The organism is Streptomyces sp. SKN60, from assembly GCF_026236535.1.
In the GTDB taxonomy this organism is placed as follows: Bacteria; Actinomycetota; Actinomycetes; order Streptomycetales; family Streptomycetaceae; genus Streptomyces.
This window is the reverse complement of the sequence record NZ_JAHTMW010000021.1, coordinates 54,475-111,291: the sequence shown is the minus strand read 5'-3', so window position 1 is coordinate 111,291 and position 56,817 is coordinate 54,475. Positions and strand designations below refer to the sequence as shown.

Annotated in this window: 51 protein-coding genes and 3 pseudogenes (2 of these 54 cut by a window edge); 22 read left to right on the top strand and 32 right to left on the bottom strand. The window is 72.7% G+C overall.

The window, feature by feature from the left end:
- On the top strand, positions 1-219 hold the end of the coding sequence (locus tag KV205_RS29415) for a helix-turn-helix domain-containing protein (protein WP_265867757.1). The gene continues 1,530 nt to the left of window position 1, outside the view; only the last 219 of its 1,749 coding nucleotides appear in the window; its start codon lies off the left edge, out of view; the stop codon is at positions 217-219.
- A gap of 73 nt (positions 220-292) precedes the next feature.
- The gene (locus tag KV205_RS29410) at positions 293-1,624 is read left to right on the top strand and encodes an aldehyde dehydrogenase family protein (RefSeq protein WP_265867755.1); all 1,332 of its coding nucleotides are present in this window, start codon (positions 293-295) and stop codon (positions 1,622-1,624) included.
- Here KV205_RS29410 and KV205_RS36590 read toward each other — a convergent pair.
- Positions 1,608-1,823: a hypothetical protein gene (locus KV205_RS36590; protein WP_265867754.1), complete on the bottom strand. Its 216-nt coding sequence runs from the start codon at positions 1,821-1,823 to the stop codon at positions 1,608-1,610. The two genes, KV205_RS29410 and KV205_RS36590, sit on opposite strands and share 17 nt — an antisense overlap.
- Here KV205_RS36590 and KV205_RS36585 point away from each other — a divergent pair.
- The 13 genes and pseudogenes from KV205_RS36585 to KV205_RS29345 form a co-directional block, all read left to right on the top strand.
- A pseudogene (locus KV205_RS36585) lies at positions 1,734-2,035 on the top strand (alcohol dehydrogenase catalytic domain-containing protein); the annotation flags it as partial. The gene KV205_RS36590 and the pseudogene KV205_RS36585 sit on opposite strands and share 90 nt — an antisense overlap.
- Positions 2,030-2,653, top strand: a complete 624-nt coding sequence (locus KV205_RS29400; RefSeq protein ID WP_306806355.1) for a zinc-binding dehydrogenase — start codon at positions 2,030-2,032, stop codon at positions 2,651-2,653. The pseudogene KV205_RS36585 and the gene KV205_RS29400, both read left to right, overlap by 6 nt.
- Before the next feature lie 178 nt (positions 2,654-2,831).
- The gene (gene mftA / locus KV205_RS29395) at positions 2,832-2,963 is read left to right on the top strand and encodes a mycofactocin precursor MftA (RefSeq protein ID WP_265867751.1); all 132 of its coding nucleotides are present in this window, start codon (positions 2,832-2,834) and stop codon (positions 2,961-2,963) included.
- A 13-nt stretch (positions 2,964-2,976) separates the two neighbouring features.
- Positions 2,977-3,240, top strand: a complete 264-nt coding sequence (mftB, locus tag KV205_RS29390; protein ID WP_265867750.1) for a mycofactocin biosynthesis chaperone MftB — start codon at positions 2,977-2,979, stop codon at positions 3,238-3,240.
- Positions 3,241-3,269: 29 nt separating this feature from the next.
- Positions 3,270-3,992 (top strand): mycofactocin radical SAM maturase, encoded by a 723-nt coding sequence (gene mftC / locus KV205_RS29385; protein ID WP_265867749.1) that lies wholly within the window; start codon positions 3,270-3,272, stop codon positions 3,990-3,992.
- Positions 3,993-4,012: 20 nt separating this feature from the next.
- A pseudogene (locus KV205_RS36455) lies at positions 4,013-4,174 on the top strand (SPASM domain-containing protein); the annotation flags it as partial.
- An 89-nt stretch (positions 4,175-4,263) separates the two neighbouring features.
- On the top strand, positions 4,264-5,379 hold the full coding sequence (locus tag KV205_RS29375; RefSeq protein WP_265867748.1) for an alpha-hydroxy-acid oxidizing protein: 1,116 nt from the start codon (positions 4,264-4,266) through the stop codon (positions 5,377-5,379).
- Entirely contained in the window at positions 5,262-5,564 is a 303-nt protein-coding gene (locus KV205_RS29370; protein WP_308404111.1) for an alpha-hydroxy-acid oxidizing protein, read from the top strand. Before KV205_RS29375 ends, KV205_RS29370 begins: the two co-directional genes overlap by 118 nt.
- 146 nt (positions 5,565-5,710) lie before the next feature.
- Positions 5,711-6,406 carry a mycofactocin-coupled SDR family oxidoreductase gene (locus tag KV205_RS29365; RefSeq protein WP_265867747.1) on the top strand — a complete coding sequence of 232 codons (696 nt, stop codon included), beginning with the start codon at positions 5,711-5,713 and terminating at the stop codon, positions 6,404-6,406.
- A 326-nt stretch (positions 6,407-6,732) separates the two neighbouring features.
- Complete coding sequence (mftF, locus tag KV205_RS29360) at positions 6,733-7,767, top strand: mycofactocin biosynthesis glycosyltransferase MftF (RefSeq protein WP_265867746.1); 1,035 nt, start codon at positions 6,733-6,735, stop codon at positions 7,765-7,767.
- A 37-nt stretch (positions 7,768-7,804) separates the two neighbouring features.
- Positions 7,805-8,353, top strand: coding sequence for a creatininase family protein (locus KV205_RS29355; RefSeq protein ID WP_265867745.1), 549 nt, complete (start codon positions 7,805-7,807; stop codon positions 8,351-8,353).
- 377 nt (positions 8,354-8,730) lie between these two features.
- Positions 8,731-9,558: a hypothetical protein gene (locus KV205_RS29350; RefSeq protein ID WP_265867744.1), complete on the top strand. Its 828-nt coding sequence runs from the start codon at positions 8,731-8,733 to the stop codon at positions 9,556-9,558.
- Entirely contained in the window at positions 9,555-10,718 is a 1,164-nt protein-coding gene (locus tag KV205_RS29345) for an FIST signal transduction protein (RefSeq protein ID WP_265867743.1), read from the top strand. The genes KV205_RS29350 and KV205_RS29345 overlap by 4 nt, the downstream gene beginning before the upstream one ends.
- A 262-nt stretch (positions 10,719-10,980) precedes the next feature.
- Here the strand turns inward: KV205_RS29345 and KV205_RS29340 are convergent.
- Positions 10,981-11,145: pseudogene (locus tag KV205_RS29340) on the bottom strand (pirin); the annotation flags it as partial.
- Between the two features lie 383 nt (positions 11,146-11,528).
- Between KV205_RS29340 and KV205_RS29335 the strand changes: the two are divergent.
- Together KV205_RS29335 and KV205_RS29330 are read left to right on the top strand one after the other, a co-directional pair.
- Positions 11,529-12,593, top strand: coding sequence for a helix-turn-helix domain-containing protein (locus KV205_RS29335; protein ID WP_265867742.1), 1,065 nt, complete (start codon positions 11,529-11,531; stop codon positions 12,591-12,593).
- Positions 12,594-12,791: 198 nt separating this feature from the next.
- A complete protein-coding gene (locus KV205_RS29330; protein ID WP_265867740.1) occupies positions 12,792-13,724 on the top strand; it encodes an alpha/beta hydrolase in 933 nt (310 codons plus the stop codon).
- Positions 13,725-13,735: 11 nt separating this feature from the next.
- Here the strand turns inward: KV205_RS29330 and KV205_RS29325 are convergent, their stop codons facing one another.
- The 20 genes from KV205_RS29325 to KV205_RS29230 form a co-directional block, all read right to left on the bottom strand.
- Entirely contained in the window at positions 13,736-16,057 is a 2,322-nt protein-coding gene (locus KV205_RS29325; protein ID WP_265867739.1) for a helix-turn-helix domain-containing protein, read from the bottom strand.
- 216 nt (positions 16,058-16,273) lie between these two features.
- On the bottom strand, positions 16,274-19,108 hold the full coding sequence (locus KV205_RS29320) for a LuxR family transcriptional regulator (protein WP_265867737.1): 2,835 nt from the start codon (positions 19,106-19,108) through the stop codon (positions 16,274-16,276).
- A 59-nt stretch (positions 19,109-19,167) separates the two neighbouring features.
- Entirely contained in the window at positions 19,168-19,782 is a 615-nt protein-coding gene (locus KV205_RS29315; RefSeq protein WP_265867736.1) for an FMN reductase, read from the bottom strand.
- A complete protein-coding gene (locus KV205_RS29310; RefSeq protein ID WP_265867735.1) occupies positions 19,779-20,864 on the bottom strand; it encodes an LLM class flavin-dependent oxidoreductase in 1,086 nt (361 codons plus the stop codon). The genes KV205_RS29315 and KV205_RS29310 overlap by 4 nt, the downstream gene beginning before the upstream one ends.
- A gap of 120 nt (positions 20,865-20,984) precedes the next feature.
- On the bottom strand, positions 20,985-21,821 hold the full coding sequence (locus KV205_RS29305) for an alpha/beta fold hydrolase (RefSeq protein ID WP_265867734.1): 837 nt from the start codon (positions 21,819-21,821) through the stop codon (positions 20,985-20,987).
- Between the two features lie 134 nt (positions 21,822-21,955).
- On the bottom strand, positions 21,956-24,712 hold the full coding sequence (locus KV205_RS29300) for a LuxR family transcriptional regulator (protein ID WP_265867733.1): 2,757 nt from the start codon (positions 24,710-24,712) through the stop codon (positions 21,956-21,958).
- Positions 24,709-25,596: a carbohydrate ABC transporter permease gene (locus KV205_RS29295; RefSeq protein ID WP_265867732.1), complete on the bottom strand. Its 888-nt coding sequence runs from the start codon at positions 25,594-25,596 to the stop codon at positions 24,709-24,711. The genes KV205_RS29300 and KV205_RS29295 overlap by 4 nt, the downstream gene beginning before the upstream one ends.
- Complete coding sequence (locus KV205_RS29290; protein ID WP_265867731.1) at positions 25,593-26,558, bottom strand: carbohydrate ABC transporter permease; 966 nt, start codon at positions 26,556-26,558, stop codon at positions 25,593-25,595. The genes KV205_RS29295 and KV205_RS29290 overlap by 4 nt, the downstream gene beginning before the upstream one ends.
- Positions 26,558-27,889, bottom strand: coding sequence for an extracellular solute-binding protein (locus tag KV205_RS29285; protein WP_265867730.1), 1,332 nt, complete (start codon positions 27,887-27,889; stop codon positions 26,558-26,560). The genes KV205_RS29290 and KV205_RS29285 overlap by 1 nt, the downstream gene beginning before the upstream one ends.
- A 104-nt stretch (positions 27,890-27,993) precedes the next feature.
- Entirely contained in the window at positions 27,994-28,719 is a 726-nt protein-coding gene (locus KV205_RS29280) for an alpha/beta fold hydrolase (protein WP_265867729.1), read from the bottom strand.
- Between the two features lie 46 nt (positions 28,720-28,765).
- A complete protein-coding gene (locus KV205_RS29275) occupies positions 28,766-29,080 on the bottom strand; it encodes a GNAT family N-acetyltransferase (protein ID WP_265867728.1) in 315 nt (104 codons plus the stop codon).
- Positions 29,081-29,125: 45 nt separating this feature from the next.
- Positions 29,126-29,836, bottom strand: a complete 711-nt coding sequence (locus tag KV205_RS29270) for a GPR1/FUN34/YaaH family transporter (RefSeq protein WP_265867727.1) — start codon at positions 29,834-29,836, stop codon at positions 29,126-29,128.
- Positions 29,837-29,852: 16 nt separating this feature from the next.
- Entirely contained in the window at positions 29,853-31,745 is a 1,893-nt protein-coding gene (locus KV205_RS29265; RefSeq protein ID WP_265867725.1) for an amidohydrolase, read from the bottom strand.
- A complete protein-coding gene (locus KV205_RS29260; RefSeq protein WP_265867724.1) occupies positions 31,742-32,695 on the bottom strand; it encodes an alpha/beta hydrolase in 954 nt (317 codons plus the stop codon). Before KV205_RS29260 ends, KV205_RS29265 begins: the two co-directional genes overlap by 4 nt.
- A gap of 44 nt (positions 32,696-32,739) precedes the next feature.
- Complete coding sequence (locus KV205_RS29255; RefSeq protein ID WP_265867723.1) at positions 32,740-33,567, bottom strand: alpha/beta fold hydrolase; 828 nt, start codon at positions 33,565-33,567, stop codon at positions 32,740-32,742.
- 103 nt (positions 33,568-33,670) lie between these two features.
- Complete coding sequence (locus tag KV205_RS29250) at positions 33,671-35,095, bottom strand: NAD(P)/FAD-dependent oxidoreductase (protein WP_265867722.1); 1,425 nt, start codon at positions 35,093-35,095, stop codon at positions 33,671-33,673.
- The gene (locus tag KV205_RS29245; protein ID WP_265867720.1) at positions 35,095-35,673 is read right to left on the bottom strand and encodes a Dps family protein; all 579 of its coding nucleotides are present in this window, start codon (positions 35,671-35,673) and stop codon (positions 35,095-35,097) included. The genes KV205_RS29250 and KV205_RS29245 overlap by 1 nt, the downstream gene beginning before the upstream one ends.
- Positions 35,674-35,763: 90 nt before the next feature.
- Complete coding sequence (locus KV205_RS29240) at positions 35,764-36,270, bottom strand: DoxX family membrane protein (protein ID WP_265867718.1); 507 nt, start codon at positions 36,268-36,270, stop codon at positions 35,764-35,766.
- A 5-nt stretch (positions 36,271-36,275) separates the two neighbouring features.
- On the bottom strand, positions 36,276-36,938 hold the full coding sequence (locus KV205_RS29235) for a hydrolase (RefSeq protein WP_265867717.1): 663 nt from the start codon (positions 36,936-36,938) through the stop codon (positions 36,276-36,278).
- A 436-nt stretch (positions 36,939-37,374) separates the two neighbouring features.
- The gene (locus KV205_RS29230; RefSeq protein ID WP_265867716.1) at positions 37,375-38,340 is read right to left on the bottom strand and encodes a pirin family protein; all 966 of its coding nucleotides are present in this window, start codon (positions 38,338-38,340) and stop codon (positions 37,375-37,377) included.
- Between the two features lie 146 nt (positions 38,341-38,486).
- Here KV205_RS29230 and KV205_RS29225 point away from each other — a divergent pair, with 146 nt between their 5' ends.
- Positions 38,487-38,834: a tetratricopeptide repeat protein gene (locus KV205_RS29225; protein ID WP_265867715.1), complete on the top strand. Its 348-nt coding sequence runs from the start codon at positions 38,487-38,489 to the stop codon at positions 38,832-38,834.
- Positions 38,835-38,865: 31 nt separating this feature from the next.
- Here KV205_RS29225 and KV205_RS29220 read toward each other — a convergent pair whose 3' ends face one another.
- Entirely contained in the window at positions 38,866-40,929 is a 2,064-nt protein-coding gene (locus KV205_RS29220; protein ID WP_265867713.1) for a right-handed parallel beta-helix repeat-containing protein, read from the bottom strand.
- A gap of 10 nt (positions 40,930-40,939) precedes the next feature.
- The gene (locus tag KV205_RS29215) at positions 40,940-43,642 is read right to left on the bottom strand and encodes a hypothetical protein (protein WP_265867712.1); all 2,703 of its coding nucleotides are present in this window, start codon (positions 43,640-43,642) and stop codon (positions 40,940-40,942) included.
- 215 nt (positions 43,643-43,857) lie between these two features.
- On the opposite strand from KV205_RS29215, the gene KV205_RS29210 reads away from it, so the two are divergent.
- On the top strand, positions 43,858-44,343 hold the full coding sequence (locus tag KV205_RS29210; RefSeq protein WP_265867711.1) for a hypothetical protein: 486 nt from the start codon (positions 43,858-43,860) through the stop codon (positions 44,341-44,343).
- Between the two features lie 89 nt (positions 44,344-44,432).
- The gene (locus tag KV205_RS29205; protein WP_265867710.1) at positions 44,433-45,113 is read left to right on the top strand and encodes a DUF305 domain-containing protein; all 681 of its coding nucleotides are present in this window, start codon (positions 44,433-44,435) and stop codon (positions 45,111-45,113) included.
- Between the two features lie 72 nt (positions 45,114-45,185).
- Here KV205_RS29205 and KV205_RS29200 read toward each other — a convergent pair whose 3' ends face one another.
- From KV205_RS29200 to KV205_RS29180, 5 genes are all read right to left on the bottom strand, one after another.
- Entirely contained in the window at positions 45,186-48,869 is a 3,684-nt protein-coding gene (locus tag KV205_RS29200; RefSeq protein ID WP_265867709.1) for a choice-of-anchor D domain-containing protein, read from the bottom strand.
- 239 nt (positions 48,870-49,108) lie between these two features.
- Positions 49,109-49,513: a VOC family protein gene (locus tag KV205_RS29195; protein ID WP_265867708.1), complete on the bottom strand. Its 405-nt coding sequence runs from the start codon at positions 49,511-49,513 to the stop codon at positions 49,109-49,111.
- Positions 49,514-49,558: 45 nt separating this feature from the next.
- Positions 49,559-50,080 (bottom strand): protein phosphatase, encoded by a 522-nt coding sequence (locus tag KV205_RS29190; RefSeq protein WP_265867707.1) that lies wholly within the window; start codon positions 50,078-50,080, stop codon positions 49,559-49,561.
- 26 nt (positions 50,081-50,106) lie between these two features.
- Positions 50,107-51,096, bottom strand: coding sequence for a hypothetical protein (locus KV205_RS29185; RefSeq protein ID WP_265867706.1), 990 nt, complete (start codon positions 51,094-51,096; stop codon positions 50,107-50,109).
- On the bottom strand, positions 51,093-52,559 hold the full coding sequence (locus tag KV205_RS29180) for an NAD(P)/FAD-dependent oxidoreductase (RefSeq protein WP_265867705.1): 1,467 nt from the start codon (positions 52,557-52,559) through the stop codon (positions 51,093-51,095). Before KV205_RS29180 ends, KV205_RS29185 begins: the two co-directional genes overlap by 4 nt.
- 122 nt (positions 52,560-52,681) lie before the next feature.
- Between KV205_RS29180 and trxA the strand changes: the two genes are divergently transcribed.
- A complete protein-coding gene (gene trxA / locus KV205_RS29175) occupies positions 52,682-53,056 on the top strand; it encodes a thioredoxin (protein ID WP_265867704.1) in 375 nt (124 codons plus the stop codon).
- Positions 53,057-53,173: 117 nt separating this feature from the next.
- On the opposite strand, the gene KV205_RS29170 is transcribed toward trxA, so the two are convergent.
- The 3 genes from KV205_RS29170 to KV205_RS29160 form a co-directional block, all read right to left on the bottom strand.
- The gene (locus KV205_RS29170; RefSeq protein ID WP_265867703.1) at positions 53,174-54,361 is read right to left on the bottom strand and encodes a thiolase family protein; all 1,188 of its coding nucleotides are present in this window, start codon (positions 54,359-54,361) and stop codon (positions 53,174-53,176) included.
- Between the two features lie 175 nt (positions 54,362-54,536).
- Positions 54,537-54,830, bottom strand: a complete 294-nt coding sequence (locus KV205_RS29165) for a hypothetical protein (protein WP_265867701.1) — start codon at positions 54,828-54,830, stop codon at positions 54,537-54,539.
- Positions 54,831-54,946: 116 nt separating this feature from the next.
- Positions 54,947-56,017 carry a LacI family DNA-binding transcriptional regulator gene (locus KV205_RS29160; protein ID WP_265867700.1) on the bottom strand — a complete coding sequence of 357 codons (1,071 nt, stop codon included), beginning with the start codon at positions 56,015-56,017 and terminating at the stop codon, positions 54,947-54,949.
- 139 nt (positions 56,018-56,156) lie between these two features.
- On the opposite strand from KV205_RS29160, the gene KV205_RS29155 reads away from it, so the two are divergent.
- Positions 56,157-56,817 carry the 5' portion of an MFS transporter gene (locus tag KV205_RS29155; protein ID WP_265867699.1) on the top strand. The gene runs 578 nt beyond the window's last position, so the window shows 661 of its 1,239 coding nt (coding positions 1-661); its start codon is at positions 56,157-56,159; its stop codon lies off the right edge, out of view.

Here is a 56,817-nt window from a genome sequence, read left to right as displayed (position 1 = left end):
CGCCTGAGCATGCTGGAGCGTGCCGAGTACGAGACGATCGTCGCCGCGCTCCGCGACTGCGCCGACAACAAGGTGCACACCGCGCGCAGGCTCGGGATGAGCCGCGCCACGCTGTACCGGCGAATGCGCGCTCTGGGCATCGACGGCAACGCGACGGCCGCGCCACCGGCACCGGCACCGGGGACGGTGTCTCAGATTGCGACAGTTACCGGAAGGTGAACGGGAGGATATTCCCTGTCACGCCCGTGTGACTCCGATCCCACGGAGCCCCTCTTCCCTTCTGGAGGCTGGTGTGACCGACCTTTCCCGTGCCCTGCTGTCGAAGCCGGTGCAGGACTTCGTATCGACCGAGCGGAAGCTGCTCATCGGTGGCAAATGGGTGCCCGCGCTCAGCGGCGAGACGTTCACGACGTACGACCCGGCGACGGGCAGCCGGATCACCGAGGTCGCCAAGGGCGGCCCGGCGGACGTCGACCGGGCGGTGGCCGCCGCCCGCAAGGCCTTCGAGGAAGGCCCCTGGCCGCGCATGACCCCGTCGGAGCGACAGCGGCTGATCTGGCGCATCGGTAATGCCCTCCTGGAGCGCGCCGAGGAGTTCGGACAGCTGGAGGCGCTGGACAACGGCAAGTCGGTGGCTGTCGCGCAGGGCGTGGACGTGGTCTGGGCGGCCGACCTGTTCCACTACTACGCGGGCTGGGCCACCAAGATCGAGGGCCGTACGGTCCCGGTGTCGGTGCCCTGGGTCCCGGGCGGCCAGTTCCACGCGTACACGCTGCGCGAACCGGTGGGTGTCTGCGGCCAGATCATCCCCTGGAACTTCCCGCTCCTGATGGCCGCCTTCAAGATCCCGGCGGCGCTCGCGGCCGGCAACACCGTCGTGCTCAAGCCGGCCGAGCAGACCCCGCTCACCGCGCTGCTGCTTGGTGAGGTCATCAGCGAGATCCTGCCGCCCGGCGTGGTCAACATCGTGACCGGTTACGGGGACGCGGGTGCGGCCATCGCCGCTCACGACGGGGTGGACAAGGTGGCGTTCACCGGTTCCACCGAGGTCGGCAAGAAGATCGTGGACGCCGCGAAGGGCAACCTGAAGAAGGTCTCCCTCGAACTGGGCGGCAAGAGCCCGCAGATCGTCTACGCCGACGCCGACCTGGATCTCGCCATCCCGGGCACCGCCAACGCCTGGCTGTTCAACCACGGCCAGTGCTGCGTGGCCGGCACCCGTCTGTACGTCGAGGACTCCATCTTCGCCGAGTTCACGCGTGGTATGGCCGACTTCGCGTCCCAGGTGAAGATCGGTCCGGGACTCGACCCGGCCACCCAGCTCGGCCCGCTGGTCTCCCAGGAGCAGCTGGACCGGGTCACCAACTACATCCGCCAGGGCATCGCCGACGGCGCCCGCGCCCTCACCGGCGGCAACCAGGTCGGCGACCACGGGTACTACGTCGAGCCGACCATCCTCGTCGACGTCCGGCCCGAGATGAGCGTGGTCCGCGAGGAGATCTTCGGCCCGGTCGTGGTCGCCGCCCCCTTCAGCGCCGAGCGCGGTGCGATCCCCGAGGCCAACGACTCCCCGTTCGGCCTGGCCGCCGGCGTGTGGACGAAGGCCGTCAACATCCAGCTGTAGGAGAGGAAGCGTCGTCATGAAGACCCGAGCCGCAGTACTCACCGAGATCGGAAAGCCCTTCGAGATCGTCGAGCTCGACCTCGACGAACCGACCACCGGCGAAGTACTCATCCGCTTCGTCGCCGCCGGACTGTGCCACTCCGACCTGCACCTGAGCGATGGCGATCTGCCTCCCCGCTTCCCCATCGTCGGCGGGCACGAGGGCGCCGGAATCATCGAGAGGGTCGGCCCCGGCGTCACCAGCCGGGCGACCACGTGGTGTGCAGCTTCATCCCCAACTGCGGCCACTGCCGCTACTGCTCCACCGGCCGCCAGAACCTGTGCGACATGGGTGCCACGATCCTGGAGGGGAGCACGCCCGACGGCACGTTCCGCCTCCACAAGGACGGCACCGACTACGGAGCCATGTGCATGCTGGGCTCGTTCTCCCAGTACGGCGTGATCTCCCAGCACTCGGTGGTCAAGGTCGACCCGGACCTGCCGCTGGAGACGGCGGTGCTCGTCGGCTGCGGTGTCCCTACGGGCTGGGGCACGGCCACCAACGCCGGCGGGGTCCGCCCCGGCGACACCGTGGTGATCTACGGAGTCGGCGGCCTCGGCATCGACACCGTGCAGGCCTCGGTCGTCTCGGGCGCCAAGCACGTCGTGGCCGTCGACCCCGTCGCCCTCAAGCGGGACACCGCGATCAGCATGGGCGCCACCCACGCCGTGGCCACCGCCGAGGAGGCCCAGCGGCTCGTCACGGACCTGACGCTCGGCCAGGGCGCCGACCAGGCCCTGATCCTGGTCGGGACCGTGACCGAGGAGGTCGTCTCCGCCGCGTTCGACATCGTCGGCAAGGGCGGCACGGTCGTGGTCACCGGTCTCGCCGACCCGGCCAAGCTGACGGTGCACGTGTCCGGTGCGGTCCTCGCCCTCTGGGAGAAGACCATAAGGACACCCTCTTCGGCAGCTGCAATCCGCAGTACGACATCAAGAGGCTGCTCGGGCTCTACCAGTCGGGTCACCTCAAGCTCGACGAGCTGGTGACCAGGCGCTACACGCTCGACGAGGTCAACCAGGGCTACCAGGACCTCGTCGACGGCAAGAACATCCGCGGCGTGCTGGTGCACGAACACTGACCCACCGCGGATCCGGGGCGCCGCCCCGTCCCTGGCGGCGCCCCTTCCACTCCCCCCTTCTCCCACCACACACGAGTGAGAACCCCATGAACGAGCACACCGAGACCGCCACCACCGCCCTCCGGCAGGGCGCGGTCACCCCGGCCGAGGACGCCTTGTACGAGGAGGACCTGCTGGTCGAAGAGGTCTCCATCGACGGCATGTGCGGCGTGTACTGACGGAAGGACGACCATGTTCGACCCGGACCTGCCCTATCGCCGCTCGCCCGACGTGGCCCTGCGCCCCGAGCCCTTCGGTGCGCTCGCCTACCACTTCGGCACCCGGCGGCTGTCCTTCCTCAAGTCGCCGGAGCTGGTCGAGCTGGTGACCGCGCTGGACGCCCACCCGGACGTCCGGACGGCCCTGGCCGCCTCCTCCGGCCCGCGAGCCCGGCACGGCGTCCACCTCGCCGCCCTGGCCGGACTCGCCGAGGCGGGAACCATCGAACCCCGCTGATCTCCCGACCCCCACGCCGGAGCCGCACGATGAGACTCGTAGAGCACTTCAAGAACGGCCTGACCTCACCGATCTGCCTGACCTGGGAGCTGACGTACGCCTGCAACCTGGCGTGCGTGCACTGCCTGTCGTCCTCGGGGCGGCGCGACCCCCGAGAGCTGGACACCGCCGAATGCCGGGCCGTCATCGACGAACTGCAGCGCATGCAGGGGTTCTACGTGAACATCGGCGGCGGCGAGCCCACGGTCCGCGCGGACTTCTTCGACCTGGTCGACTACGCCGTGGACCACCAGGTCGGAGTGAAGTTCTCCACCAACGGCGTACGCATCACGAGCGAGCGGGCCCGACGGCTCGCCTCGAACGACTACGTGGACGTGCAGATCTCCCTGGACGGCGCGACGGCCGAGGTCAACGACGCCGTCCGGGGCCCGGGTTCGTACGTGACCGCACTGCGCGCCATGAACCATCTCGCGGAAGCCGGCGCCGCTGGCTTCATGCTGAGTGTGGTGACGACCCGGCACACCATCGGCCATCTCGACGAGTTCGCGGAACTGGCCGAACGCTACGGTGCTCAGCTGCGCCTCACCAGACTGCGCCCCTCCCGCCGCGGCGCCGACAGCTGGGACGAACTGCACCCGCTCCCCGAGCAGCAACACCAGCTCTACGACTGGCTGGTGGCGCACAGCGAGAACGTGCTCACGGGCGACTCCTTCTTCCACCTCAACGCGGTGAAACCCCCCTGCCGGGCCTGAACCTCTGCGGCGCCGGCCGGGTGGTGTGTCTGATCGACCCCATCGGCGACGTGTACGCCTGTCCCTTCGCGATCCACGAGCAGTTCCTGGCCGGCAACGTGAGGGACGCGGGCTTCTCGACAGTGTGGCGCGAGTCGGAACTGTTCGCCTCGCTGCGCGCCCCACAGAGCGGCGGGGCCTGCTCCTCGTGCTCGGCGTACGACGCCTGTCAGGGCGGCTGCATGGCCGCCGAGTTCTTCACGGGGCTACCCCTGGACGGGCCTGATCCCGAATGCGTCAAGGGCCATGGTGCAGCCGCCCTGGCCACCACCGCCCGCGCATCGGCACCCCGTCCCTCCGGCGACCACTCCCGCACCGGGCCGGTACGGGCCCAGCCAGTGGCGCTCGGCATGCCGACGCCGCCGCCCCCCGGCCGACCACCCGGACCGCTGGTGCGACGGGCCGAGCGCCGACTGCCCAGATCGGTCTACAGCGCCCTGCTGGCCGGCTCCGAGAAGGGCGCCTCCTACCGCGACAACACCGAGGCCTTCGCCGAGCTCGGCTTCGCCCCGCGCATCGCGGGCTCGCCGCCGAGCGGGACCTGTCGACGCGGGTGATGGGTCAGGACCTCGCCCTGCCCGTGCTGATCTCCGCCACCGGCGTGCAGGCCGTGGAGCCCGACGGCGAGGTGGCCGTCGCCCGGGCGGCCGCCGCGCGCGGCACCGCGATCGGGCTCAGTTCCTTCGCGAGCAAGCCACTGACGGAGGTCGCCGCCGCGAACCCGCGGGTGTTCTTCCAGACGTACTGGATGGGCGACCGCGACGACATCCTGCGACGCCTGGAGCACGCGCGAGCCGGTGGCGCGAAGGGCCTGACCGTCACCCTCGACTGGTCCTTCTCGCACGGCCGCGACTGGGGCAGCCCGAAGATCCCCGAGCGTCTTGACCTCAAGGCGATGCTGCGGTTCGCCCCCGAGGCGCTGGCCCGCCCCCGCTGGCTGCTCGACTTCGCCAGGGGCCTGCGCCTGCCGGACCTGACCGCCCCCAACCTGGCGGACCCCAGGCAGCCGGCGCCGACCTTCTTCGGCGCGTACGGCCAGTGGATGGGCACCCCTCCCCCGTCCTGGGCGGACCTCGCCTGGCTGCGGGAGCAGCAGAACGGCCCGTTCATGCTCAAGGGCGTCGGCCGCGTCGACGACGCGCTCCGCGCCGTCGACACCGGTGCCACGGCGATCTCCGTGTCCAACCACGGCGGCAACAACCTGGACACCACTCCGGCACCGAAATCCGGGTGCTCCCCGCGATCGCCGACGCCGTGGGCGATCAGGTCGAGGTGCTGCTCGACAGCGGCGTCCGGCGCGGCAGCGACGTCGTCAAGGCGCTCGCCCTGGGAGCGAAGGCCGTCATGATCGGCCGGGCGTATCTGTGGGGACTCGCCGCCAACGGGCAGACGGGCGTCGAGAACGTCCTCGATATCCTGCGCGCGGGCATCGACTCGGCCCTGCTGGGCCTCGGCCGCTCCTCCGTCCACGAGCTGACGCCCGACGACCTGCTGATCCCGCCGGACTTCACCCGCGCTCCGGGCGCACGCTGAGATGGCGGAGCGACGGGGCGGGATCGCCGAACGGCCGGATGCGGAAGCGGGTGCCCGGTGAACGCCCGAGTGGCCCTGGTCACCGGCGCCGCGCGCGGCATCGGTGCGGCCCTGGTCGACCAACTCGCCGCGAAGGCTGGCGGGTGGTGGCGGTCGACGTCTGCGAGGACCTCCCCGGGCTCGCGTATCCGCTGGCCCGGCGCGAGGAGCTGGCGGCGCTCGCCGCGGCATGGCCGGACGCCGTGCTCGACGTCGTGGCCGATGTGCGCGACCCGGACGCACCGGCCGACGCGGTGGCGCTGGCCCGTACCGAGTTCGGCGGCCTCGACGCGGCGGTGGCGGCCGCCGCGGTCATGGCGGGCGGCACACCGCTGTGGCAGACCACCGACACCGAGTGGGACGCGCTGTTCGACGTCGGCGTACGAGGCGTGTTCAACCTGGCCCGGGCGGCGGTGCCCGAGCTGCTCGCCCGCCCCCAGCCCCGCTCCGGCCGCTTCGTCGCGATCGCCTCGGCCGCCGCGCACAAGGGGCTGTGGCATCTGTCCGGCCACAACGCGGCCAAGCACGCCGTGGTCGGCCTGGTCCGTGGCCTGGCCGGCGACCTGCGCGGCACCCGGGTCACCGCCACGGCGGTCTCTCCCGGCTCCACGCGTACGGCGATGCTCCAGGCCACCGCCGACCTGTACGGCCTGGTGGACCCCGGCGACTTCGCCCAGCACCAACTGACGGAACGCCTCCTTGAGCCGGAGGAGGTGGCCGCCGCCGTCTGCTGGCTGTGTGGTCCGCACTCCGCCGCGATCACCGGGACGGTGGTCCACGCGGACGGAGGGTTCACGGCATGACCGCGACAAGGGGCTCCACGTCATGAGGCTCACCCCGGACCCGAGCCTGCGCAGCCTCGCCGACGGACGCACCCTCCTCGGCGGGGTCCCGCTGCGCGCGCTGCGGCTCACCCCGGCCGGGGCCCGGCTGACGCGGGCGTGGCTGGCCGGCGGGCCCGTCGGCTCCGCACCCGGGCAGAGGGCACTGGCCCGCCGTCTCGTGACCGCCGGGCTCGCCCACCCGACGTACCGGAACTCCCGATGGGGTGCCGCCGACGTGACGGCCGTGATTCCGGTCCGCGACGCACCCCCTGGCTTCCGTGAACTGCGTGGGAAACTAAGGGGACTTGGGCGGGGCGGTGGTCGTCGACGACGGCTCGGCGACACCCGTCGAGGGTGCGGCGGCCCGGCACTTCTCCCCGCGCGGCCCCGCGGCGGCCCGTAACGCCGGCGTCCGGTCGGTCACCACGGACCTCGTCGCGTTCCTCGACGCCGACGTGGTTCCTCGCCCCGGCTGGCTGGAACCGCTCCTCACCCACTTCGAGGACCCGGAGGTGGCCGCCGTGGCTCCGCGCGTGCGCAGCCGGCCCGGCGGCTCGGCGTTGGAGCGCTACGAGCGGGTCCGCTCCCCGCTGGACATGGGACCGGTGCCCGCCGAGGTACGTCCCGGCGGGCGGGTCGGCCATCTGCCCACGGCGGCCCTCCTCGTACGTGCTTCCGTCCTGCGCGAGCTGGGCGGCTTCGACGAGCGTCTGCGGTTCGGCGAGGACGTGGACCTGGTCTGGCGACTCGTCGCGGGCGGGCACCGGGTCCGGTACGAACCCGCCGGAGAGGTGTGGCACCGGCCGCGCTCCGACTGGCCCGCTCTGCTGCGGCAGCGCTTCGGCTACGGCACCTCGGCCGCGCCCCTCGCTCTGCGGCACGGCACGGCGGTGGCGCCCGCGCGGCTCTCCCCGTGGTCGGCGGCGTCCTGGGCTGCGGCCCTCGCAGGCCGTCCCGGCATCGCACTCGCCGTGGCCGCCGCGACGGCCGCGCGGCTGCCCCACAAGCTGGCCCCGGCCGGTGTGCCAGGACCCGTCTCGCTGGGCCTGGCCCTGAGCGGCCACGTGGGCGCCGGCCGGATGCTCGGCGAGGCGACGCTGCGCACCTGGTGGCCGGCGGCGGTCCCGCTGCTCGCGGCGAGCCGGCCCGGTCGCACCGTCCTGGCCCTGGCCGCGTTCTCCCGGCTGCACGGCCGTCCCCGGGACGTCGGCCCTGTGCGCTGGAGCGCGGCGGTCCTGGCGGACGACCGGCCGTACGGCGCGGGCGTGTGGTGGGGCGCGCTGCGGAACCGTACGGCGCGCCCTCTGCTGCCTCGCATCACCGACCGGCCCGACCGATGACGAACGAGAACACCGAGACGAGAGGTGGAGTACGACGATGAGAACACCGGAGGTGTCGGTACGGCGGCTCGCGGACCTGACCTGGCCCGAGGTCGCGGACCTCGCGCCGCGCGCGGTGCTCGTCGTCCCGCTGGGCGCGACGGAACAGCACGGGCCTCACCTGCCCCTGTCGGTGGACACGGACGTCGCCTTCGCCCTGGCCGGGCGACTGACGGCGGCCCGCTCCCACACCGTGCTCGCGCCTGCGGTGCCGTACGGGTCGAGCGGCGAGCACGCCGGCTTCCCGGGCACGCTCTCCCTCGGGCAGCGGGCGTTCGAACTCCTGGTGATCGAACTGGTCCGCTCGTCCGACGCGTTCGCGGGCGTACTGCTGGTGTGCGGGCACGGCGGAAACGTCATCCCGCTGTGCCGGGCGGTCGGCCGCCTGCGCGCGGAGGGCCGCCGGGTCCACTCGTGGCTGCCGAGCGGCCCGGTCGACGGCAGTCATGCGGGGCGTACGGAGCCTCGGCGATGCTGGCGCTGCGTCCGGGCGCGGTGCTCACGTCGGCGGCCGAACCGGGGGAGACGGCTCCGCTGCCGGAGCTGATGTCGCGGCTGCATACGGCGGGGGGGCGGCTGTCAGCCCCAACGGCGTACTCGGCGAGCCCACCGGCGCGAGCGCGGAGAAGGGCGAGAGCGTCGTGACCCGCTGGGCCGCGGACTTGACCGCCTTCTTCGACCACCACTTCGGTGACCTGTGCGGCCACAGGAGCGCAGACCGGCATACGTCACGGGTGATGTCTCATATCGAGACAGTTACGGATGTGCCGACGGGCGCATAGTGCTCCTCCCGCCCCGTGCCGCACGAAGTCCTCCCTCACCGTGCGGCGCGGGGCCCATCCCCTCGCCGTCAGCACCCCGGAAGCCGATGTGACAGACGTCTATCCTCCTCCCCCACGGCCGTCCACCGAGATCCTGCGTACCGTGCAGTTCTCCTGCCAGCTGCTCTTCCGCCGGGAGCGCGAGTTCGTTGAGCACTTCTACGCCTGCATGCGTGACCTCGTTCCCGCGGTCCGGGAGCTGGCTCCCCAGCACGGACGTCCGCTGTGCGACGGGCTGGTGCGTTCGGTGCTGTGGGCGGCACTCACCCAGGACACCCCCGAGGTCGTCGAGTCGACCCTCCGCCGGGTGGGCGCCGCCCATCAGCGCAAGGGTTTTCCCGAGGCCTGGTACGGCCCCTCCAGGCGTGCGTTGCTGGACGCCGCTCACGAGCTGCACAGGGGCGAGTGGGGATCGCTGCTCAGCTCTCATTGGGTCGCGTACTACACCTGGCTGAGTGCGAGCCTGGCGTCCGGCTCGGCGTCGGCCCGCTCGGGATCCGGTCACTACGAGCCGGGGTTCGACACAGGTGCCACGTCCATGACAGGCGGGTCCGTCGATTCCCTTGCCGGCGTCCTCTCCGAGCTTCGCTCCCGCCACTTCCCCGACAACGAGCGCGCCCTCGCCGCGATCTGCACGCGCGTGGCCCTGCGCACGGGCACGGACCTCCGCAATCCACGCCCGGACCAGTACGCGGACCCGGCCGCCGTCCACAACGTGCGGCGCATCCTGCTCGTCCTGGGCTACTCCCTGCCGTCGTTCGCGCCCGATTCCGTTCTCCCCGGCCCGGACACCTCCGGTCGGGCCATGGACGCGTACGACACCACTCCCCCCTCCGATCCCACCGCCGCGCCGATCGCCTCGGCCGGGTCCGTCCCGACCGAAGGCCCGCTGCGACGCTGGAAGCGCTTCTTCTCCAAGGCGACCCGATGACCTTCCCTCCCCTCCCGTCCTGCGGCGTCGTCCGCGCCCACGCCACAGGCCCCGCCCGTCAGGCCGTCGCCCGGCTAATCGCCGACCTCGACCAGGGCCTGGCCGGACGCACTCCCACCGCACTGCTGTACTTCGCTTCCAGCGCGTACGACCCCGGTGACCTCGCCCCCGCCCTGAGCGGCCGCTTCCCCGGCACCACGGTCGTCGGCTGTTCCACCGCCGGCGAGTTCACCGATCTGCGCAACGGCACCGGCGGCATCTCCGCCGTGGCGCTGCCCCACGACGTGATCACCGGAGCCGCAGCAGTGCTCGGGACGATCGGCACGGACGCGGGCGAGGGCACCACCAAGGCCGTGATGGACCTGGAGGAGCGGATCCGCGTCCAGCTCCGTCACCTGGACCCCGCCCACCACTTCGGCTTCCTCCTCGTCGACGGGGTGCACGCGGCCGAGGAACAGGTCAACGACACGCTCGGCAACGCCGCACCCCTGCTGGACTTCGTCGGCGGCTCCGCCGGCGACGACTTCGCCCTCCAGGCGACCTGGGTGGCGATCGGCGCGGAGGTGTCGTACGACGGCGTGGTCCTGATGGTGTGCCGCAGCGCAGTGCCTTTCCGGATCGTCAAGACCTGCTCGTTCACTCCGGCCGGGACGGTATTGCGCGCGACGAGCGCCACCCCTGCCCTCCGTACGGTGCACCAGTTCGACGGACGGCCGGCGGCCCAGGCGTACGCCGACGCCGTGGGCGTACCCGTCGATGCGCTGGACGTCGATGTCTTCATGGAGCACCCGGTCGGCCTCATGCTGGACGGTCAACCGTGGATCCGCACCCCGCAGGCGGCCACCCCTGACAGCGGTTTGCGGTTCTGGGCGCAGATCCTGCCCGGCATGGAGGTGGACGTGATGCGCTCCGGCAACCTCCTCGCCGACACCCGCACCGCCCTCCGCCAGACACGCCTGGACCTCGGCGGCACCTCGGGCGCCGTCCTGTTCAACTGCGGCTTCCGACGCCTGGAGATGGACGCCAAGAACCTCTCGGCGGCCTTCCCGTCCGCGCTGGACGGCATCCCCACAGCAGGCTTCCACACGTACGGCGAAAGCTGGCTCGGACACGTCAACCAGACCCTGACGGGGGTGGTGTTCGGTCCCGTGTCTCCGTGAAACCCACACCAGCCGGGAGTGGGTCCCGCAGGCCGCGCTGCCCCCTACATCGCTTGCTGATGGCTCGTCACCAAAGTCAGCAACAGGTCAGCATGCAGCTGACCAGATCCGATCGCACACGAGCACACTCTGCGAGCGCACCTCACCGACTGCGGGACCGGGAGAGTCAGCGATGCACGCCCTCCCCCAGCCGCGCCGAAAGCCAGAGGCACGGTCGGGCAACTCCCACTCCGACATCGAACGGAAAGAGGAAAGCCCCAGGTCAGCGCACCCGCCCCCGCGCCTTCAGCTGGGTCGGGGGCACCTCCGGCGCGTCCAGCCGGTCGCCGTCGTAACCCTTCACCTCGCCGAAGCGGGAGCCGGTCATCCAGTCCTCGCGGGCCTGGCGGATCTCCTCGTCCGTGCGGCCCACGAAGTTCCACCACCACTTGATCTGTTGACGTTTCCGCAGGTCAGAGGCGTTCGAGTCCGTCAAAGTCAGCAAAAGTCAGCATCGGAGTGCCTCCGGAAAGCCCGATCCGCCCGTACATCGCCGGCTGGTCCCGGGCATCTGGCGGACGTCGTGTTCTGCCGATTCCTGCCTGTGGTTCTGCCTGGAGACGGAAACGGCCCGCTGCTTGGCTGTTCGGTGCAGGCGAGAACCCGGACCTCGCCGAGGCGGTCCGGTTGCGCGCCAGCGAGGTCGTTGCCCGTACGACGAGCCGTCTCCGGCCTTGCCGGGCACCGGCCCGTCTTCCGGGTGGGTGCAGCGTCCTGTTCCTGCCCGCGGCAGCCCCGGAGTCACTTCCCCTGAGCGGAGAGAAATTGAGCGTGGTGTTGACGACCGCCTCCGTGCCGGACCAGGACAAGGTCGCGTACTGGAACGATGCGGTGAGCAGGACGCTGGTGCCGATGGAGGTCGCCCCTCGGGGTGACGGGCCGTTCGACGGCCGGATCGCCACCGACCGTCTCGGGTATCTCCAGGTCTCCACCGTGGAGGCCGACGCTGAGCGGGTCAGCCGCACGCCGGCGCTCATCGCCAGGTCGTCCGAGGCGCTGGTGGCGGTCGCTGTCCAGATATCCGGCACGGCCACCTTCGTCCAGGACGGCAGGCGGGCCGAGGTGCGTGAGGGTGACCTGGTGGTGTACGACACGACCCGGCCGTACTCCTTCGACTATCCGCAGCGGTTCGCCACGCACGTCTTCCAACTTCCGTGCCGCACACTGGGCGTGCCGGACAGCGACATCCGACAGGTCACGGGCAATGCCATCGGCACCGGGGACGGCTTCGGCGCGATGCTGCTCCCGTTCCTCGACACCCTGGCCTCCTCCCCCGCCGACGGCTACCCGCCGGCCGTCGCGGACCGGCTGGCCGGCAATGTCGTCGAGCTGTTCGCCACCCTGGTCGCCGAGCGGGCCCACCCGGGCGGCACGGACACGGACGCGCCGAGCCATCTGGTGCTGCGCGTCCGCGACCACATCAACCGGAACCTGAGCGACCCGGACCTGTCGCCGGAGCGCATCGCCCGGGCACAACGGATCTCCGTCCGGTACCTGCATCGGCTGTTCGAGGGCGAGGGGACCACGGTCGGCCAGCTCATCCGGCAACGGCGCCTGGAGGAGTGCGGCCGCGAACTGGGCCGCCGCGGCGGGACGGCCCCCACCGTGTCCGCCGTGGCCCAGCGGTGGGGCTTCGTCAGCCCGGCCCACTTCAGTCGGTCCTTCCGCGCCGCCTACGGCGTCTCCCCCCGTGAATGGCGCAACCTGCGTACCGCCCAGGAGGATCTCGGGGGAGCCCCGGCTGTCCCTTCGGCGCCCGGGACCGCCCCCGTGGACGCCGCCGGTGTCCACGGTGCCGACCGGCACGGGGCGGGCCTCGCGCCGTCCAGCAGGTAAGGTCCTGCTCCCGCCGCCCCGTGCCTGCGGCGGCAGTGCCCGGCCCCGGCAGTCGCCGCACGGCGTTCCGCCGCCCGAGCAGGGACCTGTGTGCCGAATCGCCCTTCCGCTTCAGCCCCTCTCGGCAGGAGATCGTGTGTGACCGACTTCGTCCCCTCGTCCCCTCGACCGGTCCTGGACCACCCCACTCTGGTATTCGTGTCCCAGCACACCTGCCCGCCGTCAGCGCACGACCAGGACCAGGAACGGGCCCGTCTGGACCTCGCACGTCTCCAGGGCACGGACGCCCCCGACCCTCGCGACGAGGAAGCCGTCTCCACGGAGTGGTTCGCCCTGCCGGGCGGGCCGACCGGCCACGTACGGGTGCAGGTGGTCAGGCCGGCCGACAGCGTCGGCGAGATCCCCGTCGTGTTGTTCCTGCACGGTCTCGGCTGGGTTCTGGGCGACGCCGACACCCATGAACGTCTGGTGCGTGCGTTCGCCCTCGGCGCGGACGCGGCCGTGGTCTTCGTCGAGTACGAGCGCGCCCCCGAGGCGCGGTATCCGGTCGCCGTCGAGCAGTGCTACGCCGTCGCGAAGTGGGTCTGCGAGCGAGGCGGCGAAATCGGCCTGGACGGAAGCCGGATGGCCGCCGTGGGCGACTCGACGGGCGGCAACCTGGTGGCGGCACTGACCCTGCTCGCCAAGGAGCGCGGAGGGGTGCGGCTACTCCAGCAGGTGCTGCTCTGCCCGGTCACCGACGCGGGCCTCGACACTCCCTCGTACGAGGAGTTCGCCGACGGCTACTTCCTCGACCGCGAGACCATGCGCTGGTTCTGGGACCAGTACCTGCCCGACGTACGACTCCGCAGCCAGGCCACCGCGTCGCCGCTGCGGGCATCCCTGGAACAGCTCACCGGACTCCCGCCGGCGCTCGTGGTCACCAGCGAGGCCGACGTGGTGCGCGACGAGGGTGAGGCGTACGCGACAAAGCTGCGGGCGGCCGGTGTACCGGTGGTGTCCATGCGGTACCACGGGACGATCCACGACTTCATGGTGCTCGATCCGCTCCGCGACACGGACGCCGCCCGCGCCGCCCTCGTCCAGGCTCTCGACACCGTGCACGTCGCCCTGCACCGGCACTGCGGCTGAGCCCGCCGCGCTCATTCCGCGGGGAGCGTGTCCAGGAGCTTCTGCGCGGTCTTCAGGTCCTTGCCGTCGATCGCGTCGCCGAGGGCGACGGCCTGACGGAGACAGGAGCGGGCTTCCTCGGTTTCTCCCAGTTCGATCAGCGCCTCTCCCAGGTTCACGAACGTGCTGCCCTCGATGTGGGGAATGCCGATGCGGGTGGACAGGACCAGAGCATCGCGATAGTGGTCGGCCGCCTCGCGCCACCGCCGTGCTTCGGCGTAGCCGCGACCGAGTGCGCGAGTCGTGTTGGCGCGGTTCATGTCGGCGATGCGCCCGCGAACCGGGCAGTCGGGCATGTCCAGGAAGGCGATGACACGCTGGTGCAGGATCAGGGCTTCCTCGGCACGACCCAGCAGGCGCAGAGAGGTGCCGTGGGTGAACATGGCACCGAGCCAGCCCTCGCGGTCGTCGGTCTCTTCGTAGAGTCCGATCGCGGCGAGCGACGTGTCGGCCGCCTCCTGGACCTCGCCGAGCTCCGATTGGGCCCATGCCGCCAGCGTCAGTGCCGAGGCCTGTTGGGGAACGTTCTGGGCAAGTCGGGCGAAGTGCATCCCCTCGGTGGCCTGTTCGACGGCCTCCCTGTACCGGGATTCACAGGAGAGGGACCAGGAGCGCATGTTGAGGTGAAAGGCCCGCATGTCGGGGTCGTCAAGCGCGGTGGCGGACACGACGGCCAAGCGGAACACCTCCGGCCAATGGCCCCAGTGGACCCACAGGTTGACGAACCATTCCATGGCATGGGCGGTCTCCACGACCTGGGCGTGCTCACCCCGACGAGCGGCGCCGCGCAGCGCGGCCAGCCAGGAGGGGGCTTCGCTCTGCAGCCAGGCACGGGCCTCCTCGGCGCTCTCCAGCGGAACAAGCCCTTGCCAGGAGGGCGGCGGCGCCCCGTACTCGGGCTTGTACCAGCGGCCGGCGACGACCGCCGTCCCGAGGAGCCAGGTGCGCAAGCGGTCCTCGGCCGCCTCCCGCTCATCCGGTTCCTCCTCGCGGGAGAGCCGAGCGCGGGCGAACAGCCGCAGCAGGTCGTGCACCTGGTAGCGGCCGGTGAAGGTGGCCTGCAGCAGACCGGCCTCGACGAGCTCCTCCATCACGTCCTCGGCCTCGAAGACGTCGGTGGCGGTCAGTGCGGCGCCATAGGCGGCGGTCATGTCCGGGCCCGGGACCAGGCTCAGCAGCCGCAGCATCCGCGCGGCCTGGCCGGTCAGCTGGCGGTAGGACAGTTCGAAGGCCGCCTCCACCCGTACATCGCCGGCGGCGAGCGCGCCCAGTCGGCGTTCCTCGTCGGCCAGCCGCCGGACAAGGTGGTCGACGGTCCATCCGGAACGGACCGTCAGCCAGTTTCCCGCCACCCGCAGGGCCAGCGGCAGTCGCCCGCACAGCTCCGCCACCCGCGCCACGGCCCCGGCTTCCGCGTCCGCGCGCTCCCCGCCCAGGATCCGGCGCAGCAGGTCGACCGCCTCGTCCTGCGCCATCTCCGACAGCGGGAGGCGGTCGACGTCCTCAAGGCCGGCCAAGGGGCGCCGACTGGTGACCAGCACCAGACTCCGCCCGCCCGCGGGCAGCAACGCACGGACCTGCCCCTCCTCGCGGGCGTTGTCCAGGACAACCAGGCACCGGCGGTCGCCCAACAGCGCCCGTAGCAGCCCCGCGCGGCCCTGGTGATCCTCCTTTGCCAGCCGGCGGTCCGACACGCCGAGGGCCTTCAGCAGCTTCAGCAGCGCCTCGCCCGCGTCCACGGGGCCGTCCACCCCGTGCAGGTCCACCACGAAACAGCCGTCGGGGAACTTCTCTGCCAGATCCGCCGCCGCCTTCAGCGCCAGTGTCGTCTTACCGCACCCCGGAGGACCCGAGACGACCCACACCGACGCTCCTCCATCGGCCGGGGCGCGTTCGGCGGCCACCCGCAGGAGGGCCAGCTCCGGTTCGCGCCCCGTGAAGTCCCCCACCGATCGCGGCGGCACGACCGTTCCCGCCACCGCGACCGCGCGCGTCGGACGCGCCGCCCGCGCCGTGGTCAGCAGCGCCTCCCGCTCGTCGTCCGTGAGTCCAAGCCCCTCCGCAAGCGCCACCACCGTGCGCCGCTGCGGAACCAGACTGCGCCCCCGCTCCATGTCACCGATGGCCCGGACACTCACCCCCGACGCCTCGGCCAGCTCCTCCATCGTCAGACGGCCTCGCTGCCGCAGGCCACGCAGAACGGCGCCGAAGGGCTCCTTCCCGTACACAGACATGGCGTCCGCCGCCCGGGCGATGGAGGCGATCTCCTCCTCCCCCAGCGTCTCCTCGGGCACGACCAGCGGCTCGGCGAGCTCGTCGACGAGTGCCTGGAGCTCGGGGCGGCCGGGGCGGGCTCGCTGGAGCCTTACGGTCATGCGCTGTTCCTCTCTCGATCAACTGCCCACGCGGACTTCCGCAGTCCGCGATTCTTGATCAGTCTGAGGAAACGACGACGTCGGCACATCGCATGAATCGTCCATTGCCATGACGCCACGTGTGATACGAAGCAGCTACTCTCCGCTGTCGCGGAGCTTCACCAGCCGGGTCAGCTCCGCGCGCGAGGGGACGTCCAGCTTGGTGAAGGCCCGGCGCAGGTGCGAACTCACCGTGTGCGGCGAGAGGGAGAGCTGCTCGGCCGCCTGTCGGTTGGTCAGCCCTCGGGCCACGAGCCGTACCACCCGTGTCTCCGCCGGCGTCAACTCGGGCCACTCGCCGTCGAGTCGGGCCGGTGAGGGCCGACGGCGGACACCGACGGCCCGAAGGCGCCGGCGCAACCGTGCGACGTCCCGTTCGGCGCCCGCGCGTGTGTAGAGCGCGAGGGCCTTCTCGAAGTACGGCACCGCTTCGGGCTTGCGGGTGGCCGCCAGCTTGCGTCCGGCGTCCTCCAGTGCCGACGCCCAGGCCAGTACGCGAGGGCAGTCCTCGTACAGCCGGACGGCGCGTACGAGAGGGGCGAGGTCGTTGTCGAGGAGCCCCCGGGCGTGCGCGGCGGTCGCGGCGAGGAACGTGAGGTCGGGATTGAGCGCGGCTCGCCGCTCGGCCTGGGCGACCGCCTGCGCCGCCCGTTCGAGCGCGCCCGCCCTCAGCGCCAGCCGGACGAGCACCGGGGCGTCGGCCGGATCGATCAGGCCGGCGTAGGCGGGGCGGTCCGCGGCGGGCGATGTCATCACCGCGTCGAGTTCGGTCATGGCGCGGTCGGGCCGGCCTTCGAAGTCGGCCATCAGCGCCAGCATCCAGGTGCCGAAGTGCCGGACGACGGGTGCGCCGTCGCTCCGCATGCGCCTCGCCTCCGCCGCGTACGCTTCTGCGGTCTGCCGGTCGCCGGTGTGGAGGGCGACGCGCAGCATCACGTACCGGAGCGTGACGTCGGCGAGGTTGCCCGGGCCGAGATCGTCGGCCGTGGGGGACGCGGCTTCGGCGTCTGCCCGGGCGTCCGACAGCCGTCCGGTCTCCAGAAGGATGCGGGTGCGGGTCATGAGCCACATGCGGGTGGCGGCCGTCCGGCCCTGCTCGCTGGAGATCCGGATGCCCTCCTCCGCGACGGCCAGCGCCTCCGCGGTGCGTCCGGTGGTGTTCGACAGGAGGGCGTGCCACAAGGCCTCCGGCACCCACAGCGAGGTGCTGACGCCCAGCGCGTCGGCCAGCGCGGCGGACCGCTCGGCCTGCCGGAACGCTTCGGCCAGGTCCATGCGGTGGAAGCTGACGGCCGAGCGGACGGTCGTCAGCGTGGCCTCGGCGGTGCGGTCCCCCGCTGTCGCCGCAGTCTCCCACGCCTCCGCGGCGACCTGCTCGGCCGCCGCGTGTTCGCCCGACATCGACAGGCCGACGGCGAGCATGGCGAGCAGTCGCCCCTTCGTGGTCGGGGAGATCCCGGGCAGTGCCGCCCCGGCGCGGGCCTGCCGGACCGCGTCGGAGAAGTCGAACGGTACGGCGAGGCGTGCCAGGGCGAGGCGGATGCTCGCCTCGTCCTCGGGTCCGAGTCCGCCGGCCGCCAGGGCGGTGGCTCCCAGTTCACGCGCCTGGGCGGCACGGCCCGTCTGCCAGAGCAGCGGGATCGTCTCGGCGATGACCCGCGGACGCTCCGGAGCGTCCGCCGCGGTGAGTTCCAGGGCCTTGAGGCTGCGCTCCGCGGCGGGTCCAGGAGCGGTGGCCGCGAGTTCCGCCGCTTCGGTGCGCAGCCGGTCGGCCTCCGCGGCGTCCCCCGGCGCCCCTCTCTCGGCCGCCGCGGCATCAGCCGGTGCTCTCCCCGGCGGCAGCCCGGCGACCTGACGGCTCAGGGCCTGACGCAGGGGCAGGGGGAGGCCGGCTTCCACCGCCTCGCGGATCAGGTCGTGGCGGAAGGCGAGGCGATCGCCGCTCTCGGTGAGCAGATCGGCATCGAGGGATTCCCGCACGGCTGTGATGAGCGCCGCCGAGGACCTGCCGAGCAGTTCGGCGAGCAGTGCGACGGTGACCGTGCCGCCCACGGCGGCCGCCGTCTGCACCAGCTCCCGCGCCTCGTCGGACAGCTGGTCGAGGCGGCGCACGACAGAGGGGAGTTCCCGTGGGGCGGGGGGTCCGGCCGGCAGCCTGGCCGCGCCGTTCTCGATCGTCACCGCCTCCTCCCGCAGCGAGCCGAGCAGTTCGATCAGCAGCTGCGGCACCCCCTCGGTACGGTGGGCGAGGCGGAGGACGTCCGGGCCGGGAGGATCGCCGAGGACGTCCTCGGCGATCCGGGCGACCGCACGGTCCTCCAGGGCTTCGAGGACCAGCTCGTGTGCGCCCGCCTGACGGATCCTGTCCAGGGTGGTGCGTACTCTGGACGGCACGCTGCCGGCGCGCACGGCGACCAGCCACAGGATCGGGTGCGACGAGAGTCCCGCCGCGAGGGTGTGGAACGTGAGAAGGGTCAGGTCGTCGCACCACTGGAGGTCGTCGAGGACGACGAGCAGGGGTCCGTTCCTGGCCGCCTCCCGCAGGCGGTCCCCCAGCTCCTGAAGCAGCCAGAACCGTTGGCCGGGTGTCGTGGCGAGGTCCCGGAGACGTTGGGCGCCCGACAGCGGTTCCTCGCCGGAGAGTACGCCTTCGAGGAGCGGGCCGAGCGGTACGAACTGCTCGTCGGGGTCCGCCGCCCCCTCGAACACCCGCGTCCCGCGCCGCCTCGCGGCCGCCGCGGCCTCGGCGAGGATCCTGGACCTGCCGATTCCGGCGGGGCCCTCGACGCGGACGATCCCGCCCTCGCCCCGGCCGAGCGCGTCGAGCCGCTCCTCGATGAACGCCAGTTCGGCGTCCCTGCCCCGGAGGGGTGTCCGAACGCCGTCGAGGTGCTCGGGCACGGTCCTTGTCGTCACTCGGTTCACGCTCATACGGCGGAACAGTATGAACCATGTGAACCACCCCGGCGTCGCCAGGCCCGGGGCCCGTCTCAGTCGAAGCGCAGGTCGGCGAGTTGCCGTTCGAGGACGGTGACGTCGTCCTCGGGCTCTTCCCCGACCGGGCGGGCCGCCATGAGCGCGGCGAGTCCGGCGCCCGCCCGGTGGACGCGGCCGGGCAGGCCGTCGGTGTACTCGTCTCCCCCCGAGCCCCAGTCCTCGGAGGCAGCGAACACGGCGGTGGGGACGACGACGGCGCGGAGATAGGCGAAGAGCGGGCGGACGGCGTGCTCCAGTACCAGGGAGTGACGGGCCGTGCCGCCCGTCGCCGCGATCAGGACCGGCTTCCCGGAGAGGGCGTCCGGGTCGATCACGTCGAAGAAGGACTTGAAGAGACCGCTGTAGGAGGCCGCGAACACGGGGGTCACGACGATCAGACCGTCAGCCGCCGTGACCGCGTCGATCGCGGCGCACAGTCGCGGCGGTGGGAACCCGGTCACGAGGTGGTTGGCGATGTCGCCGGCCAGTTCGCGCAGCTCCACGACCTCCGTCGACGCCTCGTGCCCCCGGACGGTGAGTTCGTCGCGGGCCGACTCGGTCAGCCGGTTCGCGAGCAGGCGGGTGGAGGAGGGGGTGCTCAGCCCGGCGGAGACGACGATCAGCTTCACGCGGCGGACACCTCCCCGACGGCTCGCAGGGACGCGTGCGTGGGGGCCTCCGGCACGTCGGCCGGACGTCCGTTGGCGAATTCCCTCCGCAGCACGGGCACGACCTCCTCGCCGAGGATGTCGAGCTGTTCGAGGACGGTCTTCAGGGGCAGGCCCGCGTGGTCCATGAGGAACAGCTGGCGCTGGTAGTCGCCGACGGTCTCCCGGAACGACAGGGTCCGCTCGATGACCTGCTGGGGAGAGCCCACCGTCAGCGGGGTCTGCTCGGTGAAGTCCTCCAGCGACGGGCCGTGGCCGTACACCGGCGCGTTGTCGAAGTAGGGCCGGAACTCCCGTACGGCGTCCTGGGAGTTCTTCCGCATGAAGACCTGGCCGCCCAGGCCGACGACGGCGTCCTCCGGCCGGCCGTGACCGTGATGCGCGAACCGGCGCCGGTACAGCTGCACCATGCGCCGGGTGTGGTCGGCCGGCCAGAAGATGTTGTTGTGGAAGAAGCCGTCGCCGTAGAAGGCGGCCTGCTCCGCGATCTCGGGGGACCTGATGGATCCGTGCCAGACGAAGGGCGGGACGCCGTCCAGGGGCCGCGGTGCCGAGGTGAAAGCCTGGAGCGGGGTACGGAACGAGCCCTCCCAGTCCACGACGTCCTCGCGCCACAGCCGGCGCAGCAGCGCGTAGTTCTCCTTGGCGAGGTTGATGCCCTGGCGGACGTCCTGTCCGAACCACGGGTAGACGGGGCCGGTGTTGCCGCGGCCCAGCATGAGGTCGACCCGGCCGTCGGCCAGGTGCTGGAGCATCGCGTAGTCCTCGGCGATCTTCACCGGGTCGTTGGTGGTGATCAGCGTCGTGGACGTGGACAGGATCAGTTTCTCGGTGCGGGCCGCGATGTAGCCGAGCATGGTGGTCGGTGACGACGGTACGAACGGCGGGTTGTGGTGCTCGCCGGTCGCGAAGACGTCAAGGCCGACCTCCTCTGCCTTGAGCGCGATGGCGACCATCGCCTTGATGCGCTCGTGTTCGGTCGGAGTGCGGCCGGTGGTGGGGTCGGGGGTCACGTCCCCCACGGTGAAGATGCCGAACTGCATGGGGTGTCTGCTCTCCTGAGCTCGTCCGGTTCCCGCGCCGGGAAGCCGGGGGACCCGGGGAAACCGGGGGCGGGGTGACGCCGGGGCTCCGACGTCACCCGGCCGGTCAACGGTGCGGTGTCACTTCGCCAGGAAGGCGAGGAGGGCGGTGTTGACCTCCTCGGCGTGGGTCCACAGCAGACCGTGCGGGGCGCCCTCGATCTCGACGTAGTCGGCCGACGGGAGCGCCTTGTGGAAGGGGCGCGCGGTGCCCTCGGCGGGCAGGATGCGGTCGGCGGTGCCGTGCAGGATCAGGGCCGGCACGTCGACGGCGGGGATGTCGGCGCGGAAGTCGGTGTACCAGGTGGCCGGCGCGGCGGAGGCGGCGAAGGAGCCGCCGCGGGCCGCGGTGTTCCAGCTGTTGCGGACGGCCTCCTCGCTGATGCGGCTGCCCAGGTTCTCGTCGAGGTTGTAGAAGTCGTTGAAGAAGGCGGTGTAGTAGGCGTACCGGTCGGCCTTGACGGCGGCCACGACGCCGTCGAAGAACTCCTTCGGGGCGACGCCGTCCGGGTTGTCGTCGCTCTTGAGCAGGCAGGGCTCGAGCGAGGCTAGGAAAGCGACCTTGGCGACGCGGCCGGAGCCGTACGTGGCGACGTAGCGGGCGACCTCGCCGGTGCCCATGGAGAAGCCGACGAGGACGGCGTCCTTCAGGTCGAGGGTCTCCATCACGGTGTTCAGGTCGGCGGCGAAGGTGTCGTAGTCGTAGCCGGTGGTCGGCTGGGAGGACTGCCCGAAGCCGCGGCGGTCGTACGTGATCACTCGGTAGCCGGCGTCGAGCAGAGCGGCGCTCTGGCGCTCCCAGGAGTGGCCGTCGAGCGGGAAGCCGTGGATGAGGACGACGGGCTGCCCGGCGCCCTGGTCCTCGAAGTACAGCTCGATGGGGGTGGTGTTCTCCTGGCCCACGGTGATGTACGGCATGGTTGTTCCCTCGTTTCGGGTGGACTGGTCCGCGCGTCGAAGCGGCGCGGTATGCCCGTCACGCTAGGACCGGCCCCGCGTGTCCTGTTGCCGTACCGCGCACCACACCTTGCACGGGAGCGCAGAGGTCGCGCTCAGCCGTCGGTGGCCGTTCCGTTGTCGTCCTCCGCCAGGACGATCCGGGCCAGGTGGACCCTCGAACGTACCGCGAGCTTGCGGAAGATCGACGACAGATGGGTGTTGACCGTGTGCGGGGAGACGACGAGGGCCTCCGCGGCCGACCGGTTGGTGTGACCCGCGGCGATCAGCCGGGCCACCTTCCGTTCCGAGGCCGTGAGCGCGTCCCAGCCCTGGTCGGTGCGCGGCCTGAGGCGTCCGGTGCGCCGACCGGGGCGGCGTGTGGCCCGTTCCAGTTCGGCCCGGACCCGGTCGGCCTCGGCGTCGGCCCCGGCCTGGGCGTAGAGGTCGTGCGCCCTGGTCAGGGCGAGTGTCGCGGCGGCGGCGTCCGAGGCCAGAAGTGCGCGCCCGAGGTCGGCGGATGCGGCGGCGAGGGACAGCGGCCGGGGGCCGTCGAGGAGGAGGCCCACCGCCCGCTCCAGGAGTCCGTGGTCGGTGTTCACCAGGGCGGACGCGTGGGCGGCCGTCCCCTGGGCGGTCGGCACGGTGGGGTTGCGGGTGGCGTGTGCGGCGGCCTGGGCCGCGAGGTCCCCGGCCAGCTTCCGGTCCCCGCCACGCAGGGCGATCCGCACGGCCTGGACGACATGGGGGCGCAGAAGCCGCCACCGGAGGAAGGGGTGGTCGCGCTGCACCGACCGGACGAGTTCGGCCGCTGCCGTGTGGTCGCCGTCGGCGTCGGCGACGACGGCCTCGAAGTACCGGTGCGTGGCGTGGTTGCCCGTGTTCGGCCGGTCGGCCACGGTCGCCCGCACGACGTCCAGGTGTTCCCGCGCGGCCTCGCGGTCGCCGCGCAGCATCGCGAGGAGGCCGCGGTTGACGCGGATGTTGACCAGGTTGCCGGGCACGTGGAGGTCCGCTTCGAGACGCTCGGCGGTGACGAAGTCGGCGTCCGCGTCGTCGAGCCGCCCGAGCCCCATGTTCAGGGTTCCCTGGGCCCAGATGAGCATGGCGGGGCGCAGGGGAACGTCGTCCGCCGTTCTGAGCAGTCGCCGTACGGCGTCGAAGTCGTCCATGTGGATCAGGGCGACGGCCTCCTCGGGAAGGAAGGCCGAGTCGAACACGCTCAGTGCCGTGTGGTGTTCGACGGCGGCGGCGCAGTCGCCCGCGTTGAGGGCGATCTCGCCGAGACCCCACAGTGCGAGGACGCGGGCCTCCCGGTCGCCTGCTCGCTCCGCCTCGGCGAGCGCCCGTTCCCCGGTCTCGCGAGCGGCCCCGAGGTCGCTCCCGCGTGACCGGGCCAGGGCATGCCGGGCAGTCAGCCGGGCCCGGATCGCCGGGTCGGTGACGGCTGCCAGCGCCGTCGTCGTGCGGCGGGTCAGCTCGGGGACGTCGTCGAGGTGCCAGAGTGTGTCGCCGAGTACGGACTGCAGGCGGGCGAAGACGTCCAGGGGCGGCTGCCGGGCGAGCAGCGCGTCGCCGGTGTCCCGTGCCTGCGTGTACCGGCCCGCGCGGGTCAGCGCGACGATGGCCTGCTCCCCCACGTCGTACGCCATGGGCGCACGGGGCGGTACGAGTTCCAGGGCGCGTACGGCCAGGTCGGCGGCGAGGTCGGGCATCACGGCGATCACGTCCTCGGCGGCTGTGCCGAGGAGTCCGATCGCCTCCATGTCGCCGGGTTCGGCGCTCTTCAGCAGATGCGGGACCGCGTCGGCGGAGCTCCGGCCCGCCGCGACGAGCCGGCTCGCGGCCTCCCGGTGCAGTGCCCGGCGTACGGAGGGGGCGAGGTCGGCGTACACCGCCTGGCGGAGCAGGTCGTGGCGGAACAGGAGGCGTTCACCGTCGTCGTGGAGGAGGCCGGCGGCGATCGCCTCGTCCACTTCGGCGCTGAGTCCTGAGGCGGGCCGGCCGCACAGGGCGGCGGCGTCCGCGAGCGAGAACGCGCGGCCGAGGACCGACCCGATCCGCAGGAAGTGCAGCGTGTCCGGCCGGAGGCCGGCCAGTCGGCCGCGTACCCCGAGGACCAGCGGCTCGGGCGGTTCCGGCCGGTCCACGCCCGTCGCCGCAATGCCCGAGAGCATCTCGGCCGCGAGGAAGGGGTTGCCGCCGGCCCCGTCGAGGAGCTCCTCGACCTGCGCCGGCGCGTCCCCGCCGAGGACGTCACGTGCCAGCTCGGCCAGGGCCGTCTCGGACAGCGGCCGCAGAGGGAGGGTCGTCGTCAGCGGCCCCTGCCCGTACAGTTCCGGGTCCTCCCTGCCCGTGAGCAGCCAGAGGACCGGGGAGCTGAGCAGCCGTGCCGGCAGGACGCTCAGGGCGAACCGGCTCAGCGGGTCAGCCCATTGGACGTCGTCGACCGCGATCAGTACGGGTGTGCCCGCCGAGCGTTCCTCGATCAGCTGGGCCAGTCGTTCGACGAGCCAGATGCGCTGGTCGTGGATGCCGGCGAGGTCCGCGAAGTCCGTGCCCGAGAGCAGCGGCGGGTCACCGTGCACGAGGCCCGAGGCCAGTGAGGCGAGCGGTGCCAGCTCGTGCAGTTCCTCGGCGCGTCCGTGGCTGACGAGGAATCCCTGGGCCCGTGCGAGCGAGAGGGCCTCCTGGAGCAGCGAGGTCTTCCCGATCCCGGGCTCGCCGAGGAGCAACGCGATCGCGCCTCCCTCACCGTCGCGCACCGCCTCGACCAGGGCGCGCAGCTGCTCCAGCTCGGCTTCGCGGCCGCGAAGGCCGGGTCGGCTCAGCCCCGTCGCCACGCCTTGCTCGTCGGGCCGGTCGGGGCTCATCCCTTGACCGATCCGGCGAGCAGTCCCCGTGCGAAGTGCCTACGGAGGGAGAAGAAGACGAGCAGCGGGACGAGCGCGGCCACGAAGGCTCCCGCGGTGAGCCGCTGCCACTCGTTGCCGTAGGTCCCGGCCAGGCTCGCCAGTCTGACCGTCATCGGAGCGGTCTCGGCCGTTCCGCCCGACAGTGTCAGTGCCACGAGGAGGTCGTTCCACACCCAGACGAACTGGATGATGGCGAAGCTGACCAGGGCCGGGCGGGCCAGCGGCAGCATGATCCGGAGCAGCAGAGTCCCGTGCGACGCGCCGTCGACGCGGGCGGCCTCGATCAGGTCCCGGGGCAGCGCTGCCAGGAAGTTGTGCAGGAGGAACACCGCGAACGGCAGCGCGAAGACCGTGTGGGCGAACCAGACCTGGCCGAACCGCGCGGGACCGGCGAGGTGCCACGCGGGCAGGAACAGCCAGCCCTTGGAGAAGAGCTTCAGGAGAGGAACGAGCGCCATCTGGAGCGGCACGACCTGGAGCGCGAAGATGCCGACGACGAGAGCATCGCGCCCCCTGAAGTCGATCCAGGCCAGCGCGTACGCCGCGAAGAAGGCCAGGACGAGCGGGAACAGCACCGAGGGGAGGGTGATGACGACGGAGTTGACGAAGTACTCCGCGAGCCGTCCCGACCCGTTCGCACCGCCGGAGAGCACCTCTCCGTAGTTGTCGAGCGTGAGGTGCGGCGTACCGAAGACGGTCCACCAGCCCGTCGTCTTGATCTCCTCCCCGGGGCGGAACGAGGAGAGCAGGAGGCCGAGGGTCGGTGTCGTCCAGAGGACCGCGATCACCACGGCGATCGACGTGAGGGCGCGGGAGGACAGACGCTCCCGGACGCCGTTCACCCCGTCCTCCGCTGCGCCCGGACCTGGTGGGCGACGAAGGGGGTGACGAGGAGGAAGAGGAGCACGGCGAGCGCCGCGCCGCGGCCCGTCTCGCCGTAGCGGAAGGCCTGGTCGTACATGGCGTGTGCGATGACGCCCGTGTCGAACTGTCCGCCGGTCATGGTCTTGACGATGTCGAAGGCCTTGAAGGTGCCGATCGCCTGGGCGAGGAGCACGACGAGCAGCGTGGGCCTGATCGACGGCAGGGTGATCCGCCGGAAGATCTGCCCGGGGGACGCGCCGTCGAGTCGGGCCGCCTCGGTCAGCTCCGCGGGTACGGCCCTGATCGCGCCGGCCAGCAGGACGGCCGCAAAGCCCGCCTGTGTCCACACCATCGCCACGATGAGGAACGGGACGTTCCAGGGAGAGTCCACGAGCCATTGCCTCGGTTCGCCGCCGAACGCGACGACGAGCTGGTTCAGCAACCCGATCTGCCCGGCCTCGGCTGGACGGTAGGCGTAGACGAACTTCCAGACGACACCCGCACCGACGAAGGAGATCGCCATCGGCATCAGGACCAGGGACAGCGCGAACGTTCTGAACCGCGACCGTGCGACGGCCGTCGCGTAGAGCAGACCGACCGCGGTGGACGTCAGCGGCACGAGGACCACCCACACCAGGGTGTTGCGCAGCGCCACCAGCGCCCGGTGGTCGGTGAACATCCACACGTAGTTGTCGAATCCGGCCCACGTGTCTCCGCCGCTGTCGGTGAACGACAGCGCCAGAGTGCGCAGACCGGGCAGGAGGAGACCGATCGTGAGCAGCAGCAGCGCGGGGGCCAGCAGGATCAGGGCCGCGGCCCTCCTCCGTACCGGCCCCCGGTGCAGTACGAGGAGGATCAGGGAGACGACCGCCGCGAAGGCTGCGACCCCCTGGAGCAGGTACAGCAGCTTGGGCTGCTGGGCGACGGCGTCGAACGACATCAGTGGCTCGGCCAGGACCGTTCGATGGAGTCGGCGACCTGCCGGGTGCTCGCGCCGCCGATCCAGTCGACGGCTCCCCTCCAGAACGTGCCGGCGCCGACCGACGCCGGCATCAGGTCCGAACCGTCGAACCTGAACTGTGTATTGGGCTCCTGGAGCAACTGGATGGAGAGTCCATCGACCGGGGTCGCGGCGTTCGCCGGATCCACGCCCTTGTTCGCCGAGACGAACGGGCCCTTCTTCATCCGCGCGTTCGCGAAGTCGGCGGAGGCCAGGTACTCCTGGAACGCCCGCACCTCGGGGCGGTCGGCGAACGCCGCGGTGAACACTCCACCGCCCAGTACAGGGCGGCTGGCCGCATCGACTCCCGGCAGGAGGAAGGTGTAGACGTCCTTGTCCGGTCCGATCTCGGTGCCCTTCGGCCACATGTCGGCGTAGAACGACGCCTGACGGTGCATCGCACAGTCGCCGGAGAGGATCGGTGTGCCGGCCTCCTGGAAGGAGATCGACGCCATCGACCGGGCCGGACCGAAACCGCCGTTGGCGTACCGGTCGTTCTTGAGGACGGACCCCACGGTGTCCATGGCCTTGATCACCCGCGGGTCGTTGAACGCGATCTCATGGGCGACCCACTGGTCGTAGACGTCCGTGCCCTGCTGGCGCAGCAGGACGTCCTCGATCCAGTCCGTCACGGGCCAGCCGGTCGCCTCGGCGGACTCGATGCCCGCGCACCACGGCTTGACGCCCGACGCCGCGACCTTCTCGGTGACGGCCATCAGCTCGGTCCACGTGCGGGGAACGCTCAGTCCCTTGTCCCGGAAGAACTTCGGGGAGTACCAGACGAACGACTTCACGTTCGCGACCAGCGGAGTGCCGTAGAGGGTGCCGTCCACGGTGGCGTAGCTGTTCCAGTCCGCCGACCAGCCCTGCTTCGCGAGAGCAGCGACGCCGGCGCTCACGGGCTTGAGCTTCCCTGCTCGCGCGAAGCGTCCCATGAGCCCCGGCTGGGGGAAGAACGCCACGTCAGGGGCGCTTCCACCGTCGACCCGGAGCTGGATCTGGGCCTCGAACTCCCCGTCCCCCTCGTACTGGACGTCGATTCCCGTGCAGTCCGCGAAGTCCGCCCAGGTCTCTTCGAACAGATCGGCCTCCCGGTCCCGGTTCTCCGCGTACACGGTGACCTCGGTGCCGGGGTGCTTGCCGTACCGGGCGTACGGCGCGCAGTCCGCGGTGACGTGCGACTGAGAACCGCTGTCCTGCGGGGTGCCGCAGGCGGTGGCGGTGACGGCGAGGGTGATCACGGCGAGCGCGAGCCTCGCGCCGAACCTCATGGGTGTGCTTCCTCCGATCGCCCGCCGCATGCTCTCGGCGGGCGTTTCGGAAAGCTACCGGGTTCGAACGACATAGACCAATCGTTCGAAGTTCAAGCGCAGCGTCAGTGCCCCGTGGACCGGGCGGCGTCCAGGATCAGCTCCGCCACGGCCTTGGGCTGGGCGAGCATGACCAGGTGCGAGGAGTCGACCTCGACGGTGGTCATGCCGGCGCGCTGGTAACCGAAACGCTCCACATCGGGGTTGATCGTGCGGTCGGCGGAGGCCACCAGGCCCCACGAGGGCTTGGTCTTCCACGCCGCGACCGGCGCCGCCTCTGCGAAGGCCCGCGCGGCCAGGGGGCGCTGGGAGACGGCGAGCACCGCGGCGAGCTGGGGCTCGACGTCGGCCGCGAACAGATCGGGGAACCGGTCGACCGCCACCGAGACGTCGGTGCCGGTCTCGGTGGAGCCGGCCACCGGGAACGGGGTGTAGACGAGCGCGTCGGCGAGACCGGAATCGGGGAAGCCGCCCTGCAGCTCGCCCAGGCTCTCGCCCTCCTCGAGCGCGTATCCCGCGAGGTACACCAGGGCGCGGACGTTGTCCTCCGCGCCGGCGAGGGTGATGACGGCGCCGCCGTAGGAGTGCCCCACCAGGATCACGGGGCCTTCGACCGCACGGACCACCGAGGCGATGTACGCGGCGTCGTCGACGAGGCTGCGGTTGGGCACCGCCGGAGCCACCACCTCCAGGCCGACGGCGGTCAGTTCGGGGATGACGCGGGCGAAGCTGGAGGCATCGGCGAAGGCGCCGTGGACCAGGACGACGGTGGGGCGGGCGTGTCGGGGCATGGGGAACTCCTCGGTGCTGGGACGGGGAAGGTGAATGTGGGGTGCTTCACAGGCCGAATCGGGCGCGACGCGCCTCGGGTACCAGGTCGGCGTACTCCGGGTGTTTGCCGATCCAGCCCCGGATGAAGGGGCAGTACGGCAGGACGTGGAGCCCACGGGCCCGTGCGTCGTCGAGGGCGCCGCGGGCGAGCAGCCCGCCCAGGCCCTGGCCGCCGAAGCGGGGATCGATCTCGGTGTGGATGAAGGCGATCTCGCCCTCGGAGAGGTGGTACTCGGCGAAGCCGGCGGTCTCGGTGCCGTCGTCGCCGGCGAGGATCTCGTACCGGGACTTCTCGGGCCGGTCGATGACCTGGGGTTCCATGGGCGCTCCTGTGCGGTCGCGGTGTGACGGGGTCGGTGGCTGCGATCAGAGGGTGCGGCGCACGCCCGCCTGGCGTTCCAGGTTGCGGAGCTGGACGGCGAGGTCGCCTTCCACGGCGAGGTGGGCGGGGCCGCTGCGGCCGATGGGCAGGACCTGCTCGCTGCGCATGTCCTCGAGCATCAGGGCGAACGCCGTGTACATCGCGACGAGCGCCACCGCGAGGCCGAGCGCACCGGACGTGCGCGTGAGCCATTCGGCGCCGGTGAGACCCGACAGGCCGGTGGCCGCCCAGCGGGGCAGGGAGACCGCGAGGACGAGCCACAGCGCACGCTTGGGCCGGGTCACCGCGGTCATCAGCGCCCCGAAGCAGAGGAGCGCCAGGTTGAACACGCCGAGGACGCGCAGGCCGTCCGCCGTGCCGCTGAACATCACCAGGGCGTAGGCCAACCAGCTGCCCGCGAAGATGCCCATGAGCGTCGCCGCGATCACGTCACGGGCTCCGAAGGCCAGGAAACTGACCAGGAGTTGGAGGACGAAGGCCGGCAGCACGCAGAATGCGACGGCGGCCCGGGCCTCCTCCTCGAAGATCCCGAGCTGGAGGCAGCCCGTCATCACGGAGGCGATGGCGATCGTGAAGAAGCCCAGCGGCATGGGCGACGCGATGGGGCGCAGGTTGATCCGGGTCATCGACCGGAGGTCGGGCTCGAAGTGGCGGCCCGGCCCGGAGTCGTCGTCGGGGGCGGAGTCGGTACTCATCGTGGCGGCCTCTCGTTCAGTGCTCGAAGCAGGGGTCGAGGAACGGCGGAGGCGTGTCGGGAGCCGAGCCACGGGCGACACGCCACTGACGGTGCTGCTCGGACTCGGCGGCGGCCTCGGCGACGAGCGACGCCTGATGGGCGCCCCCGTGGCCCGACTGGTAGCCGCCGAAGTGGGCCACGGGGCTCCATTCCGGGCTGATCGGCGGGACGGCCTCGTCGAGTCCCTCGTACTCCGCGGTCGCGTAGACGATGCGGCCGCCGACGGCGGTGAGGACCGACTCGATGCCGGGGATGACCTCCTCGGGCACGGTGAGGTAGTCGTCGGACAGGATCGCGAGGTCGGCGTACGAGCCTTCCCGCAGGGTTCCCTTGACCTCCTGCTCGCCGGTGAGCTGCGCTCCGCCCCGGGTGTAGAGGCCGAGGGCGGTCGCGCGGTCGAGCAGGTTCGCGGCCGGGTAGAGGGCGGTGCCGCCGACGGTGCGACCGGTTACCAGCCAGTGGAGGGCGACCCACGGGTTGTACGAGGAGACGCGAGTGGCGTCGGTTCCGGCCGCGACGGTCAGGCCCCGGTCGAGCATGGCCCGGACCGGCGGGGTGTGGGCGGCGTCCTCGGCGCCGTAGCGGTCGAGGAAGGCGGTGCCCTGGAAGGACATCCGGTTCTGGACCGAGACGGCGCCGCCGAGGGCGGCGATGCGGTCGAGGCTGTCGGCCGAGACGGTCTCGGCGTGGTCGAAGAGCCAGCGGTTGCCACCGGGGAAGAGTCCCTCCGCGGCGAGCTTCTCGAAGACGGCCAGGTCGCGGCGGATCGTCTCGTCGTAGGTCGCGTGGAGCCGGAAGCCCCAGCCGTTCTCCAGGAGGAGCCGGACCGCCTGCTCGAACTCCGGCTCGTATCCGCCGAGTTCGGGGCGGGGTTCGGAGAAGTTCTCGAAATCGGCGGCGGCCCAGGTCAGGTTCTCGCCCGCGCCGTTCAGCCGGAGCCACTCGTCCCCGTCCCCGGGCTTGACCATCTCGGTCCAGCGCTTCAGGTCGGCGAGCTCCTGCCCGGCCGTCTGCGGGAAGAGGTGGTAGGCGATCCGCAGCGACAGCTCCCCCGACCGGGCCAGGTCGACAACCGTCGCGTAGTTGTCGGGGAAGTTCTGGAACCCGCCGGCGGCGTCGACCGCCGAGGTCAGGCCGAAGCGGTTCAGCTCGCGCAGGAAGTGCCGCGTCGACGTCCGCTTGTCGGCCTCGTCGAGGGCGGGTGCCTTGGCCAGCGTCGAGTACAGGACGAGAGCGCTCGGCGCCGCGAGGAGGACACCGTTGGGTTCGCCGTCCCGGCCCCGGACGATCTGCCCGCCCCTGGGATCGGAGGTCTCCCGGGTGAACCCGGCGGCCTTGACCGCGGCCCGGTTCATCAGGGCCGACTGGTACAGGTGCAGGACGAAGACCGGGGTGTCGGGGGCGGCGGCGTTCAGCTCGGCGACGGTCGGCATCCTGCGCTCGGCGAACTGCTCGGCGGTCCAGCCGCCCACGACCCGGATCCACTGCCCCTTCGGGGTGCGGCCGGCCTGCTCGCGCAGCATCGCGAGCGCGTGCCGGAGGCTGCGCACCCCGTCCCAGCGCAGCTCCAGGACATAGTTCAGGCCGCCCCGGATGACGTGCAGGTGCGAGTCGTTCAGGCCGGGGATCACCCGGCGCCCGAGCGCGTCGACGACCTTGGTGCCCGGCCCTACGAGGTGGGCGAGGTCGTGGTCGTCGCCGAGGGCCGCGATCCGGCCGTCGCGGATCGCGACGGCGCGGGCCTCGGGACGGGCGGCGTCCCCCGTGAACACCTTGGCGTTGCGGACGAGGAGATCGGCGTGCGCATGCTCCCGGCGCGGGGCGGGCACGAGGCCCGCCACGGGCATGCTGGTCGACGGCCCGGTCATGCGAGGGCCTTGCGGAGGGTGTCGGTGGCGAGACCGATGGCGAGTTCCGCGGCCTGAGTCTCGCGCAGCGCGTTCAGCATCACGAAGTCGTGGATGACGCCCTGGACCCGCAGGGCGGTGACGGGGACGCCGGCGGCACGGAGCTTCGCCGCGTACGCCTCGCCCTCGTCGCGCAGGACGTCGGCCTCGGCCGTGATGACCAGGGCCGGCGGCAGGCCGGTCAGCTGCTCGGTGGAGGCGCGCAGCGGCGAGGCGGTGATCTGCGCGCGCTCGGCCTCGTCGGTCGTGTACTGGTCCCAGAACCACTTCATGGCGTCGCGGCGCAGGAAGTAGCCCTCGGCGAACTCGTGGTACGAGTCGGTGTCGAGGCTCGCGTCGGTGACCGGGTAGAAGAGGACCTGCTGGACGAGCGCCACGTCGCCGCGCTGCTTGGCCATGAGAGTGAGCGCGGCGCTCATGTTCCCGCCGACGGAGTCGCCCGCGACAGCGATACGGGTGCCGTCGAGGTCCTTGTGGTGGCCCTCACGAGCGACCCACTGCGCGACGCTGTAGTTCTGCTCGATGGCCACGGGATAGCGCGCCTCTGGCGAGAGGTCGTACTCGGGAAACACCACGGCCGCCCGGGCGCCGACGGCGAGTTCACGGACGAGCCGGTCGTGGGTGTGGGCGTTGCCGAAGACCCAGCCCGCGCCATGGATGTAGAGGATGACGGGCAGCGGGCCGGTGGCACCGCGGGGCCGGACGATCCGGGCGCGGACGTCGCCGGTCGGGCCGCCGTGGACGGTGATCCACTCCTCGTCGACGTCCGGCAGGGGGACACCCTCGCCGCTCTGGACGTCATCCACGGCCTTGCGGCCCTCGGCGACGGGGATCTGGTACAGGAACGGCGGCTGGGCGGTGGCGTCGGCGAACGCCTGGGCGGCGGGTTCGAGAACCGGACGGTTCTTCATGAGGGGCTCTCCTTCGGGATGTACAGGAGGGGCGGGTCGGGGGCTCAGCAGGTCGCTCGCGCGGCGGCGAGGATCACGTGGGTGACCACGGCCGGTCGGGAGACGGCCACGGCGTGCGACGCGTCTACTTCGGTGACGTGCGAGCCGGCGCGTCGGGTCATCCACTGCTGGGCAGCCGGAGGGATGTTCTTGTCGGCGGTGGCGATCAGCGCCCAGGACGGGATCGTCTTCCAGGCCGCCTCGCCGGCCTTCTCCTCCAGCGCGGTGGTGGCGACCGGGCGCTGGGTCGCGGCCATGACGGCCGCGTCGGCGGTGGGGACGTCTGCGGCGAACTGCCGGTGGAACTTGGTTCGTTCGATGACGAGTTCGGTTCCGGTGCCCCCGCCGGGCAGCGGGTACGACTGCGGGTTCACTGTGTCACCGAGGGTGGAGCCGGGGAACCTGGCGGCGAGCTCGGCCGCGCTCTCGCCCTTGTCCGGGGTGAACGCGGCGATGTAGACGAGGGCCTTCACCCGGCTGTTGCCCACCGCGGCGCCGCTGATGACGGCGCCGCCGTAGGAGTGGCCGACCAGGACGACGGGCCCGCCGACGACGGCCAGCACGCTGCGCAGGTAGGCGGTGTCCGCGGCGAGACCGCGCAGCGGGTTGGCGGGGGCCAGGACGGGGTAGCCGGCGTGCTGCAGCCGCCGGATCGTGCCGCTCCAGCTGGAGGCGTCCGCGAACGCTCCGTGGACCAGGACGATCGTGGGCTTGGGATCGTGCCGGTCGGTGCCGGCGGCGGCCGGGCGGCTCGCGGGTCCAGCGCCGACCAGGGCGGCCAGCGTCGCGGGCAGGGCGAGGCCGAGGGCGAGGGAGCGCCTCGTGGGATGCATGGGGGTTTCCTTGTCGGGTGGTGAAACGTTCGGGTGTGCTCGGACGGGCGGGAGGGTGCGGCGATCGGGCCGAGCGGGAGCGGCGATCGGGCGGGGTCTCGCCTCAGAGGCCGTACGCCTCCAGGAGCCGGAGCCAGACCTCGCTCACCGTCGGGAAGGCGGGCACGGCGTGCCACAGGCGCTCCAGGGGGACCTCGCCCACGATGGCCACGGTGGCGGTGTGGATGAGCTCGGTCGCCATCGGGCCGGTAAGGGTGCAGCCGACGACAACCCCTCGGGTCTCGTCGACGACGAGCTTGGCGAGGCCGCGGTAGTCGTCCGCGTGGAGCGCGGCACCGGCGACGTCGTCGATGCGGTACTCCACCACGCGTACCGCCAGACCCGCTTCGCGTGCGGCGCGTTCCGTGAGACCAACGCTCGCCACCTCGGGGCGGGTGAAGACGGCCTGGGGAACGGCTACTCGGTCGGCCCGCGCACTCCACGCCTGCCAGCCTCCTGTGCCGGCCGGTCGGCCCGCGGCACGCTCGGCGATCGCGGCGGCGCAGGCACGGGCCTGGTACTTGGCCATGTGGGTCAGCGGCGCGCGGCGGTTGACGTCGCCGACGGCGTAGAGCCAGTCGCCCTCGACCGCGGTGACCCGACAGGTGTCGTCGACCGGAAGCCAGTCGCCGGCCGGCAGTCCGACGGAGTCGAGGCCGAGGTCCGCGGTGCGCGGGCCCCTGCCGACGGCGGCGACGACCTCGTCGCAGACGAGAGTCGTGCCGTCCTCGGTGTCCACGGTCACCGTGCGGGTGTCGGCGTCACGGGCGACCCGGACGGCCGACACCCCGAAGCGGATCGTGACGCCCAGATCGCTCAGCCCCCGGGTGACCTCTTCGCCGACGCACGGCTCCCATCCGGTCAGCAGGGCCTGATCGCGAACCAGCACGGTGACGGAGGAGCCGAGCGCGCGCCACGCGGTGGCCATCTCGCAGGCCACCACTCCCCCGCCGATGACGACGACCCGCTTGGGCACCGCATCGGCCGTGGTGGCCTGCCGGTTGGTCCACACACCGATCCGGTCGAGCCCCTCGACCGGCGGAAGGGCGGGTTCCGTGCCGGTGCAGACCACGACCGCGCGCCGGGCCCGCAGGGTACGGACCATGCCGTCGGCCCCCATCACCTCCACCCGGCGCTCACCGGCGAGCCGTCCGTGCCCCCGTACGAGCGCGATGCCCGCACCGTCGAGCCAGTCGGCCTGGCCGGTGTCGTCGCCGCGCCCGGTGAAGCGGTCGCGACGGGCCAGGACGTGTGCCGGGTCGAGTGCCGCCGTGACCGCCTGCCGGGCCCCGTCTACCGATCGGGCCTCCGCTCGGGCGGCGCCGGGTCTCAGCAGGGCCTTGCTCGGCACGCAGGCACGGTAGGAGCACTCGCCGCCGACCGCCTCCGCCTCGACGACGACGGCGGTCAGCCCCGACCGGACGATCCGGTCGGCGACGACCTCGCCGGCCGGCCCGCCGCCGACCACGACGACGTCGTACGTGTCCATCAGCCGCGCACCAGAGGGGTGTCAACGAGGTGCTCGGCCAGGAACCACACCTGCGCCTCGCCGGTACGGATGACATCGGAGACGAGCAGGTCGGCGCTGCCCTCGTCGCCCTCCCCGGAGAGCCGGGCGGCGGCGTCCCGGGCGTCGATCAGGATCCGCTCGTGCGCGTCGAGGAGGCGCGACAGCATGACGGGCACCGGCTCGACGCCGTCCGGCGGCCGGGGGATCGCGGTCAGCTCCGCGACGTGGCGCGGGTCTCCGACGGCGACGCCGCCGAGGCTCTGGACCCGCTCGGCCAGTGCGTCCACGATGGCCAGTTGGGCCTCCGCGTGCTTGTCCAGCATCAGGTGGAGCGAGTAGAAGGTCGCCCCGCGCATGAGCCAGTGGTGCTTCTTGTAGAGGGAGTAGAGGATCTGCGTGTCGGCGAGGACGCGGTTCAGCCGCTGGCAGGCGTACATGCGGGTGTCGTGGCCCAGGCCGATCGGCAACTGCTTGAGCCTGCCGAACGCCTGGGTCTCGGCGCCCTTCTGATGCAGCAGCGGCTGGCCGCCGCCGTGCGGGGTCGTGAGGGTGTCCATCGAGTGCTCCTGACGGGGAAGGGGTGGGAAGGGTCCGGCCGCCCGGTCGGGGGTACACGAGCGGCCGGGCCCGGTCTGCGTGGCTCGCGCTCAGCGCTCGGCGTTCGCCGGGGCGGGGAGCCGGTGCAGGACGAGCCGGGTGAGGAGTCCGCTGCCGAGACCGGCCGCGAGCGCGAGGGCGGCCCACCACAGCGGGTACGGCGTGAGGCCGAGGGCCGCGTCGAGGGACCAGGCGCCGGGTCCGGTGGCGGCGAGGGCGGCGGCGGTGCCGATGAGGACGAGCGGGTACTCGTATCCGTCGTTCTGCACCCACAGCCCGTGGCGCCACTTCACGGTGAGGGCGACGGTCATGACGCCGATGGCGCCGGTCGCGGCGAGCGGGGTCAGGAGGCCAGCGGCGAGCAGCAGGCCCGATCCGATCTGACCGCCGCCCGCCGCCAGGGCGGTGAGGGCTCCGCCGCGGAAGCCGTCGGCACGGAACTCCTCGGTGCCGCCCTCGAGTCCCTTGCCACCCAGGTGTGAGCTGACCTTCTGCACACCGTGGCCGGCGACGAGCAGTCCCACCAGCAGACGCAGGATCAGAATGCCGGTGTCCACAGGGGTCAGCCGGCCGCGTGCGCGCCGATGACCGACTGCGCGTACACGACACCCAGGCCGTACGCGCCCGCGTGAGCCTTGACGATCTCCATGACCGCGCCGTACGTCTCCTGACGCGCCCAGTCGCGCTGGAGCTCCAGGAGCACCTGCACCCAGGTCACCGGCACCGCGCCGGCGGCGATCATCCGCTGCAGCGCGTGCTCGTGGGCGGCCGGGCTGACGCCACCGGAGGCGTCGGTCACGACGTACACCTCGTACCCCTGCTCAAGCGCCGAGAGCGCGGGCAGCACCAGGCAGACCTCGGTCCACAGACCCGCCAGGATGATCTTCTTGCGCCCGGTCGCCCTGACCGCCGCCACGAGGGCCTCGTCCTCCCAGGCGTTCATGGTGGTGCGGTCGATGACCTCGTTCTTGGGGAACACCTCGGCGAGCTGCGGCAGCAGGGGCCCGGAGAACGACTCGGCGGCGACCGTCGTCAGAACGGTCGGCACATCGAACGCCTGAGCCGCCTTGGCGAGACCCACCGTGCTGTTGATGATCGCGGCACGGTCGCCGCTGCCGGTGCCGAAGAACATCTGCGGCTGGTGGTCCACGAAGAGCATCACCGAGTTGTCGGGCGTGAGCAGGTCCTTGCTCGGAGCGGCCTGCACGTTGTCGATGTCGAACATGAGGGGTCCTTTCGAAGCCATCGGTAGCGTGCCCACCGCGTCCGCGGCGAGGCACTTCTTCAAGCTACGAGCGACCCGACCGACCGAGTTGACCTCCGGCGCCCAGGGGTTGGCACGACAGCGCACAACCGGTCGAGGACGAGAGCCGTGCAGCGTCACCGGGCGCGAACCGGGCAAGGTCACGACGACGTCACCGCACTGAAGCGGAGGCACCGTGCCCCATCGAGGGGCCTGACGCCCCGTCAGTAAAGTCAGCAAAAGGTCAGCATTCAGCTGACCGGACCCGCTCTCACACGAGCACACCCTGGAAACACGCCCCACCGGCTTCGCCTCTGGGAGGGGTGGCGACGCACCCTCTCCCAGAGGTGCACCGACAACCGGAGCCACCGCCACGCAACCCCTCCTCCAGCATCGACCGGAAGAAAGAAAGACCAGGTCAGCGCACCCGGCCCCGGGCCTTCAACTGGGTCGCCGGGACCTCCGGCGCGTCGAGGCGGTCCCCGTCGTAGCCCTTGACGTCACCGAAGCGCCCGCCGGTCATCCAGTCCTCGCGGGCCTGGCGGATCTCCTCGTCCGTGCGGCCCACGAAGTTCCACCACATGACGATCTCCTCCTCGAACGGCTCGCCGCCGAGGAGCATCAGGCCGGCGTCGGAGGCGGCGCGGAGGGGGAGTTCGGTGCGGCCGCAGCCGAGGTAGAGCATGGAGCCGGGGAGTACGGGGACGTCGTCCACGTGGGCCTCGCCGGACATGGCGAGGACGGCGTACTCGAAGTCCGGGTCGAGCGGGAGGCGTTGCTCGGTGCCCGCGGCCAGCTCGAGGTCGGCGCCGACGAGGGGGGTATAGGTGGTGCCCGGGGAGGCGGCGCCGTCGAGGGCGCCGAGGATGACGGTCGCGGTGAGGCCCGGCGCGGTGACCTGCGGCAGGTCGGCGTGGTGCTGGAAGTGGGGTTCGACGTCGCGGTGGGCGTCGGGGAGCGCGACCCACAGCTGGGCGCCGTGGAGGTAGCGGGCGTGGGACTTGGGGCTCTCCTCGGAGTGGGAGATGGCCCGGCCCGAGGTCATCAGGCCCAGCTCGCGGGGGCGGACGGTCTGCAGGCTGCCGAGGGAGTCGCGGTGCAGCACCTCGCCCTCGTGCAGCCAGCTGACGGTCTGCAGGCCCATGTGGGGGTGGGGCGGGACCTGCATGCCGGGTTCGTCGGCGATGTCGTCGGGGCCGTAGTGGTCGACGAAGGCCCAGGCGCCGACCATGCGACGGCCGAGGTTGGGGAGCAGTCGGCGGACCTCGGTCGATTCGCCGAGCTGGACGTGGCGGGGGCTGAGGAGCTCGCGCACCGGTTCGGCGACGACGAAGCCCCGGCCACCGCAGACCTGGAGGGTGGCCTGGCGGTCGAGATTGCTCATGGCGCTCAACCTATTCCCGTCGGGGTGCGGAGAGGGGGCGGACCCACCCATCGAATGGTGGTGGAATGTTCAACGACCCTGCCGTGTTGTCGCCCGCGTAAGAGCCCCGACAGCACGGCAGCACCACCGCACGGAGAGAGTGAGCAGTGAGCGACGAGACGTACTACGAGTTCGGCACGCCGGCCGACCGCTGGAGCCGCGCGCAGCTGTTCTTCGAGGCGAAGGAGTACCTGACGGCGGCGCGGATCCTGCGCGGTCTGGTCGCCGAGCACCCGGACCAGACGGCCCAGCGACTGCTGCTCGCCCGGGCGTACTACCACTCGGCGCAGCTCTCGAAGGCCGAGACGGAGCTCCGCGCGGTCCTGGAGCGCGACCCGGTCGAGCACTACGCGCGGCTGATGCTCGGCCGCACCCTGGAGCGGCAGGGCCGCCCGGACGAGGCCGCGCCGCATCTGCGGCTCGCGGCCGCCATGTCCGGCGAGACCGTCGACTGACGAGCGCGCCGTGACCCACGCGCCCTGACCCTCATGGCGTGAACCGGAGGTCGGTGCCGCCCCTCAGCAGTGGGGCGTCGCCGGCCTCCGTCCATTCCCGGTGGTTCAGGAGGTCCTGGACACAGGTCTCGTTCGCCGTCGGAATCACGGCCCCGGGCTGCACGGCGGAGGGATAGCGCCGGGTCAGGGCCGTGTTGCCGTGCACGGCCTTGCGTACGGCGGCCAGCGTGACGTCCACGCGGGGCGCGTCCGGGAAGGTGGCCTGGAGCACGAAGACGCCGCCGCCCTTCGCGAACCTCGGCTTCGGCAGGGCGGCGCCGTGCTCGTCGTAACCGGCGCGGTTGCCGGTGATCTCGCTGGCCGCGTCGGTGCGCACGGTGACCTTGGTGACGCCGAAGACCTCTCGGAGGATCGCCGTCCACATGTCCGGCACCCCGCCCATGTTCCCCTCGGTGTCGGCGTAGTGCACGATCCCGCCGCCGGGGCGGTCGGCGGTGGTGTTGCCGCTGATCCGGGTGCCGGTGAGGGTGAGGTCGGCGTTGCGGGCGGAGATCCCGCCGCCGCCCGGGTGCGCCCGGCGCGGCTGTCCGGGCGGCGGGGCGGCCTCCAGGCCCCGCGAGACGTTGTTCTTGATCACGCACCGCTCCAAGGCGCCGGCGGAACCCATGGTGAGCCGGACGCCGCCGCCCATGCTGCCGGTGCGGTTGCCGCTGACCTCGGTGCCGGTGAGCCGGACCCGGGACAGCACGGAGGCGTAGAGCCCGCCGCCGTCGTCGGCCGCGGTGTTGCCCGTGATCCGGCAGTCGGTGAACGTGACCGACCGCCGCCGGGCGTCCAGGATCTCCTCCTCCTGCCAGGCCGACCAGCGGTCCAGGCGCAGCGCCGAGGCGGCGAGGGCGTAGAAGGCGAGGTTGACGGCCTCCTGGACCCGGCCGGTGATCAGCTCGGCGAGGATCCGCGGGGTCTTGGCGAGCACCGGGTTGGGCTCGAAGGGGTTCAGGAGCCAGCGCAGGAAGTGGTAGAGCTCGGTCGGGGTGAGGGTGACGATCGTGCCGGGGTGCAGAACGGCGGTGCGGGCGGCGAGCGCCCGGTCTGCGAGGAACTTGATCAGGTCCAGCTCGCTGAGGTCGCGGCCGAGCCGGCCGGGCAGCGAGATCTCGCAGCCGATGCCGCCGCCGTCGAGCCTGCCGCGCCGCCCGGAGGCGTTGCGGTCGATCCAGCAGCCCTCCAGGACCGGCCAGCCGTAGCCGACGACGGCGAGCCCGCCGCCGCGCCCCTCGGCGGTGTTGCCGCGGATCAGGCAGTGCCGCAGGGTGGGGCTCGCCCAGACGGTGGCGATGCCGCCGCCGAAGGACTGCCCGGCCAGCCACATGGCGCGGACGCCGGGCGGCACCAGGGTGTCGAAGGTGCGCGCCGCCTGCGCGAGCAGCGCGGCCCGGTCGATCCGGGGCAGCGGGGTGGCGCCCCGTACCCAGGACAGCATGGTGTTGACGGTGTCGATCAGACGGTTGGCGGCGGCCACGCCGGCCACCGGCAGGACGTCGCCGAGGAGGCTGACGACGGCGTCGCGCAGCGCGGTCCGGTCGGCCTCCGGCCAGGCCGGGAACGGCGCGGTCTCGGTGCGGTTGCCGGTGATCGCGCAGCGCTCGACGAGCACGTCGTCGGCGTCGACGACGGCGATGCCGCCGCCCGCGCCGAGCGCCGGATCGCGCGGGGTGTGCGTGGCGTGCCCGCCGGTGATCCGCAGGCCCTTGACGGCGACCGGCCCGAAGCCGCGCCGCCCGCCCGGGGCCCCGGGGCCGATGCGCAGGACCCGGTGCCGTCCGCCGCCGTCGAGGGCGGGCAGGGCGCGGGCGTCGAAGCCGGGGGCGGCGGGGTCGTCGGACGGGTGGCCGCGGAGCCGTTCGCTGATCAGGGTGACGGGCCGGTCGAGGACGAGTTCGGGCTCGCGGTAGACCGCGTTGTCGAGGATGACGACGGTGTCGCCGGGCGCGGCGGCCCGCAGCGCGTCGCCGACCGTACGGGCCGGCTTGCGCTCGTCGTCGTACCGGCCGGACCGCACACCCCGGCTCGCGTGCACATAGCGCGTGGTCATGAGGGACGCCTCAGAGCTGCTGGCCGGTCTTGGGGTCGTACACGACCTCGACCGCCACGACCTGGTCGGTGGGCAGGACCTCCACCCACTGGTCGAAGATCCGGTACGGCTCGGCGGGCCGGAAGCCGCCGGCGAGCGGGTCGAAGCCGGTCTCGAAGACCTGCTCGGCGGCGAGGGTGTTGGGGACGCTGGTGTTCGCCGCCTCCAGTTCGGCGGCGAGGAGTTCGAGGACCCGGCCGATGGTCTGGTCGCGGTACGCGTCGGGGTCGCCCTCCTGCCAGGCGTACGGCTTGTCGAGCGCGGCCTCGCCCTCCACGCCGGCCTTCGTGAGCCAGCCCAGGGCCTCGCGCTCGTGGCCCGGCCGGATCGGCAGAACGGCCTTCACCCAGGCCGAGTTGAGGAACTCGTTGCGCCGCTCGTCGCCGTCGGCCTGGACCAGCCAGCCGAGCGAGCTGCCCATGGGCGCGGGCCGGGAGTCGGGGGTGAGCAGATAGTCGACCCGCCATTCCTTCGCGGGCATGGGGGCGTGGGCGTCGGGCGCGTTGTGGGAGCTGGTGCGGGAGTACGCGGTGAGCACGGTCTCGCCGGCCAGCGGGTCGTCGGCGTCGCCCTCCCAGCGGGCGGGCGGCACCGGGTAGCGGCCCAGCGAGTCGGCCGTCGCCGGGGCGGAGACGTCGTCGGGGCGCCAGAAGTCGGGCGAGACGAAGTAGAGCATCTGGTCGACGTCGAAGATCTGCCGGATCAGCTCGGCCTCCAGGTGCGCGTCGGCGGGCTCGAACAGGCTGAGCTGGTCGACGAGATGGGCGAAGACGGAGTGCCGCTCCTCCTTGCGCAGGTCCTCGGCGGGGCGCGGCTCGACCTTGCTGAGCAGCGTGGTCCGCTCGCGCACGGCCGCCGCGTACGCCTTGCGCTGGAGGGCGGCGACCTCCTTCTCGTACTGGGCGAGCGCGGCCCGGTAGGCGACGTCGGCCGGGTTGACGGCGGGCGGCTCCCAGCGCAGCTGGAGGGTGAAGGTGATGACCGGGGTGCCGCCGAAGTGCACGTTGTCGGCGCGGACCTGGAAGCGGCCGGTGTCGGGGCGCTGGATGACGTACTTCACGAGGAACTTGGCGTCGGTGCCGTGGCCGTTCTTCGCGGAGACCAGCTGCACGAAGTCCGGGTTGGTGCTGAGGGTGTAGCCGGGGGCGGGCGGGATCGCGCCGTAGTCGAAGTCCGCGACGATGTACTCGTCCTCCTCTCCGCGCCACATCCGGTCGAAGCCCTCCTGGCGGCGCCAGTCGGCGTCGCTGTGCGGGGCGTTGGTGCTGTCCGGGTGCTCGGCGATCGGGAAGGTGCCGGTGAAGGTGGACAGGATCGGGGTGAGCGGCTCGGGCGGCTCCGGCTTGCGCAGCACGGTGAGATCGGGCGCGGGCACGATGTCGACCAGCTCGCCGAGGCCGAGCACCCGGCCCGGCGCGTTCACGAAGACCTGCCAACTCATCCGGGTGCCGATGTGCTGGACCTGTACGCCGACCTTGCGCATCTTGCGGCGCAGCTCGTAGTTGGCGAGCCGGTCGGTGGTGTTCTGCACGACATAGCGGCGGCTGGACGTGTCGGTGGTCTCGGTGACCGTCTTGAAGGTGGTCGTGAAGTTGCGCCGGATCTCGCTGCTCACCTTGGAGCTCTGGGTGCGGGTGTGCTTGTGGGTGAGCTCGGAGGACTTGGCGGTGGTGGACTTGCTGGCGAAGCTGGCGCTGGCGTCGGCATGGTAGATCCCGGCGAAGGAGGCGCCGCCGGCGGCGCTCGCGCCGAGGCTGGTGTCGTTGGCGTTGGACTCCTTGACCGCGTCGGCCACGTCGTTCTGGTCGGTCAGGGTCTCCTCGGACTTGCGGACGGTCTCCTCCGACTGGCTCGCGGTGCGCTCGACCAGGGTGCGGCGGGTGCTGGTCTCGACGAGCTCGACCATGCCGCCGGGGCTGAGCCACAGGTGCCCGGCGGGCGCGCCGAGGAAGGTGTCGAACTCGTAGAAGTACTGCCGGAACAGATTGACCAGGCCGACCGGCGACAGGATGCCCTCGGTGGGCGGCTGCTCCCCCGCGAGGCGGGCGAGCGCGGCGAGCTCCGGGTGCTCCAGGCCGCGCGCCGCCGGCCCGGTGAAGGCCGCGGCGGCCGGACGCGGACCGTGCGACGCGGCGAACCGGCCCGCGCTGCCGTAGCCCAGCCAGCCGGGCAGCGGCTGGTAGACGCCGAACAGCTCGCTCGCGTACGGCAGGGTGCCGGCGAACTCGGTGACCGGCCGCCCGGCCCGCACCGGCCCCGGCACCGGCGCGGTCAGCACCCGGGACGGGCCGGCGGGGCCGCCGGGCGTGGTGGCGAAGGAGGTCACGGTCCACGGGCGGCCCGGGTCGCGGACCACCAGGAGCAGATCGCGCTCGGACTCGGTGGGCGGCGCGACGAAGGAGATCGTCACGGGACCGGTGCCGGTCACGGTCCGGCCCGCGTACTGCCGGCCCGAGCCGGGGTCGGCCTCGACGAAGGCGCCGTCGAGCGCCGGCACCCCGGGGAACAGCGCGGGGTCGCGCAGGTCGACGTCGGCGGGCAGGGCGAGGGCGACCCGCTGCCCGGGGTGCAGGTCGGCCGGAGTGGCGGGCTGCACCCGGTAGGACCAGATCTGATACCAGGAGCCCGCGGTGGGGAGCGGGGTCCGTCCGGCGAAGGTGACGACGATCGACATGCGGGTGCCTCCCGGCGTGTCGGGCCTCCGGCGCTGGGGCCTTTCGTGATCAGGGTCGGGGCGGGGAGGGGCCGGTGTCACCGGGGTGGCCGGTGTACGCCACGGGGGTGACGCCGGGGCCCGGCCGGGCGCCCCGGGCGGGTACCCGTACGGGGTATCAGGTACGGTCGGTCGGGACGGACCGACGGATCGAGAGGGCGGAAGGAGGAGCGGCCGTGCACACGGGACGAGAGCACAGCGGCCGGACACGCGCCGGCGGCGCCCTGGCGCATCTGCTGCTCGTCGTCGTGCTCGCGCTCGGTGTGTTCGTGATGCACTCGGTCGGCCACCCGGAGGGCTCCTCCGGCGGTGGTACGGGCGGGGCGGCGGCCCACCACGACGCCGCGGTCGCCCCCGAGGCCCACCAGGCCCACCAGGACCGCCAGGACCGCCAGGCCCACCACGAGGCCGACGCCCCCGCCTCCGCTCCCGCCTCCACCCCCTCGTCCTCGCACGACTCCGGCGGCGGGATGGACATGACCACGCTGTGCGTGGCGGTCCTCGGGGCCTGGCTGCTCGCCGCGCTCGTCCGCGCCGCCCTGCGGCGCGCCCGCCGGGACCGCACCGTCCCGTCGCCCGCCCGGCTCCTCGCGGCCCTGCGCCCGCACGCGCCGCCGCCCCGGCCGCCGGACCTCGCCACGCTGTCGATCCTGCGGATCTAGGCCGTACGGCCCCGCGGGCGCTCGTCGATGCCTGCCCGCAGACTCGCACGACCGACCACAGGAACGACACCACACGAGGTGGGACACCCATGCGTGCCATCAGGAACGTCAAGAACACCAAGAACGTCAAGAACGTCACGAACACCGCCGCCCGCCGGCTCGCCGTGACCGGCGCCGTCGCCGCGGCCGGGCTGCTGCTCGCCGCCTGCGGCGGGTCCGGGGACGGCGACTCCATGAGCGGGATGGACCACGGCGGGAAGACCTCCGCCTCGGCCTCCGCATCCGCCGGCGCCGGCTCCTCCGCCGGGTCCTTCAACGACGCGGACGTGATGTTCGCGCAGATGATGATCCCGCATCACGAGCAGGCCCTGGCGATGGCGGAGCTCGCCGACGGGCGGGCCGAGGACGCGGAGATCAAGAAGATCGTCGGGGCGATCGAGAAGGCCCAGGACCCCGAGATCCGGAAGATGAAGTCCTGGCTGAAGGCCTGGGGCAGGCCCGAGGCGATGGAGGGTGGCGGCCACGCCGGCCACTCCATGGCCGGGATGATGTCCGGCGCGGAGATGAAGGAACTGGCCGCCGCGAAGGGCCGGGACTTCGACCGCAGGTTCGCCGAGCTGATGATCGCGCACCACGAGGGCGCGGTGAGCATGGCGAAGAGCGAGCAGCAGGGCGGCGCCGACCCGGAGGCCAGGAAGGTCGCCGACGACGTGGTGCGGACCCAGGCCGCCGAGATCGCCCAGCTGAAGCAGATCCTCGCCCGGCTCTGAGCCCGCACCCGCCGGTGCTCCGGCCGGTGCGCTGCGGCCGGTGCGCTGCGGCCGGTGCCCTGCGGCCGGCGGTCAGTAGCCGATCCGCACGCCGCTGACGGCGTGCCGGTCGGTGCGGCCGCCGGTCGCGCCGGAGAAGCCGACCAGGACGTTCTTCGGGAGGGTCACGGCGACGTCGATGACGCGGGTGCCGTCGACGCTGATCTGGAGGCGTCCGGTGCTGGTCACGACGGCGTCGACGGTGTGGCTGCCGGAGCGCAGGTTGGGCACGTTGGTGGCGGTGGCCGCGTAGCGGAGGGTGTCGGCGGTGCCGCCGGTGGCCACCGCGACGAAGTTCGCCGAGGGGTCGGCCGTGCCGTTGTCGTAGGTGTCGAGGGTGACGGCGACGCCGGGGAGCCCGCTGAAGCCGAGGCCGCCGCCTCCGGTGCCGAGGGACTTCGGGGTGGCCCGGGTGGCGTCGAGGAGCAGCAGGGCCAGTCCGTCGGCGCCGGTGCCGCCGCCGATGGTCGCGGTGAAGCGGGCCTTGAGGCGCGCGGTGGGGACGGCGGTCGCCTGGAGGGCGGAGCCGCGCTGGGCGGTCGCGGCAGGGGTGAGCTGGAGGGTGGTGCCGGAGAGGGTGGCGCTGCCGTTGTAGGTCCAGCCGTTGGGGCCGGGCGGCGGGACCGCGTAGGCGGTGGCGGTGACGCTGGCCTTGCGGACGGCGTGGATGTCGGTGAGTCCGCCGGTGGCGCCGGTGAAGGCGAGCAGGGCGGCCGGCGGGAGCGCGGCGACGGAGGTGCTGAGCCGCTGGGTGCCGTCGACGGAGACGGTGAGGGTGCGGCCGGTGACGGCGACGGTCACGGCGTGGCTGCCGGAGCGCAGGTTGGGAATGCTGGTGGTCGTGGCGGCGTAGGTGAGGGCGTCGGCGGTGCCGCCGGTGGCGATGCCGAGGAAGTTGGCGGAGGGGTCGGCCGTGCCGTTGTCGTAGGTGTCGAAGGTGACGGCGGTGCCGGGCAGTCCGCTGTAGCCGAGGCCGCCGCCTCCGGTGCCGAGGGCGTCGGGGGTGGTCCTGGCCGGGTCGAGGAGGGCGAAGGACAGTCCGTCGGCGCCGGTGCCGCCGCCGATGACGGTGGTGAAGGTGGCCTTGAGGCCGTCGGTGAGGACGGGCACGGGCCAGACGGCGGTGCCGCGCTGTGCGGCGGTGGCCTGGGTGAGCTGGAGGTCGCCGCCGGAGACCTGGGCGGCGCCGTTGAGCTTCCAGCCGCCGGCGTCGGGGCCGGGGACGGTGACTCCGGTGCCGGCGGCGCCGGTGCCGGTCAGGGTCTCGGACAGGGCGCCCTGTCCGTCGTCGGCGGTGAGCAGGTAGGCGGCGTTCACGGTGCCGAGGGAGGTGGGCGAGAAGGTCACGGACTGGTGGATGACGTCCTCGGGGCCGAGGACCTGGCCCTCGCTGACCGGGTCGGTGACGTGGAAGGGCGCGGCGGGCGCCTTGGCCTTGGTGATGGTGAGCGGGATGTTGCCGGTGTTGCTGATGTCGAAGGTCCTGGTGACGGACTGGCCGACCTTCACGGTCCCGAAGTCGGTGGAGGCCGGGGTGATGGTGAGCCGGGCCCGTCCGGTGACGGCGGTGCCCTTGAGGGCGACGGTGGCGGTGCCGTCGGTCCCGGTCACGGAGAGGTTCGCGGTGTGGTCGCCGGCGGCCGTGGGGGCGTAGCCGATCTGGACGGAGACGGACTGCTGGGGCGGGACGACGGTGCCGTTCGCGGGCAGTCCGGTGGCGGTGAAGGGGGCGCCGGGCGCGGCGGTCGCGGTGACGGTCTCGGCCTGGGTGCCGGTGTTGGTGAAGGTGACGCCGAGCGACTTGGTGGTGCCGGTGGCGACGGTGCCGAAGTCGAGGGCGGCGGGCGAGGCGAGGAGGCCGGGCCGGGTGCCGTAACCGGTGAGTCCGACCGCGCTGTCGCCGAGGTCGGTGGCGAAGGTGAGCACGGAGCTGTCGGCGCCGGGCGCGGTCGGGGCGAAGGAGACGGGCACGGAGTAGGTCTCGCCGGTGCGCAGGGTGCGCGGAAGTCCGGTCGGCCGGGTGGTGAAGGCGCTGCCGGCGGGTGTGGTCACGGCGCTGACGGTGACGTCGCGGGTGGCGGTGACGGTGGCGGTCGCGGTGCCGGTGGAGCCGACGGCGACCTGTCCGAAGTCGACGGGGCTGCTGGTGAGCGCGGTGTTGGCGGGGCGGCCGAAGGCGAGGACGTGGCCGTCGCGGGTGCCGACGTAGACCCGGCCTCCGTCGGTGGCGGGGACCGAGAACTTGGCCGCCGTGCCGATGGGCGCGGACCAGCGCAGCTTGAGGGTGCCGTTGACGGGGACGGCGTCGTACGCGCGGAGCTGGGCGTTCGCGCCGTTGGCGCCGTCCGCGGCGACCGCCCAGACCAGGGCGGAGCCGGCGTTGGTGCCGGTGGAGGTGAGGACGGGCGAGCCGGAGGTGTAGCCGAAGGTCTCCGGGCTGCGGCCGGTGTTGCTGAAGGCGGGCCGGCCGTCGCCGGTCAGCCCGTACGCGAAGGCGCGCAGCGGGCCGCGCGAGCCGATGGTGTAGACGTAGCCGCCCTGCCCGCCGTACGCCGCGGGGTGCCCCCACACCCCCTCGTACGGTCCGAAGGCGCCGAGCACCTTGTCCGTGCCGCCCGGGCCCTGGGCGCGCCCGCCGAGGTCGTCGCGGTCGAGGAGGAACAGGCGTCCGTCCTTGCCGATCTGGACGAGCAGGTTCGGGTGGGCGCTGGTCCCGAAGGGGGCGCCGGGGAGGGCGACGGGGCCGCCGGAGCCGAGGTCGGTGTCGTTGAGGTCGAGTTGATTGGCGTTGGCGGGGCTGAAGAAGTCCTGGGCGGACATGGTGCCGTCGCTGTTGACGCCGAGCCGGACCACGGACTCGGAGAGCTGGCCGGGCGGCGAGGTGCCGGGGCCGGGGGCCGGGGTCACGCCGTTGCCGGTGGAGAACAGGATCCGCCCGGGCCCGTCGGAGACGAGACCGCCGCCGCTCATCCAGATGCCGGCCATGCCGTTGGCGGAGGAGTCCTCGGTGGCCCAGAGGGTGGTGCGGCGGGTGGCGGTGTTCACGCCGAGGACGTAGCCGACGTAGGGGCCGTGGTCGCAGTGGGAGGCGAAGGCCGCGTAGACGGAGCCGCCCATGAGGAGCAGGCCGGGGCGCTGCATCGCGGTGTACGGGTTGAAGGCGCGCCCGGGGTCGTTGACGGGCGCCCCGGCGACCTTGACGGGCCAGCCGGAGCGCTCGGCGCCGGTGGCGGGGTCGAGTGCGTGCACGTACCAGCTCGGGTGCTGGTCGTCGGCGCCGTCGTTCACCTTGGAGGTGAGGTAGAGCGCCCCGCTCGCCGGGTCGTAGACGGGGGTCGAGGTGACGCCGATGTTCGGGACGAGGTCGCCGCAGCTGATGGCGGCGGCGGGCCAGGCGGCCCCCGTGCTCTTGGTCCAGTTGACCTTCCCGGAGGCCGCGTCGAGTCCGTACACCTTGTTGTTCTCGGTGGCGACGACGAGGGTCGAGCCGACGACGATCGGCTGGGCGTAGACCTGTCCGTCGACGGTGGTCGAGAACTGCTGCCCGAAGTCGGAGCTGGACACCTGGTCGGGCGCGAGGCCGGGCTCGTCCCGGTCCCAGCCGGTGCGGAAGGTGTCGTGCGAGATGGTCGTCTGGTCGGCGGCGAGGCGCGGGGTGGCCTGGACCGGGGCGGGGGCGACGGGTGAGGGCGTGGCGGCGGTCGCTGTGGGCAACATTCCGCCCCCACCCAGGAACAGACACAACGTCAGCGCTCTGGCGAGCGCCCTGCGGCTGCCGGTCATCTTCTCCGCCCTCGGATCCGCGCGTGGGGGCGGAGACCGGAAGCCGTCCCGCCGAGGGCCATGGTGGGGCGCGTCCGGGCCGCACGGCAGGGGTCACGACCCCGACATGGCCCGCTTCACTCCCTAGGGTGGCGCGAACGCCGCCCTCTGGACGGCGGGATGCCGTTCGTGTCCTACCCCCAGGTGCGGGAGCAGAGGACGAGCCGGTAGCCGTCGGGGTCGGCGACGGTGACGCCGTACTCGTCCCAGTACGGGTTGTGGGCCGCGACCCGGGTGCCGCCGGCCGCGACGAGCCGTTCGACCAGCGCCTCCTCGACGGGCTCGCCGAGATACACCACGAACAGGTCGTCGACGGTCGGGGCGGGTTCGACGGGCCGCTCGGCGTACGGGTCACGGGTGAGCTCGAAGTGCCAGCCGCCGCCCGCCGGGCCGACCATGAGCAGCTCGTGCTCGCCGGGGGCAGGGTCGGTCTTGCGCCACTGCACGGCGAGGCCGAGGCCGTCGACGTAGAAGCGCTCGGCGGCGACGAGATCGCGGGAGGGGCGGGCGACGCGGATGTGGGCGGTGGGCTCGATCACGCGCCCGACTCTACGATCCCGCCCCTGCGCCTCCCGCCGGCGGGGTTAGCGGGTGTCACCGGCGTCGCCGAGTCCGGTGAGCAGGGCGGCCGTCTCCAGGCCGGTGGCCAGGTATTCGACGAACACGCGGTTGTTCAGCGCCCACTTGGACCACCGGGCCCGTACCAGTTCCACTGCCGCACCGGCCTCGTGCCCGAGGTCCACGAGCGTCTGCGCGACGACGAGCCCCGAGCGGTTGTACCCGGAGCGGCAGCGCACCAGGACGGCACGGCCGTCCGCGACGGCCTGGGCGGCCCGCCGGGCGAGGCCGCGTGCGGCGAGGAGCTGGTCCGTGGCCAGCGGGGCGTCCGGGATCTCGGCGACGAGATGTTCGACGCCCGGGTGCGGGCCGTGCCCGTCGCGCCGGTACAGACTCACGACGAGGTCGAACTCGCTGCCGACGATCGCGGGCCGCGGCTCGCCTCCGGCGGGGGCCCAGTGATGCCCGCCCATCCACATCCCCGGCACGATCTCGTGCCAAGGAGCCTCCGGTTCCGGCTCACCGCCGTACTTCTGACGTGTCCTCAAGTCTCCTCCGGGTCCGGTGGTGGCTCTCATGCCTGGGGCGCGAGTTCCTCGAACGGCCAGGCGGGTGCGTCTGGGTGACGGATCGTCTGTTCTGCGTACCAGAGGATCTGTTCGGTGTGGAGGGCGGGGCGGGAGAGGCGGGCGAGGGAGGGGTACGAGGCGGGGATCGCCTGGGCCAGGGCGAGGGCTGCGGTGGCGTCGGAGGCGGGGTCGCCGGGGTGGGGGTGCGGGATGCCGTACCAGTCGGCGACGGCGTGGAGGGAGCGGGGGCCGGGGCGGTAGCGGTCGGTGTGGCGGTCGAGGACGAGGGGGTCGCAGACCGGCGCGACGCCGGCGGGGACCCGGGCGGTGAGTGGGGCGAGGCCGTGGCGGAGCAGTTCGGCGTGCAGGGTCGTCAGGACGTAGGGGGCGAACCAGACGACGAGGAGCTCGCCGGCCGCGAGGTGGTCGGCGACCAGGCCCGCGATCTCGTCGAGGGCGCGGGCCGGGAGCAGGGCTGGTTGCCGGGAGCGGCCGGATGCTGCCCTGGGGTCTGCGCTGCGGCCGGTCGTCCCGGAGCGGGGGTCTGCCGGGTCGCCAGGCTCCTGCTCAGCTTCGCGGCCCAGGCCGGTCGTCGCGGAGCGCGGGGCTCCCGGGCCGCCGGGGTCTCGCTCCGGAGCGTGGTCCGCCGGCTCGGCGTCAGGCCCGGAGCCGGTCACCCCGCTCGCGTCCACCGCCCACTCCCGCTCCCAGCCCTCGCTCGCCCGCAGCGCCGCCCCCGTGATGCGGTCGACGGCGAAGCGGTGGCCCGTGGTCGTGATGTCCAGGGAGAGGAGCGGGCGGTGGTGCCAGCCGGGGTGGTCCGTCGGTGGGGGCGGGCCGGGGGCCGGGGCGTGGTCTCGGTGGTAGACCTCCCAGCCCTTCGCGGCGTGGCGGAGCAGGCCGGTGCCCGCCGGGACCGGGGCGCCGCAGTGGGCGCAGGTGGCGTCGTACTCGTTGGCGCGCTCCCCGGCGGCCCCGGCTGTTCCCGGGCTCATGCCGAACCGGCCCCGTCCCGGTACGCCTCCAGGAGGCGGAGCCAGGCCTCGCTGATCGTCGGGTAGGCCGGGACCGCGTGCCAGAGGCGGGCGATCGGGACCTCGCCGGTGACGGCGATCGTGGCGGAGTGCAGGAGCTCGCCGATGCCGGGGCCCACGAAGGTCGCGCCGAGGACGACCTCGCGGTCGAGGTCGACGACCATCCGGGCGTGGCCGCGGTAGCCCTGCGCGTAAAGCCCGGCCCCGGCGACCCCGCGCAGGTCGAGGTCGACGGCGCGCACGCGGTGCCCGGCGGCCTCGGCCTCGGCGAGGCTCAGGCCGACGGCGGCCGCCTCGGGGTCGGTGAACACGACCTGGGGGACGGCGGCGTGGTCGGCCGTCGCCCGGTGCGGCCCCCACGCGACGGCGTCGTCCGTCTTCTCCGTCGCCCGCGCGGCGATCGCGGCGCCCGCGATCCGCGCCTGGTACTTGCCCTGATGGGTGAGGAGCGCCCGGTGGTTGACGTCCCCGACCGCGTACAGCCAGTCGAACCCGTCGACGAGCAGACTGTCGTCGACCGAGAGCCAGGAGCCCGGCTCCAGGCCCACCGTCTCCAGGCCGATGTCCTCGGTGCGCGGCCGCCGGCCGGTGGCGAACAGCACCTCGTCGCCCTCGACATGGTCGCCGCCGTCCAGGACGACGGTGACGGGGCCGGCGCTCCCGTCCCGTACGACGGCGGAGACGGACACGCCGGTACGGATGTCGGCGCCGCGCTCGGTCAGCGCGGCGGCGACGTGCTCGCCCGCGAAGGGCTCCATGCGCGGCAGCAGCCCGGCGCCCCGGACCAGCATCGTGACGTGCGCGCCGAGGGCCTGCCAGGCCGTCGCCATCTCGGCGCCGACCACTCCCCCGCCGACCACGACCAGGCGTCGGGGCACCCGTTCGGAGCTGGTGGCCTCGCGGCTGGTCCACGGCCGGGCGCCGGTGAGGCCCGGCAGCGGGGGCAGGACGGCGCGGCTGCCGGTGCAGACGGCGACGGCGTGCCGGGCGGTGAGCACATGGCGGTCGCCCTCGGCGCCCTCGACGGTCACACGGCGCGGTCCGTGCAGGCGGCCCTGGCCGCGGTAGAGGTCGGCGCCGGTGGAGCGCACCCACGACACCTGGCCGTCGTCCTGCCAGTTGCCGACCACCTCGTCGCGGTGCGCGAGCACCTCCTGGGCGTCCAGCGGGCTGTAGGCGTGGGCGCGCAGTCCGGCCACCCTGCGCGCCTCGGAGCGGACGATGGCCGGGCGGAGCAGCGCCTTGCTGGGCATGCAGGCCCAGTACGAGCACTCCCCGCCGACCAGTTCGCTCTCGACCACCGCCGCGCTGAGCCCGGCCGCCCGGACCCGGTCCACCACGTTCTCGCCCACGGGTCCCGCGCCCAGGACCACCACGTCGTACTCGCGCTCGTGCGTCTGCTCGTGTTCCGCCGCTCGTGTCATGAAGACCAGTCTGCGGGCGGCGGCCCGGATCGGCGCGGAATACCGCGGCCGGATACGCCGTTGTGCGGGACGAGTCCCCAGGGGACCGTGAGGCAACCGCCAGGAGACGGAAGGCAGGCAGCATGAGCACCGTAGAGCTCACCAAGGACAACTTCGACGAGATCGTGAGCGACAACGAATTCGTTCTGATCGACTTCTGGGCTTCCTGGTGCGGTCCCTGCCGTCAGTTCGGCCCGGTCTTCGAGGCGGCCTCGGAGCGCCACGACGACCTGGTCTTCGCCAAGGTGGACACCGAGGCGCAGCAGGAGCTGGCGGCGGCGTTCGAGATCCGCTCGATCCCGACGCTGATGATCGTCCGCGACAAGGTCGCGGTGTTCGCGCAGCCCGGCGCACTGCCCGAGGCGGCCCTGGAGGACGTGATCGGTCAGGCCCGCAAGCTGGACATGGACGAGGTGCGCAAGTCCATCGCCGAGGCGCAGGCCGGCGGCCAGCAGTAGGCAGCAGGCAGCAGGCACGGTCGTACGTACGCGAGGGGCGGCCCGGTGGACCGGGGCCGCCCCTCGCGTACGTCGTGCGGATGCCGTGCGTACGCCGTGCGCTGGCCGTACGTCCGGTCAGCGCTCCAGGACCAGCGCCAGGCCCTGGCCCACGCCGATGCAGAGCGCCGCGAGGCCGGTGCCGGAGCCGGCCGCCGCGAGCTGGTGCGCGACCGCGCCGGCGAGACGGGCCCCCGAGGCGCCGAGCGGGTGGCCCATCGCGATGGCGCCGCCGCGCGGGTTGACCACGGCTGGGTCGAGTTCCGGCCACTCGGCGAGGCAGCCCAGGGACTGGGCGGCGAAGGCCTCGTTCAGCTCGAAGGTCGTCAGGTCGCCGAAGCCGCGGCCGGACTTCTCCAGGGCCCGGCGCACGGCCTCCACCGGGCCGAGCCCGAAGAGCTGCGGCTCGATGCCGGTGGCGGCGGAGGCGCGGATCCGGGCCAGCGGTTCGCGGCCGGTCTCACGCAGGCCGGCCTCGTCGACGAGGAGCAGGGCGGCGGCACCGTCGTTGAGCGGGGAGGCGTTGCCGGGCGTCACCGTGCCGCCGTCAGGGCGGAACGAGGGCTTCAGGCGCGCCAGCGCCTCCAGCGAGGTGTTGTCGCGGATGCACTCGTCCCGTACGAGGTCCACGCCTTCGTACGGCACGACCTCGCCGTCGTACAGCCCCTTGGCCCAGGCCTCGGCGGCCTTCTGGTGGCTGGCGAGGGCGAAGGCGTCCTGGGCCTCGCGGCTGATGGCGTGCTTGTCGGCGACGAGTTCGGCGCCCTCGCCGAGGGCGACGGTCCACTCGGCGGGCATGCGCGGATTGGTCATGCGCCAGCCGAGGGTGGTCGAGTGGAGCTGCTGGTGGCCGGCCGGGAAGGCCCGCTCGGGCTTCTGCAGCACCCAGGGGGCGCGGGACATCGACTCGACGCCGCCGGCGAGGGCCACCGAGGCGTCGCCGAGCGCGATGGCGCGGGCGGCCTGGATCACGGCCTCCAGGCCGGAGCCGCAGAGCCGGTTGACGGTGACGCCGGGCACGGAGGTCGGCAGCCCGGCGAGGAGTACGGCCATCCGGGCCACGTCGCGGTTGTCCTCGCCGGCCCCGTTGGCGTCGCCGAAGTAGACGTCGTCGATCAGCGCCGGGTCGAGCTCCGGGGTGCGGGCGACGAGGGACTTCACCACGTGGGCGGCGAGGTCGTCGGGGCGGACGGAGGAGAGCGCACCGCCGAACTTGCCGATCGGAGTGCGGACGGCGTCGACGATGTAGACGTCGCGGATGCTCATCGGTTCTCTCCCACATGCCCTGTGTCGGAACGGCGCGGACGGGCGGACGGACACCGATGACGGAATTCGTTCGCCTGGTGAAGGCTTCTTCGCCCTCGCCCGCCCGAGTCTCCGCCCCTCCCGCGCCTCCTGTCAACGCCCACTTGCGCCTCCCGGGCGGCCCCTCGGCAGCCCGTCAGCTCTCACCCCCGGCCGAACGCCGGCCGGTTTCCGGTCCTCTGATCAGCGCCGTCAGGCCGTAGTCCAGCTCGCGGCCGTCGACGAGCAGCGCCTCCACGGTCCGCGTCTCGGGGTCGATGTCGGCCACCAGGCCGTGGCCCTCGTAGATCGGGTATCCGGTCTCGCCGGTGCGGCCGGTCGCCTCGACCACCGCCGAGCGGACGGCGCTGTCCTCCACGGACGCGGTGCCCCGGTTCTGCACGTGCGCCGGGACCAGCAGGATCTCGAAACGCTTCGGATGTGTGCTCATGGACCGACGCTAAGCCGCCCGACCGCGCCCCGCCGCCCGACCGGGCCCGCCTGCCGAGGCCGCCCAGCAGGCCTGCCGACGCGGGCCGCCCGACGCGGGCCTCGCGGCGCGGACCGTCAGCTGGACTCGCGCACGACCATCCGCGCATCGAGGAGCTCGTGCCGCTCCGGCCGCGTCCCCGGCTCGCGCACCGCGCGGTCCACGAGCTCGGCGAGCGCCTGGCCGCCGATCATGTCGATGTGCACCGTGCTGAGCCGGGGGCGGAGCAGCCGGCCGAGCACCAGGTCGTCCGAGCCGACGACGGCGGTCTCGTCCGGGACCGCGATCCCGGCGTCCTGCAGGGCGCGCATGAGGAGCATGGCGTACTCGTCGTTGTAGGCGAACACGCCGTCGAGGCCGAGTTCGCGCCACCGTGCGGCGAGCGCCGCCGCCGGCTCCTCCTCGTACGCCAGCGGGAGGGGTACGACGGTGGCCCCGGCCTCGGCCGCGGCGGCCCGCACGCCCTCCAGGCGCGGTACGGAGAACATCTCCAGGCCCGGCTCCTCGGGCATCACCACGCCGATGGCGCGGCAGCCGCGGGCGACCAGGTGGGCGCCGGCGTCCCGGCCGACCCGGGTAAGGTCCATGACGACGGAGTGGGTGCCCTCGACCCGCTGCGGGCCGACCGTGATCACGGCGCGGGCACCGGCCCGTTTGAGCAGGTCGACGCCGGACGCGGTCAGTTCGACGGGGCCGAGCGAGACCACCGCGACCGGCCGCAGCTCGGCCCAGGCGCGGGCCGCCTCGTCCCCGTCGAGGCCGACGCTGCCGTATTGCACGACGGTGTAGTCGAGGTTCCGCAGGGCCCACTGGAGTTCGTTGAAGAAGCGGCTGTAGAGCGGGCCGACCGGCACGTGCGCGGTGGGCATGAGCACCATCCGGCTGTGGCCGGCGCGCAGGCTGCGGGCGGCGGCGTGCGGGACGTAGCCCAGTTCCTCGGCGGCCTCGCGGACCCGGCGGCGGGTGGGCTCGCTGATCCGTACGGCCGCGGTGTTGTTCAGGACATAGCTCACGGTGGCCCGGGAGACCCCCGCGAGCCGTGCCACGTCGGCGCTGGTGGGGACGGAGCGTCCGGCAGACGACTGCCCCGCGGACTGCTGCCCGGCGGACTGCTGCCCGGCGGAGTGCTGCTTGGGTGACTGGCTCATCGATCCGGCATCTTTCCAGAACGATCCGGCGCAGGGTCTGGCGGATGGCCGGATTCGAGTGCTACACAAGGTTTACACGAGCCACTGACACGTGTCACCACTCTCGTCACCACCACCCCCATCACTCCCGGAGGGCACCGTGGCCCTTTCCTCCCCCGCCACATCCACCGCATCCGCCCCACCCCGCACCACGCGCGGCCTGCTGCCCCTGCTGCTCGCCGGGAACACCGCGATGTACGCGCTGTACATCGGCGTCCCCGGGCTGCTCCTCGCGCTGCAGATCGAGCAGATCGATCCGGCGAACAAGGTGGCCGACTTCGGCCTGGTCTCCGGCGTCTCGGCTATCTTCGCGACGATCTTCAATCCGGTGGCCGGCGCGCTCTCCGACCGCTCCGGGCGGCGCAATCCGTGGATCCTCACGGGCGGGCTGCTCGCCGTGCCCGTGATGCTGCTGCTCGGCAGTGTGAACACGATCCTGCTGGTGATGATCGCCTGGTGTCTCGGCCAGGCCGTGATGAACGTCTACCAGGCCGCCCTCACCTCCGTGGTGCCCGACCGGGTGCCGCTCGCCGCGCGCGGCAAGGCCTCGGCCGCCGTGGGCCTGGGACTGCCGGTCGGCTCCACGATCGGCGCCCTGGTCGGCGCCGCGTTCTCGGACCACTACCGCACCGGCTATCTGGTCTTCGGCGCGATCGTCGCCGCCACCGCCGTGCTCTTCACCGTCTGCGCCCGCGAGGAGCGCATGCCACCGAAGGCGCCGATGCCGGTCCGGGCCCAACTGGGCGCGTTCGGCAGCGCGT

Excerpts from the sequence above, each read along its gene's own strand:
- KV205_RS29400 (WP_306806355.1), top strand. The coding sequence starts at position 2,030 with ATGTGCATGCTGGGCTCGTTCTCCCAGTACGGCGTGATCTCCCAGCAC.
- mftA (WP_265867751.1), top strand. The coding sequence starts at position 2,832 with ATGAACGAGCACACCGAGACCGCCACCACCGCCCTCCGGCAGGGCGCG.
- mftB (WP_265867750.1), top strand. The coding sequence starts at position 2,977 with ATGTTCGACCCGGACCTGCCCTATCGCCGCTCGCCCGACGTGGCCCTG.
- mftC (WP_265867749.1), top strand. The coding sequence starts at position 3,270 with ATGAGACTCGTAGAGCACTTCAAGAACGGCCTGACCTCACCGATCTGC.
- KV205_RS29375 (WP_265867748.1), top strand. The coding sequence starts at position 4,264 with ATGCGTCAAGGGCCATGGTGCAGCCGCCCTGGCCACCACCGCCCGCGC.
- KV205_RS29355 (WP_265867745.1), top strand. The coding sequence starts at position 7,805 with ATGAGAACACCGGAGGTGTCGGTACGGCGGCTCGCGGACCTGACCTGG.
- KV205_RS29345 (WP_265867743.1), top strand. The coding sequence starts at position 9,555 with ATGACCTTCCCTCCCCTCCCGTCCTGCGGCGTCGTCCGCGCCCACGCC.
- KV205_RS29320 (WP_265867737.1), bottom strand. The coding sequence starts at position 19,108 with ATGAGCGTGAACCGAGTGACGACAAGGACCGTGCCCGAGCACCTCGAC.
- KV205_RS29310 (WP_265867735.1), bottom strand. The coding sequence starts at position 20,864 with ATGCAGTTCGGCATCTTCACCGTGGGGGACGTGACCCCCGACCCCACC.
- KV205_RS29305 (WP_265867734.1), bottom strand. The coding sequence starts at position 21,821 with ATGCCGTACATCACCGTGGGCCAGGAGAACACCACCCCCATCGAGCTG.
- KV205_RS29300 (WP_265867733.1), bottom strand. The coding sequence starts at position 24,712 with ATGAGCCCCGACCGGCCCGACGAGCAAGGCGTGGCGACGGGGCTGAGC.
- KV205_RS29290 (WP_265867731.1), bottom strand. The coding sequence starts at position 26,558 with ATGTCGTTCGACGCCGTCGCCCAGCAGCCCAAGCTGCTGTACCTGCTC.
- KV205_RS29285 (WP_265867730.1), bottom strand. The coding sequence starts at position 27,889 with ATGAGGTTCGGCGCGAGGCTCGCGCTCGCCGTGATCACCCTCGCCGTC.
- KV205_RS29280 (WP_265867729.1), bottom strand. The coding sequence starts at position 28,719 with ATGCCCCGACACGCCCGCCCCACCGTCGTCCTGGTCCACGGCGCCTTC.
- KV205_RS29275 (WP_265867728.1), bottom strand. The coding sequence starts at position 29,080 with ATGGAACCCCAGGTCATCGACCGGCCCGAGAAGTCCCGGTACGAGATC.
- KV205_RS29270 (WP_265867727.1), bottom strand. The coding sequence starts at position 29,836 with ATGAGTACCGACTCCGCCCCCGACGACGACTCCGGGCCGGGCCGCCAC.
- KV205_RS29265 (WP_265867725.1), bottom strand. The coding sequence starts at position 31,745 with ATGACCGGGCCGTCGACCAGCATGCCCGTGGCGGGCCTCGTGCCCGCC.
- KV205_RS29260 (WP_265867724.1), bottom strand. The coding sequence starts at position 32,695 with ATGAAGAACCGTCCGGTTCTCGAACCCGCCGCCCAGGCGTTCGCCGAC.
- KV205_RS29255 (WP_265867723.1), bottom strand. The coding sequence starts at position 33,567 with ATGCATCCCACGAGGCGCTCCCTCGCCCTCGGCCTCGCCCTGCCCGCG.
- KV205_RS29250 (WP_265867722.1), bottom strand. The coding sequence starts at position 35,095 with ATGGACACGTACGACGTCGTCGTGGTCGGCGGCGGGCCGGCCGGCGAG.
- KV205_RS29245 (WP_265867720.1), bottom strand. The coding sequence starts at position 35,673 with ATGGACACCCTCACGACCCCGCACGGCGGCGGCCAGCCGCTGCTGCAT.
- KV205_RS29235 (WP_265867717.1), bottom strand. The coding sequence starts at position 36,938 with ATGTTCGACATCGACAACGTGCAGGCCGCTCCGAGCAAGGACCTGCTC.
- KV205_RS29230 (WP_265867716.1), bottom strand. The coding sequence starts at position 38,340 with ATGAGCAATCTCGACCGCCAGGCCACCCTCCAGGTCTGCGGTGGCCGG.
- KV205_RS29220 (WP_265867713.1), bottom strand. The coding sequence starts at position 40,929 with ATGACCACGCGCTATGTGCACGCGAGCCGGGGTGTGCGGTCCGGCCGG.
- KV205_RS29215 (WP_265867712.1), bottom strand. The coding sequence starts at position 43,642 with ATGTCGATCGTCGTCACCTTCGCCGGACGGACCCCGCTCCCCACCGCG.
- KV205_RS29205 (WP_265867710.1), top strand. The coding sequence starts at position 44,433 with ATGCGTGCCATCAGGAACGTCAAGAACACCAAGAACGTCAAGAACGTC.
- KV205_RS29200 (WP_265867709.1), bottom strand. The coding sequence starts at position 48,869 with ATGTTGCCCACAGCGACCGCCGCCACGCCCTCACCCGTCGCCCCCGCC.
- KV205_RS29185 (WP_265867706.1), bottom strand. The coding sequence starts at position 51,096 with ATGAGCCCGGGAACAGCCGGGGCCGCCGGGGAGCGCGCCAACGAGTAC.
- KV205_RS29180 (WP_265867705.1), bottom strand. The coding sequence starts at position 52,559 with ATGACACGAGCGGCGGAACACGAGCAGACGCACGAGCGCGAGTACGAC.
- trxA (WP_265867704.1), top strand. The coding sequence starts at position 52,682 with ATGAGCACCGTAGAGCTCACCAAGGACAACTTCGACGAGATCGTGAGC.
- KV205_RS29170 (WP_265867703.1), bottom strand. The coding sequence starts at position 54,361 with ATGAGCATCCGCGACGTCTACATCGTCGACGCCGTCCGCACTCCGATC.
- KV205_RS29165 (WP_265867701.1), bottom strand. The coding sequence starts at position 54,830 with ATGAGCACACATCCGAAGCGTTTCGAGATCCTGCTGGTCCCGGCGCAC.
- KV205_RS29160 (WP_265867700.1), bottom strand. The coding sequence starts at position 56,017 with ATGAGCCAGTCACCCAAGCAGCACTCCGCCGGGCAGCAGTCCGCCGGG.